Annotated in this window: 49 protein-coding genes and 2 tRNA genes (1 of these 51 cut by a window edge); 31 read left to right on the top strand and 20 right to left on the bottom strand. The window is 65.8% G+C overall.

Annotation, left to right across the window (positions count from 1 at the left end):
- A protein-coding gene (mfd, locus tag EEY80_RS11505) for a transcription-repair coupling factor (protein WP_126976722.1) crosses the window boundary here: on the bottom strand, nt 1-2,575 show its 5' portion. It extends 971 nt beyond the left edge of the window; the window shows 2,575 of its 3,546 coding nt (coding positions 1-2,575); the start codon lies at nt 2,573-2,575; its stop codon lies beyond the left edge, outside the window.
- A 161-nt stretch (nt 2,576-2,736) separates the two neighbouring features.
- Here mfd and EEY80_RS11500 point away from each other — a divergent pair, with 161 nt between their 5' ends.
- Nucleotides 2,737-3,483 (top strand): heparan-alpha-glucosaminide N-acetyltransferase, encoded by a 747-nt coding sequence (locus EEY80_RS11500; RefSeq protein WP_126976721.1) that lies wholly within the window; start codon nt 2,737-2,739, stop codon nt 3,481-3,483.
- On the opposite strand, the gene EEY80_RS11495 is transcribed toward EEY80_RS11500, so the two are convergent.
- On the bottom strand, nt 3,480-4,001 hold the full coding sequence (locus tag EEY80_RS11495; protein WP_126976720.1) for a component of SufBCD complex: 522 nt from the start codon (nt 3,999-4,001) through the stop codon (nt 3,480-3,482). The genes EEY80_RS11500 and EEY80_RS11495 overlap by 4 nt on opposite strands.
- A gap of 176 nt (nt 4,002-4,177) precedes the next feature.
- On the opposite strand from EEY80_RS11495, the gene hemB reads away from it, so the two are divergent.
- Nucleotides 4,178-5,173: a porphobilinogen synthase gene (gene hemB / locus EEY80_RS11490; RefSeq protein WP_126976719.1), complete on the top strand. Its 996-nt coding sequence runs from the start codon at nt 4,178-4,180 to the stop codon at nt 5,171-5,173.
- A gap of 196 nt (nt 5,174-5,369) precedes the next feature.
- Nucleotides 5,370-5,972, top strand: a complete 603-nt coding sequence (locus tag EEY80_RS11485) for a lipid-binding SYLF domain-containing protein (protein ID WP_126976718.1) — start codon at nt 5,370-5,372, stop codon at nt 5,970-5,972.
- A 93-nt stretch (nt 5,973-6,065) separates the two neighbouring features.
- Here the strand turns inward: EEY80_RS11485 and EEY80_RS11480 are convergent, their stop codons facing one another.
- Nucleotides 6,066-8,615, bottom strand: a complete 2,550-nt coding sequence (locus EEY80_RS11480) for a penicillin-binding protein 1A (RefSeq protein WP_126976717.1) — start codon at nt 8,613-8,615, stop codon at nt 6,066-6,068.
- A gap of 434 nt (nt 8,616-9,049) precedes the next feature.
- On the opposite strand from EEY80_RS11480, the gene EEY80_RS11475 reads away from it, so the two are divergent.
- Entirely contained in the window at nt 9,050-9,721 is a 672-nt protein-coding gene (locus EEY80_RS11475) for a DUF1236 domain-containing protein (protein WP_164738229.1), read from the top strand.
- Between the two features lie 66 nt (nt 9,722-9,787).
- Here the strand turns inward: EEY80_RS11475 and EEY80_RS11470 are convergent, their stop codons facing one another.
- Nucleotides 9,788-10,612 (bottom strand): alpha/beta fold hydrolase, encoded by an 825-nt coding sequence (locus EEY80_RS11470; RefSeq protein ID WP_126976715.1) that lies wholly within the window; start codon nt 10,610-10,612, stop codon nt 9,788-9,790.
- 26 nt (nt 10,613-10,638) lie between these two features.
- Nucleotides 10,639-11,397: a DsbA family protein gene (locus EEY80_RS11465; protein ID WP_126976714.1), complete on the bottom strand. Its 759-nt coding sequence runs from the start codon at nt 11,395-11,397 to the stop codon at nt 10,639-10,641.
- A gap of 181 nt (nt 11,398-11,578) precedes the next feature.
- On the opposite strand from EEY80_RS11465, the gene EEY80_RS11460 reads away from it, so the two are divergent.
- Together EEY80_RS11460 and EEY80_RS11455 are read left to right on the top strand one after the other, a co-directional pair.
- Nucleotides 11,579-12,727, top strand: coding sequence for a pyridoxal phosphate-dependent aminotransferase (locus tag EEY80_RS11460; RefSeq protein WP_126976713.1), 1,149 nt, complete (start codon nt 11,579-11,581; stop codon nt 12,725-12,727).
- Between the two features lie 107 nt (nt 12,728-12,834).
- The gene (locus EEY80_RS11455) at nt 12,835-14,088 is read left to right on the top strand and encodes an N-acetylmuramoyl-L-alanine amidase (protein WP_235829805.1); all 1,254 of its coding nucleotides are present in this window, start codon (nt 12,835-12,837) and stop codon (nt 14,086-14,088) included.
- A 7-nt stretch (nt 14,089-14,095) separates the two neighbouring features.
- Here the strand turns inward: EEY80_RS11455 and ispG are convergent, their stop codons facing one another.
- The 3 genes from ispG to hemA all read right to left on the bottom strand — a co-directional run bounded on the left by ispG (nt 14,096) and on the right by hemA (nt 17,969).
- Entirely contained in the window at nt 14,096-15,259 is a 1,164-nt protein-coding gene (gene ispG, locus EEY80_RS11450; RefSeq protein ID WP_126976712.1) for a flavodoxin-dependent (E)-4-hydroxy-3-methylbut-2-enyl-diphosphate synthase, read from the bottom strand.
- Nucleotides 15,260-15,344: 85 nt separating this feature from the next.
- Complete coding sequence (locus tag EEY80_RS11445; protein ID WP_126976711.1) at nt 15,345-16,625, bottom strand: helix-turn-helix domain-containing protein; 1,281 nt, start codon at nt 16,623-16,625, stop codon at nt 15,345-15,347.
- Between the two features lie 114 nt (nt 16,626-16,739).
- Entirely contained in the window at nt 16,740-17,969 is a 1,230-nt protein-coding gene (gene hemA, locus EEY80_RS11440) for a 5-aminolevulinate synthase (RefSeq protein WP_126976710.1), read from the bottom strand.
- A 328-nt stretch (nt 17,970-18,297) separates the two neighbouring features.
- Between hemA and EEY80_RS11435 the strand changes: the two genes are divergently transcribed.
- Nucleotides 18,298-19,695: a M20/M25/M40 family metallo-hydrolase gene (locus tag EEY80_RS11435; protein ID WP_126976709.1), complete on the top strand. Its 1,398-nt coding sequence runs from the start codon at nt 18,298-18,300 to the stop codon at nt 19,693-19,695.
- A 133-nt stretch (nt 19,696-19,828) separates the two neighbouring features.
- Here the strand turns inward: EEY80_RS11435 and EEY80_RS11430 are convergent.
- The 4 genes from EEY80_RS11430 to EEY80_RS11415 form a co-directional block, all read right to left on the bottom strand.
- Nucleotides 19,829-19,905 (bottom strand) — tRNA-Asp (locus EEY80_RS11430).
- 30 nt (nt 19,906-19,935) lie between these two features.
- Nucleotides 19,936-20,012 (bottom strand) — tRNA-Asp (locus tag EEY80_RS11425).
- A 141-nt stretch (nt 20,013-20,153) separates the two neighbouring features.
- Entirely contained in the window at nt 20,154-21,095 is a 942-nt protein-coding gene (locus tag EEY80_RS11420; RefSeq protein ID WP_126976708.1) for a pirin family protein, read from the bottom strand.
- Nucleotides 21,096-21,331: 236 nt separating this feature from the next.
- Nucleotides 21,332-22,108: an ABC transporter permease gene (locus EEY80_RS11415; RefSeq protein ID WP_126976707.1), complete on the bottom strand. Its 777-nt coding sequence runs from the start codon at nt 22,106-22,108 to the stop codon at nt 21,332-21,334.
- 111 nt (nt 22,109-22,219) lie between these two features.
- On the opposite strand from EEY80_RS11415, the gene EEY80_RS11410 reads away from it, so the two are divergent.
- Nucleotides 22,220-24,316 (top strand): 4Fe-4S binding protein, encoded by a 2,097-nt coding sequence (locus EEY80_RS11410; RefSeq protein ID WP_126976706.1) that lies wholly within the window; start codon nt 22,220-22,222, stop codon nt 24,314-24,316.
- Complete coding sequence (locus EEY80_RS11405) at nt 24,313-25,188, top strand: FAD:protein FMN transferase (RefSeq protein ID WP_126976705.1); 876 nt, start codon at nt 24,313-24,315, stop codon at nt 25,186-25,188. Before EEY80_RS11410 ends, EEY80_RS11405 begins: the two co-directional genes overlap by 4 nt.
- A gap of 2 nt (nt 25,189-25,190) precedes the next feature.
- On the opposite strand, the gene EEY80_RS11400 is transcribed toward EEY80_RS11405, so the two are convergent.
- Both EEY80_RS11400 and pedF read right to left on the bottom strand, forming a co-directional pair.
- Entirely contained in the window at nt 25,191-26,087 is an 897-nt protein-coding gene (locus EEY80_RS11400; RefSeq protein WP_126976704.1) for a transporter substrate-binding domain-containing protein, read from the bottom strand.
- Between the two features lie 5 nt (nt 26,088-26,092).
- Complete coding sequence (gene pedF, locus EEY80_RS11395) at nt 26,093-26,779, bottom strand: cytochrome c-550 PedF (RefSeq protein WP_126976703.1); 687 nt, start codon at nt 26,777-26,779, stop codon at nt 26,093-26,095.
- Nucleotides 26,780-27,024: 245 nt separating this feature from the next.
- Between pedF and EEY80_RS11390 the strand changes: the two genes are divergently transcribed.
- The 6 genes from EEY80_RS11390 to EEY80_RS11365 are packed head-to-tail and all read left to right on the top strand — an operon-like array spanning nt 27,025 to nt 31,696.
- A complete protein-coding gene (locus EEY80_RS11390) occupies nt 27,025-28,116 on the top strand; it encodes an ABC transporter substrate-binding protein (protein ID WP_235829804.1) in 1,092 nt (363 codons plus the stop codon).
- A gap of 1 nt (nt 28,117) precedes the next feature.
- Nucleotides 28,118-29,083, top strand: a complete 966-nt coding sequence (locus EEY80_RS11385) for a YVTN family beta-propeller repeat protein (protein WP_126976701.1) — start codon at nt 28,118-28,120, stop codon at nt 29,081-29,083.
- A gap of 21 nt (nt 29,084-29,104) precedes the next feature.
- The gene (locus EEY80_RS11380) at nt 29,105-29,563 is read left to right on the top strand and encodes a cupredoxin domain-containing protein (RefSeq protein WP_126976700.1); all 459 of its coding nucleotides are present in this window, start codon (nt 29,105-29,107) and stop codon (nt 29,561-29,563) included.
- Nucleotides 29,564-29,570: 7 nt separating this feature from the next.
- A complete protein-coding gene (locus EEY80_RS11375) occupies nt 29,571-30,284 on the top strand; it encodes an ABC transporter ATP-binding protein (protein WP_126976699.1) in 714 nt (237 codons plus the stop codon).
- Nucleotides 30,281-31,123, top strand: a complete 843-nt coding sequence (locus EEY80_RS11370; RefSeq protein WP_126976698.1) for an ABC transporter permease — start codon at nt 30,281-30,283, stop codon at nt 31,121-31,123. Before EEY80_RS11375 ends, EEY80_RS11370 begins: the two co-directional genes overlap by 4 nt.
- A 24-nt stretch (nt 31,124-31,147) precedes the next feature.
- The gene (locus tag EEY80_RS11365; protein ID WP_126976697.1) at nt 31,148-31,696 is read left to right on the top strand and encodes a tetratricopeptide repeat protein; all 549 of its coding nucleotides are present in this window, start codon (nt 31,148-31,150) and stop codon (nt 31,694-31,696) included.
- On the opposite strand, the gene EEY80_RS11360 is transcribed toward EEY80_RS11365, so the two are convergent.
- Nucleotides 31,636-32,316: an ABC transporter ATP-binding protein gene (locus EEY80_RS11360; RefSeq protein ID WP_126976696.1), complete on the bottom strand. Its 681-nt coding sequence runs from the start codon at nt 32,314-32,316 to the stop codon at nt 31,636-31,638. The genes EEY80_RS11365 and EEY80_RS11360 overlap by 61 nt on opposite strands.
- Complete coding sequence (locus EEY80_RS11355; protein ID WP_126976695.1) at nt 32,288-33,262, bottom strand: ABC transporter substrate-binding protein; 975 nt, start codon at nt 33,260-33,262, stop codon at nt 32,288-32,290. Before EEY80_RS11355 ends, EEY80_RS11360 begins: the two co-directional genes overlap by 29 nt.
- 183 nt (nt 33,263-33,445) lie before the next feature.
- On the opposite strand from EEY80_RS11355, the gene EEY80_RS11350 reads away from it, so the two are divergent.
- The 7 genes from EEY80_RS11350 (at nt 33,446) to EEY80_RS11320 (ending at nt 42,029) form a co-directional block, all read left to right on the top strand.
- Nucleotides 33,446-35,212: a PQQ-dependent methanol/ethanol family dehydrogenase gene (locus EEY80_RS11350; protein ID WP_126976694.1), complete on the top strand. Its 1,767-nt coding sequence runs from the start codon at nt 33,446-33,448 to the stop codon at nt 35,210-35,212.
- Nucleotides 35,213-35,291: 79 nt separating this feature from the next.
- Nucleotides 35,292-36,014 carry a response regulator gene (locus EEY80_RS11345; RefSeq protein ID WP_126976693.1) on the top strand — a complete coding sequence of 241 codons (723 nt, stop codon included), beginning with the start codon at nt 35,292-35,294 and terminating at the stop codon, nt 36,012-36,014.
- Between the two features lie 82 nt (nt 36,015-36,096).
- Nucleotides 36,097-37,248 (top strand): FIST N-terminal domain-containing protein, encoded by a 1,152-nt coding sequence (locus tag EEY80_RS11340; protein WP_126976692.1) that lies wholly within the window; start codon nt 36,097-36,099, stop codon nt 37,246-37,248.
- Complete coding sequence (locus tag EEY80_RS11335) at nt 37,245-39,437, top strand: PAS-domain containing protein (RefSeq protein ID WP_126976691.1); 2,193 nt, start codon at nt 37,245-37,247, stop codon at nt 39,435-39,437. Before EEY80_RS11340 ends, EEY80_RS11335 begins: the two co-directional genes overlap by 4 nt.
- A gap of 348 nt (nt 39,438-39,785) precedes the next feature.
- Nucleotides 39,786-40,208, top strand: a complete 423-nt coding sequence (locus EEY80_RS11330; RefSeq protein ID WP_126976690.1) for a hypothetical protein — start codon at nt 39,786-39,788, stop codon at nt 40,206-40,208.
- Nucleotides 40,205-41,521, top strand: coding sequence for a relaxase/mobilization nuclease domain-containing protein (locus tag EEY80_RS11325; RefSeq protein WP_126976689.1), 1,317 nt, complete (start codon nt 40,205-40,207; stop codon nt 41,519-41,521). The genes EEY80_RS11330 and EEY80_RS11325 overlap by 4 nt, the downstream gene beginning before the upstream one ends.
- A gap of 76 nt (nt 41,522-41,597) precedes the next feature.
- Entirely contained in the window at nt 41,598-42,029 is a 432-nt protein-coding gene (locus EEY80_RS11320; RefSeq protein WP_126976688.1) for a hypothetical protein, read from the top strand.
- 41 nt (nt 42,030-42,070) lie between these two features.
- Here the strand turns inward: EEY80_RS11320 and EEY80_RS11315 are convergent, their stop codons facing one another.
- On the bottom strand, nt 42,071-42,304 hold the full coding sequence (locus tag EEY80_RS11315; RefSeq protein ID WP_126976687.1) for a hypothetical protein: 234 nt from the start codon (nt 42,302-42,304) through the stop codon (nt 42,071-42,073).
- 541 nt (nt 42,305-42,845) lie between these two features.
- On the opposite strand from EEY80_RS11315, the gene EEY80_RS11310 reads away from it, so the two are divergent.
- Together EEY80_RS11310 and EEY80_RS11305 are read left to right on the top strand one after the other, a co-directional pair.
- Nucleotides 42,846-43,025: a hypothetical protein gene (locus EEY80_RS11310; protein WP_126976686.1), complete on the top strand. Its 180-nt coding sequence runs from the start codon at nt 42,846-42,848 to the stop codon at nt 43,023-43,025.
- A 347-nt stretch (nt 43,026-43,372) separates the two neighbouring features.
- Nucleotides 43,373-46,552 carry a DEAD/DEAH box helicase gene (locus EEY80_RS11305; RefSeq protein ID WP_126976685.1) on the top strand — a complete coding sequence of 1,060 codons (3,180 nt, stop codon included), beginning with the start codon at nt 43,373-43,375 and terminating at the stop codon, nt 46,550-46,552.
- 161 nt (nt 46,553-46,713) lie between these two features.
- Here EEY80_RS11305 and EEY80_RS11300 read toward each other — a convergent pair whose 3' ends face one another.
- Both EEY80_RS11300 and EEY80_RS11295 read right to left on the bottom strand, forming a co-directional pair.
- Entirely contained in the window at nt 46,714-46,905 is a 192-nt protein-coding gene (locus EEY80_RS11300) for a hypothetical protein (RefSeq protein ID WP_235829803.1), read from the bottom strand.
- Entirely contained in the window at nt 46,877-47,920 is a 1,044-nt protein-coding gene (locus tag EEY80_RS11295; RefSeq protein ID WP_126976683.1) for an ArdC family protein, read from the bottom strand. Before EEY80_RS11295 ends, EEY80_RS11300 begins: the two co-directional genes overlap by 29 nt.
- 448 nt (nt 47,921-48,368) lie before the next feature.
- Here EEY80_RS11295 and dcm point away from each other — a divergent pair, with 448 nt between their 5' ends.
- The 7 genes from dcm (at nt 48,369) to EEY80_RS11265 (ending at nt 55,480) form a co-directional block, all read left to right on the top strand.
- Nucleotides 48,369-49,616: a DNA (cytosine-5-)-methyltransferase gene (gene dcm / locus EEY80_RS11290; RefSeq protein ID WP_126976682.1), complete on the top strand. Its 1,248-nt coding sequence runs from the start codon at nt 48,369-48,371 to the stop codon at nt 49,614-49,616.
- The gene (locus tag EEY80_RS11285) at nt 49,609-50,064 is read left to right on the top strand and encodes a very short patch repair endonuclease (protein ID WP_205749097.1); all 456 of its coding nucleotides are present in this window, start codon (nt 49,609-49,611) and stop codon (nt 50,062-50,064) included. Before dcm ends, EEY80_RS11285 begins: the two co-directional genes overlap by 8 nt.
- 3 nt (nt 50,065-50,067) lie before the next feature.
- Nucleotides 50,068-51,414: an MvaI/BcnI family restriction endonuclease gene (locus tag EEY80_RS11280; protein ID WP_205749096.1), complete on the top strand. Its 1,347-nt coding sequence runs from the start codon at nt 50,068-50,070 to the stop codon at nt 51,412-51,414.
- Nucleotides 51,415-51,416: 2 nt separating this feature from the next.
- Nucleotides 51,417-51,554 (top strand): hypothetical protein, encoded by a 138-nt coding sequence (locus tag EEY80_RS20100; RefSeq protein ID WP_164738228.1) that lies wholly within the window; start codon nt 51,417-51,419, stop codon nt 51,552-51,554.
- A 98-nt stretch (nt 51,555-51,652) separates the two neighbouring features.
- The gene (locus EEY80_RS11275; RefSeq protein WP_126976680.1) at nt 51,653-52,564 is read left to right on the top strand and encodes a HamA C-terminal domain-containing protein; all 912 of its coding nucleotides are present in this window, start codon (nt 51,653-51,655) and stop codon (nt 52,562-52,564) included.
- Nucleotides 52,561-55,182: a DEAD/DEAH box helicase gene (locus EEY80_RS11270; protein ID WP_126976679.1), complete on the top strand. Its 2,622-nt coding sequence runs from the start codon at nt 52,561-52,563 to the stop codon at nt 55,180-55,182. Before EEY80_RS11275 ends, EEY80_RS11270 begins: the two co-directional genes overlap by 4 nt.
- Nucleotides 55,183-55,192: 10 nt before the next feature.
- Complete coding sequence (locus EEY80_RS11265; protein WP_126976678.1) at nt 55,193-55,480, top strand: DCL family protein; 288 nt, start codon at nt 55,193-55,195, stop codon at nt 55,478-55,480.
- Nucleotides 55,481-56,219: 739 nt separating this feature from the next.
- On the opposite strand, the gene EEY80_RS11260 is transcribed toward EEY80_RS11265, so the two are convergent.
- Nucleotides 56,220-56,471, bottom strand: a complete 252-nt coding sequence (locus EEY80_RS11260; RefSeq protein WP_164738227.1) for a type I secretion C-terminal target domain-containing protein — start codon at nt 56,469-56,471, stop codon at nt 56,220-56,222.
- Nucleotides 56,472-56,578: the final 107 nt, after the last annotated feature.

Genomic DNA, 56,578 nt, shown 5'->3' with positions numbered 1-56,578 from the left:
AGAAGGCGTTCATCCGGTCGTCCAGCTCGCCCGCCGCCATCTGGCCATGGGCGGTGACGAAGCTGACCTCGGGCACCTGATCGCGCAGGAAGGTCTCGATCCCCTCCAGATCGGTGATGCGGGGCACGACATAGAAGCTTTGCCCGCCGCGGTAATGTTCGCGCAGCAGCGCCTCGCGCACCGTCACCGCGTCGAATTCCGACACATAGGTGCGGATCGCCAGCCGGTCGACCGGCGGGGTGCCGATGATCGACAGGTCGCGCACCCCGGTCAGCGACAGTTGCAGCGTGCGCGGAATCGGCGTGGCGGTCAGGGTCAGGACATGGATTTCCGACCGCATCTCCTTCAGCCGTTCCTTGTGGGTGACGCCGAAATGCTGTTCCTCGTCGATGACCAGCAGGCCGAGGTTGCGGAACTTCACCGCCTTGGCCAGCACCGCATGGGTGCCGATGACGATGTCCACCGTACCGTCGGCCAGCCCTTCGCGGGTCTTCGCCGCGTCCTTGGCGGTGACGAAGCGGCTGAGCGGGCGCACCGTCAGCGGCGTGCCCCGGAAGCGTTCGGCGAAGGTCTTGTAGTGCTGGCGCGCCAGCAGCGTCGTGGGCGCGATCACCGCGACCTGCGCCCCCGCCATCGCCACGACGAAGGCCGCGCGCATCGCCACCTCGGTCTTGCCGAAGCCCACGTCGCCCACCACCAGCCGGTCCATCGGCGTGCCGGATTCCAGATCGTGCAGCACATCCTCGATGGCCGACAGCTGGTCATCCGTCTCTTGCCAGGGGAAGCGGGCGCAGAACGCCTCCCAGTCATGGCCGGGCGGCTCCATGATCGGGGCGGCGCGCAGGTGGCGTTCGGCGGCCACCCGCATCAGCCGTTCCGCGATCTGGCGGATGCGTTCCTTCAGCGCCGCCTTCTTGGCCTGCCATGCGCCGCCGCCCAGCTTGTCGAGCAGCCCTTCCTCGTGGCCATAGCGGCTGAGCAGTTCGATGTTCACCACCGGCAGGAACAGCCGGTCGCCGCCCGCATATTCCAGCGACACGCATTCGATGGTGCTGCCGGTGACGGTCAGCGTCTCCAGCCCCATATAGCGGCCGACGCCGTGATCGACATGCACGATCAGGTCGCCCGGAGACAGGGATTGAGCTTCGGTCAGGAAGTCCTTGGCACGCTTGGACTTCTTGGCAGGTCGGATCAGCCGGTCGCCCAGCACGTCCTGTTCCGACACGACGGTCAGGCCCTCGGCCTCGAACCCCTGTTCCAGCGCCCAGACCCCGAGGAACAGCCCGCCGCGCTTGCCCTGCGGCAGCGGCGGCAGGTCGCGGATGTCGCGGATCTCGACCGCGCCGCCGAGGCCCTCGTCGGCAAGCAGCCCCTTCAGCCGTTCGCGCGCCCCGTCGGAATAGGAGGCGACGACGACATGGCCCTCTTGCGACCGCTTCTGAAGATGGTCGGCCAAGGCCTCGAACAGGCTGATATTTTCCAGCTGGCGTTCCGGGGCGAAGCTGCGGCCGATCCGCCCCCCGGCATCCAGCACGCCCAGACCCACCGGCTGCGCCAGCACCGACAGCTGCACCACCCGCCGCCCCGACAGCGCCGCCTCCCACCCCGCATCGTCGAGGTAGAGCAGCCCCGGCGGACAGGGCTTGTAGACCGTGTCCACCCGGTCCTTGCGGCGCATCGCCTCGCGCCGGCTGTCATACTGGTCGGCGATGCCTTCCCACCGCGCCCGCCGTGCCGGGTCCAGCTGGTCGTCGAACATCACCGAGGCGCCCGGCAGGTAGTCGAAGATCGTATCGAGCCTCTCGTGAAAGAAGGGCAGCCAGTGTTCCATCCCGGCATGCTTGCGCCCGGCGCTGACCGCCTCGTACAGCGGGTCGTCGCTGCCCGCCGCCCCGAACTCGATGCGGTAGTTCTGGCGGAAGCGGGTGATCGAGGCCTCGTCGAGGATCACCTCGGAGACCGGCGCGAATTCCACCGCCGCCAGCTTGTCCGTCGTGCGCTGCGTCGCCGGGTCGAAGCGGCGCGCCCCGTCCAGCACGTCGCCGAACAGGTCGAGCCGCACCGCCCCGGTGGCGCCCGGCGCGAAGATGTCGATGATGCCGCCGCGCACGGCATAGTCGCCCGGTTCGCTGACGGTGGAGGTTTGGGAAAACCCCATCCGCACCAGCCAGTTGCGCAAGGCGGGCTCGTCGATGCGGCCGCCGACCCGCGCGGTGAAGGCCGCGCCCGCGATCGCCTCGCGCGCCGGCAGCCGCTGTGTCGCGGCGTTCAGCGTGGTCAGCAGCACCACCGGCGCCGGCAGACCGCGCGCCAGCGCCGCCAGCGTCGCCATCCGCTGGGCCGCCACGTCGGGATTGGGCGACATCCGGTCATAGGGCAGGCAGTCCCAGGCCGGGAACACCAGCACCGGCACCTCGGGCGCGAGGAAGGCCAGCGCGGCGCGCATCGCCTCGAGCCGCTTGTCGTCGCGCGCGACATGGATGGCGGGCTGGCCGCGGTCGAGCTCGCGGGCCAGAAGGCGGGCGTCGAAGCCTTCCGGCGCACCGGAGAGGATGAGGGGGCGAAGCGCGGTCATGGCCCTGACCTATCCGCGCGCGCGGCATTGTCAACGGGGCCGGAACCGCGCAAGGAGACGGTGAGCGGGTCGGCAGGGGGGCTTTCTGCCCCCTCTTGCGGCTGGCGCCGCAATTCACCCCCGAGGATATTTGGAAACAGAAGATGCGGGCAGAGGCTGGAATGACGGAGGAACCGGTGCGGCCGGCGGCGCGGGGCCGGATCCTGTGGCTGGATACGGCGCGCAGCGCGGCGCTGGCCGGGATGGTGCTGTTCCATTTCACCTTCGATCTGGAAATGTTCGGGCTGCTGCCGCCGGGCACGACCAGCAGCGGCGGATGGGCGGTCTTCGCGCGGATCGTGGCGGGCAGCTTCCTGTTCCTCGCCGGGATCGGGCTGTGGCTGGCGCAGGGGCAAGGCGGCGGCATCCGCTGGCGGCCCTTCCTGCGCCGGCTGGCGCAGATCGCGGCGGCGGCGGCGCTGATCACGGCGGCCAGCCGGATCGCGGTGCCGGGCGCCTATATCTTCTGGGGCATCCTGCATTGCATCGCCGCGGCGAGCGTGATCGGGCTGGCCTTCCTGCGCCTGCCCGCCGGGATCACCGCGCTGGCGGCGGCGGCGGCGCTGGCGGCGCCGCGGCTGCTGACCGCGCCGGGCTGGGATCTGGCCCCGCTGGGATTCCTCGGGCTGGGGGCAGAGACGCCGATCACGCTCGACTATGTGCCGCTGTTCCCCTGGCTCGGGCCGTTCCTCGCCGGGCTGGCGCTGGCGCAGGCGGCGGGCCGGGCGGGGCTGTGGCCGCGGCTGGCGGGGGGACCTGCCCTGCTGGCCCGGCTGGGCTGGCCGGGGCGGCATTCGCTGGCGGTCTACCTGCTGCACCAGCCGCTGCTGGTGGGGCTGCTGTGGCTGGCGCTGCGGCTGCGGGGCTAGAGAACGGCGAGGTTGAGGTTCATCAGCATGCCCCAGCAGCCGGTGACGAAGATCGAGACCAGCCCGATCGCCTGCACCGTCATCCGGTGACGCGCCAGCCGCCGGTGCAGCGCCGTACCCTCGGACCCGTCGCGGCGGATGCGCCCTGCCATCCGCACCGACAGCGCGCCGACGATGGCCAGCGGGAAGGCGATCAGGAACACCGCCTGCCCGAACTCGATCCCGTAGCCGAAGCCCAGCACCGCCAGCATGGTCAGCAGCGCCGAGACGATGGCCACCAGCGCGTGGCCGGCGGTGCCGAAGATATAGTCGATGCGGTTGAGGTTGACGCGCAGCATGTCGCGGAAGTCGCGTTCCGCGTCGCCGCCATTGCGCCGGGCACGCTGGACCATGTCCCAGGGCACGCCGAGGATCCAGTGCGAGGCGCGCGACCAGGTCAGCGCCAGCGTCAGCCAATACCACAGGTTCGAGAAGGATCGCAGGTCGATCAGCTCGTAGACGAGTGCAGGAAATTCCACTGGCGCCCCTTCGACTGTCCCTGCCGTCGCGGTCCGGCGGCGCATGGCCCGAGGGCGCGGCCGCGGCCCGCCCGGACCGGCCCCGAGACAATCTCGACGCGGCGCTTTCCCTGATGGCTCCAAGGGTGTAACCCCTTCCGCCAAGCCCGCCAAGAGCAGTCGAAAGGCCGAAGCCCGTGCAGATCGTCCCCGCCCCCTTTCCCGCCGCCCGGCTGCGCCGCCTGCGCCGGACGCCCGCGCTGCGCGACCTGGCGCAGGAACACCGGCTGACGGCCAAGGACCTGATCTGGCCGGTCTTCGTGACCGACCTGCCCGGCGCGGATGTCGAGATCGGCTCGATGCCCGGGGTGGCGCGGGTGACGGTGGACGGCGCGGTGCGGGCGGCGGAACGGGCGGCGGACCTAGGCATTCCGGCGATCTGCTTGTTCCCCTATACAGACCCCGCGCTGCGGACCGAGGGCTGCGAGGAAGCCTGGAACCCCGACAACCTGTCGAACCGGGCGGTGCGGGCGATCAAGGCCGCGGTGCCCGACGTGGCGGTGATGACCGACATCGCGCTCGACCCCTATAACGCCAACGGCCATGACGGGCTGGTGCGCGACGGCGTGATCCTGAACGACGAGACGGTGGAGGCGCTGGTGCGGATGGCGCTGGCACAGGCCGAGGCGGGGGCCGACATCCTCGGCCCTTCGGACATGATGGACGGGCGGATCGGCGCCATGCGCGCGGCGCTGGAGGCGGCGGGCCATGCCGATGTGGCGATCCTCAGCTATGCAGCGAAATATGCGAGCGGCTTCTACGGCCCGTTCCGCGACGCGGTGGGCGCCTCCGGCCGGCTGGTGGGCGACAAGAAGACCTATCAGATGAACCCCGCCAATGCCGACGAGGCGATCCGGCTGGTGGCGCGCGACCTGTCGGAGGGCGCGGACATGGTGATGGTAAAGCCGGGGATGCCCTATCTGGACATCTGCCGGCGGGTGAAGGACAGCTTCGGCGTGCCGACCTATGCCTATCAGGTGTCGGGCGAATACGCGATGATCGAGGGCGCGGTGCGGGCGGGCTGGCTGTCGGAAGCGGTGGTGGCGGAAAGCCTGCTCGGCTTCAAGCGGGCGGGCTGCGACGGCATCCTGACCTATTTCGCGCCCCGGATCGCCGCGGCGCTGACCGGCTGAGCGGCCTGCCTCAAGCCCCGCGTCAAGCCCCGCCCCGCGGCGCCGGCGCGAATTCGCCCGCGGCCTGCCGAGGCGGATGACATCTGAACCGGTTTCCCCTATCCTTTGTGCGGATCGGCCGGGACAGGCCGACATGATGAGGTATGGCACCCGCCGGCAGGGCCGGACGGGTGCGGGGCAGCATGAGGGACAGGCGATGACGGCAATCATCACGCAAGGCGCATCCGTGCGGGCCGCACCCGGGCGGCGCGGCGTTCTGAAGGGCATCTTCGGCGGCGGTCTGGCGGCGCTCGGGCTGTCGGCCTGCGGCAACGGCATCGGCAACAGCAATGCCCAGCAACTCGACGCGCGGGTGGACGCGACCCGCGACTATCTGCTGAGCCGCTATCCCGGCACGCAGGAGCTGATGCAGAAATCGACCGGCATCCTCTACATGCCGCTGATGACCGAGGCCGGCCTGGGCTTCGGCGGCGCCTATGGCCGCGGCGCGCTCCGGATCAACGACGTGACGGTGGATTACTACTCGGCCGCGCAGGCGAGCTTCGGGCTGCAGATCGGCGCGCAGCAATATGCCCATGCGCTGTTCTTCATGACGCCCGAGGCGCTGGCGCAGTTCCGCGCCTCGCCGGGCTGGGTCGCGGGGGCGGATGCCAAATATGCCGCCGCCGATCAGGCCGGATCGCTGGGGACGGACACCACCACCTCGCTGTCGCCGGTGATCGCGCTGGTCTTCGGCCAGGCGGGGCTGATCGCCGGCGCCACCGTCGAGGGCACGAAATACACGCGGATCATTCCCTGACATCCGCGCGGGTCACGACTGCGGCGCTGACGTAACAGGCGAAGGGCCGTCCCGGCGGGGCGGCCCTTCGCACGACCGGTCTGTCCGGCTCTCTCAGTACAGCCCGCCCGAGGACAGCGTGCCGAAATCGGCCTTCTTCGGGATCACGCGGGTCTGGCCGGTCGAGGTGGTGACCTGCGTGACCTCGCCCGTGCCCGTCTCGCCATAGGCGTAGAGCGGCAGGTTCTGTCCCATGGCGAAGCCGCCGTCGACATAGTTGCCGATCATCAGGAACGGGTCCTCGCCATCGCGGAAATATTCCGACACGACATAGTCGCCGACGGCATTGTCGGGCAGGCGCGCGCCGGTGAAGCGGTCGATCTTGATGAAATGCCCGCCCGGCGGGACGCGGAACTTGCCGCCGCCATATTCCTTGATCGCCTCTTCCATGAAGCTCTGGAACACCGGGCCGCAGGTGCCCCCGCCCGAGACCGAACCGAGGCTGCGCGGCTGGTCATAGCCGATATAGCAGCCCGCCACGAGGTTCGACGAAAAGCCGATGAACCACACGTCCTTGGAATCGTTGGTGGTGCCGGTCTTGCCGGCGATCGGCACCGGCAGGTTGATGCCGCGCGCCGTGCCGCGCTGGACCACGCCTTCCATCATCGAGGTCAGCTGATAGGCGGTGATCGCGTTCATCACCCGTTCGCGGTTCGAGGCGATGCGCGGCGCCTCGCCCGCCGGCAGCGCCTCGGCCCGGCAATCCTCGCACAGGCGCTGGTCGTGGCGATAGACCGTGCGACCCCAGCGGTCCTGCACCCGGTCCACCAGCGTCGGTTCCACCCGCTCGCCGCCATTGGCGAACATCGCGTAGGCCGCAACCATCTGGAACAGCGTCGTTTCCTGCGCGCCGAGCGCATTGGCCAGGAAGGGCGACATCGGGTTGTAGACCCCGAAGCGTTCGGCATACTGCGCCACCGTCTCCATGCCGATCTCCTGCGCGATCCGGACCGTCATCAGGTTTCGCGACTGTTCGATCCCGGTGCGCAGCGGCGTGGGCCCATAGAACTTGTTCGAGGCGTTCTTCGGCGTCCACAGGCCCTGCGGCGTCATCACCTCGATGGGGGCGTCGACGACGATGGTGGCCGGGCTGAAGCCGGAATCGAGCGCCGCCGCATAGACGAAGGGCTTGAAGGATGATCCGGGCTGGCGCATCGCCTGTGTCGCGCGGTTGAAGACCGAGGACTGATAGGAAAAGCCGCCCTGCATCGCGATGACGCGGCCGGTGTTCACGTCCATCGCCATGAAGGCGCCCTGGATGTCGGGCACCTGCCTCAGCGACCAGCGCTGGAATTCGCCGGCGTCGTTGGTCAGTTCCTTGACCAGCACCACGTCGCCCACCGCCAGCAGGTCGCCCGCCACCCGCGCCTGCGGGGCGCGCTGCGATCCCGGCATCAGCTTGCGTGCCCAGGTCACGTCGTCATCGGGGATCCAGTGGCCGTCCTCGTCATCGGCCACGCCCTCGATGCCGATGCGGGCATCGCGTTCGCCCACCTGCAGCACCACCGCCGGATACCAGCCCTCGATGTCGCGCGGCACGTCGACCGAGGCCAGCGCCGCGCGCCAGGCCTCTTCGCTGCCCAGTTGGTCGGCGGGCACGGTCTTGCCGGTGCCCTCCCACAGCCCGCGCGAACGGTCGTATTTCTCCAGCGCCGAGCGCAGGGCCCGCGCGGCAACCGCCTGCATGTCGGGGTCCACCGTCGCGCGGATCGACAGGCCGCCGCCGAAGAATTCCTCCTGCCCGAAGCTGCGCGACAGCTGGCGGCGAATCTCGTCGGTGAAATAGTCGCGCGGCGGCAGTTGCTGGCGGAAGGCCGGGAAATCGCCGTTCTGGACCGAACGCAGCGGCTGTGCGGCCTCGGACCGATAGGTGGCCTCGTCGATATAGCCGTTCTGCCACATCTCGCGCAGGACGTAGTTGCGCCGTTCCGTCACCCGGTCCTTCGCGGTGACGGGGTGATAGCGCCCCGGCGCCTGCGGCATTGCGGCCAGCGTCGCCGCCTCATGCGGGGCAAGCTCGGCCAGCGTCTTGTTGAAATAGGTCTGGGCCGCGGCGGCGACGCCGAAGCTGTTCTGCCCGAGGAAGATCTCGTTGAGGTAGAGTTCGAGGATCTTCTCCTTCGGCAGCGCCTGTTCCACCCGGGTGGCGAGGATCAGTTCCTTGATCTTGCGTTCCGCCGAACGGTCCGAGGACAGCAGGAAGTTCTTCATGACCTGCTGGGTGATGGTCGAGGCGCCGCGCACCGTCTCGCCCCGGGTGCGCACCGCCTCGACCCCGGCGGCGACGATGCCGCGCGCGTCAAAGCCGCGATGGTGCCAGAAGTTCTTGTCCTCGGCCGAGATGAAGGCGTCCTGCACCACCTGCGGGATATCGGCGATGGGCACGAACAGGCGGCGTTCCTCGGCGAATTCGTCGATGATCCGCCCCTCGCCCGAATAGATCCGGCTGATGGTCTTGGGCGAATACTGCGCCAGCTGTTCGTGGTTCGGCAGGTCGCGCCCGTACATCCAGAACACCGCGCCCACCGACAGCGCGATGAAGGCCGCGCCGATGGTGATGGCGGTGAAGATCGCGCCGATGAAGTTCAGCAGGAAGCGGATCAAGGGCAGGCTCCGGTCAGCGGGCCGCGCGGGGACGCGGGCGGGGTCAGGCTCGGCAGGGCGGCAGCGGCGATGCGGCGACCGCCCGGCAGGGGCGAAGACCCCGGCGCAGGCAGCCCCGGGGCGAAGGTGCGGCCTCTATAGCCGGGGGCGCGGCGGCGGTCAAAACAACTCGCCGTCACGCAGCGTTTCGGATCGGGCGGAAATCCGCCCCGATGGCCCGGCGCGCCCGCCCGCCCCGGGAACGCCGCATCGGGCGCCGGGTTGTGATGCCGACGCGGCGCAAGCCGCCTGCACAGGGACCGTCACATGCCCCGACCACGGAACATCCCAAAGGGCTGGCGCCGGTCCCTGTGCAGGCCGTCCGCCGCGGCACGGGCCGCGGCCCGCAGCGATCTGCGGGCCCGCCGGCCCATGATCCAACACAGGAGCACATCATGAAAACCCGCTTCATCACCGCGATCGTCACCGGTTCCGCGCTGCTTGCCGGGGCGGCCGTGGCGCAGACCACCACCACCGTGCTGACCGGCTCGCTGGCCGGAGGCGCGCCCATCGTGGCCGGGCCCGGCGCCGATTTCGCCGTCGTCGCGGAACTGCCGGGCAACACGCCCTTCACCGTCGATGGCTGCAACGCCACCGGCGACTGGTGCCAGATCTCGGCCGCGGGCGCGACCGGCTGGATCCGTGCCGACGCGCTGCGCATCGACGCGGCCACGGGCAGCTATGTCCTGTCGCAGCGCCCCGCCGACGTGACCGTCCGCACCATCGAGACCACGGACAACAGCGCCCGCAACGGCGCGGTGGGTGGCCTGGCCGGGGCGGCGACCGGCGCGGCGGTGGGCGGCCCGGTGGGCGCCGCCGTGGGTGCGGTCGTGGGCAGCGTCGGCGGCGCGGGCCTGACCGAGCCGTCGACCGAGGTCACCACCTATGTGACCACGAACCCGGTGGCCCCGGTCGTGATCCCCGGCGCGGTCGAGGTCGGCGCGGTCCTGCCCGACACGGTGGTCGTGACGCCGGTGCCGGAATCGGACTTCGGCTATGTCTATGTGGACAGCACGCCCGTCGTGGTCGATGCCGATACCCGCACCGTGGTGCGCGTCATCAACTGATCCGGCGAACAGCGCAGGATGAAGGGCGGGTCCGGCCGGGCCCGCCCTTTTCGCCGGCGCAGCGGGTCAGGCGAGCCGGCGCAGCAGCGCCGCAACGATCGCTTCCGGACGGTCGTCCTGCACCAGATGCCCCGCCCCGGGCACCGGCAGGACCGGCGCGTCCGAGATCAGCGCGGCAAGCCTTTCGCCCGTCGCGTAGGGGATCCAGGCATCCTGCTGCCCCCAGAGGACCGTCACCGGGCAGTCGAGCCGGCCGAGCCGGTCCGCGATCTCGTCGGTGAAGCGCTGGTCCATCTGCGCGATCTGCCGGTAGAAGGCGGGTTGCCCCACCGGGCCCAGCCAGGGCGCGCTGTAGATCGACAGCGCCTCGTCCGACAACGGCTGATGCGCGGCCGTCTGCAGGTAGGCGCGCAGGATCGCCCGATGCATGTAGTCGGGCATCCCGGAAAAGGCGGCCTCGTGGTCGCGCACATGCCGCACCAGGGGCGAGCCCCAGGGCGCGAGCGCGACGGCGTCGAAGATCGTCAGCGACCGGTAGCGCAGACCGTCGAGATAATAGCCGCGCAGCGCCGTCGCCCCGCCGAAGTCATGCGCCAGCACATCCGGCCGGTCCGGCCCTCCGTCGAGGTCCCAATGCCGGAACAGCCCGGCCAGAACCCGGTTCTGGATACCCAGCGACACATCCTGCCCCGCCCGCATCTCCGACAGGCCGTAGCCGGCGAGATCGTAGTAATAGACGGTCCGGCGATCCGCGATCTGCGGAAGGATCCGCCGCCAGACCTGCGCCGAAAAGGGCGTGCCGTGGATCGCCACCAGCGGCGGTCCCGCGCCGATGCGGCCCCAGCGAATGGCGTTGCCCTCGACGATGGCGGTGTGCGGCAGGTCCAGCATCGCCGCCCCCCGCTCTGCCACCGCGTTCAGCCCCGCACCTCGGCCACGATGGCGCGCATCTGTTCCTCGGGCAGGTAGCCGCGCACCAGCTGGTCGCCCAGCACGAAGGTGGGCGTGCCTTGGATCTGCAGCCGGTCGGCCAGCGCGTGGTTTTCGGCCAAGACCCGCTCGACCTCGGGCGAGTCCATGGCCGCGGCGATCGCCGTGCCGTCGAGGTCCAGCTCCTCGGCGAAGCGGATCAGGTTCGCCTCGGTCACCTCGCCGCGAAAGCCGGTATAGAACCCGTCATGCAGCGCCTTGTAGGCCTCGGCGCCCGCGACCCGCAGCGCCGCCACGGCAAAGCGCGCGGCCAGCACCGAATCCTCGCCCAGGATCGGGAATTCCTTCACCACATAGCGGATGTCGCCATCCGACTGCACCAGATCGGCGACCTCGGCATGGGCCTTGCGGCAATAGCCGCAGCGATAGTCGATGAACTCGACCAGCGTCACGCTGCCCTCGGGGTTGCCGCCGACCCAGCTGTGCCCGTCCTCGAAGATGGCGGCGCGGTTGGCGGCGACCAGCTCCGCCTCGCCCGCGGCCTGCGCCTCGGCCTGCTGCGCCTCGAGCTCGCCGATCACCTCCATCAGCACGCCGGGGTTCTGCATCAGATAGCCGCGCACCGCCTCGCCGAAGGCGGCGCTTTCCTCGGGCGTCATGGCGCGGATGTCGAAGGCGCCGGCGGGAAGGCCGGACACCGCCAGCGCGGCGGCGAGGATCGAGGGGCGCAGGATGGCACGGGTCATGGGCGGCGGGCTCCGGTTTTCACCCGACTGGCTTGGCACGGATGCCGCGGCCCTGCAACCGTGGCAGGCCTGCCGCGCTGTCGCAGCCCGCCATTGACCTTGGCCGGCGGCTTGCCGAAAAGGGGCCGCGCCCGGCGAACAAGTGCCGGCCGCTCAGGCATTTGGACGGAAGGCGGACGGGATGCGCAGGTCGAGACGCGGCGAGGTCGATCCCTTCATCGTGATGGACGTGATGGAAGCCGCCCGCCGGGCCGAGGCGGCCGGCCGGCACATCATCCATATGGAGGTGGGCCAGCCCTCGACCCCTGCCCCCGCGGCCGCCCGCGCGGCCCTTGCTCGCGCGATGGAGGCGGATGCGCTCGGCTATACCGTGGCGCTCGGCCTGCCGGCGCTGCGGGCCGGGATCGCCGCGCTCTATCGGCGCTGGTACGGGGTGGACCTGAACCCCGACCGGGTGGTGGTGACCGCCGGGTCGTCGGGGGCCTTCCTGCTGGCCTTCACCGCGCTGTTCGACGCGGGCGAGCGGGTGGCGCTCGGCGAGCCGGGTTATCCCAGCTATCGCCAGATCCTGCGGGCGCTGTCGCTGACCCCGGTGGGCCTGCCCACGCGGATCGAGGACCGCTTCCAGCCGCGCCCCGAGGATGTGGCCGCGGCCGAGGACATCGCCGGGCTGATCGTCGCCTCGCCCGCCAACCCCTCGGGCACGATGCTGGCGCGCGGGGCGCTGGCGGCGCTGATGCAGGCGGCCGCCGACCGCGGCATCGGCTTCGTGTCGGACGAGATCTATCACGGGCTGCACTACGAGGGCCGCGCGACCTCGGCGCTGGAGATCGGCGACGAGGCCTATGTGATCAACTCGTTCTCCAAATATTTCAGCATGACCGGCTGGCGCATCGGCTGGATGGTGGTGCCCGAGGATCATATCCGCACCGTCGAGCGGCTGGCGCAGAACATGTTCATCTGCCCGCCCCATGCCAGCCAGATCGCAGCCCTCGGCGCGCTGGAGGCGGCGGAGGAGCTGGAGGCGAACCGCGCCGTCTATGCCGAAAACCGGCGCCTGATGCTCGAGAGGCTGCCGAAGGCGGGCTTCACCCGCATCGCGCCGCCGGACGGGGCCTTCTACATCTATGCCGATGTGTCGGAGCTGACGACGGACAGCCGCGCCTTCGCGGCGGAAATCCTCGACGGCGCCGGGGTGGCGGTGACGCCGGGGCTGGATTTCGACCCGCAGCGGGGGGCCCAGACGCTGCGGTTTTCCTATGCCCGCTCCACCGCCGACATCGCCGAGGGGCTGGACCGGCTGGCGCGGCTCATGGCGCAGCGGGGCTGAGCCGGAAGGCCGCGCGCGCGGGGCCGGATGCCGCAGGCTTCCCGGGTGCATGCGTCCCTCCGGCAGGCTATGATCCGGACCGAACGGGCAAGGGACGACACGGGCGGATGGGGATCTGGGCAAAGACGGCGGGCCGGGCGCGGGTGCTGCTGGCCTGCGTCGCCGCGATGGGCGCGCTTCTGTGCATGACGGAGGGCGCCGGGGCGCAGGGGCGGCAGGAGCTGAGCGCCCTTGCCCGCCTGCGCCCGGCCGAGTCCGGCGTGGTCCAGCGCGACGGCGCCATCGAGGCGACGCTGGCGCTGAGCCAGGCGGTGCCGTTCCGGGTGTTCCTGCTGGACGATCCGCCCCGGCTGGTCGTCGATTTCCGCGAGGTGGATTTCTCGGGCGCCGATGCCGCGGCGCTGGACCGGGCGCCGGGGGTGCTGGACATCCGCTGGGGCACGTTCCGCGCCGGCTGGTCGCGGCTGGTGGCGGAACTGGACGGGCCGTGGCGGATCGACACCGCGTGGCAGGCGACCGATCCGCCGGCGATCCGCATCCGCCTGCTGCCGACCGATGCCGCGACGCTGGCGCGGCTGGCCGCCGATCCCGTCGCGATGGCGGCGGGCTGGGGACCGGCGGGCGCGGCCCCTGCGCCGGTGCGGCCCCGCCGGCGCGACGGGCCGCTGGTGGTAGTGCTGGACCCCGGCCATGGCGGGCTCGACCCGGGGGCCGAGGCCGCGGGGCTGGTCGAAAAGGCGCTGGTGCTGGATTTCGCCCGCGGCCTGCGCGAGGCGCTGCTGCGCGAGGGGATGCAGGTCCGCCTGACCCGCGAGGAGGACGAGTTCATGCCGCTCGATGCCCGCATCTCGGTCGCGCGGGCGGCGGGGGCGGACCTGTTCCTGTCGCTGCATGCCGATGCGCTGGCCGAGGGGCAGGCTTCGGGCGCGACCGTCTATACGCTGGACGAGGCCGCCGCGGACGAGGCGGCGCGGCTGCTGGCGGAACGCCATGACCGCGACGACCTGCTGGCGGGGGTGGACCTGGCCGGGCAGGACGATGCGGTGGCCGGGGTGCTGATGGACCTTGCCCGGACAGAAACGCAGCCCCGCTCCGACCGGCTGGCACAGATGCTGGCCGCGTCCATCGAGGCCGAGGGCCTGCGCACCCATCCGCATCCGGTGCAGGCCGGGGCCTTCACCGTGCTGAAAGCGCCCGACATCCCCTCGGTGCTGCTGGAACTGGGCTTCCTTTCCTCGCCCGGCGACCGCGCGCGGCTGGTGGACTCCGACTGGCGGGCGCGGATGCAGGCGGCCATCGTGCGGGCGCTGCTGGACTGGGCAGAGGCCGATGCCGCCGAGGCGCGGCTGATCCGGCAGTAGGGGGCGATCAGGCCGGTTGCGCCTGGGGCGCCGCCGCATCCGTCGCCGCCGCCTCTTTCGCAGCCTCTGCCGCGTCGATCTCGGCCGCGCGTTTCTCGACCAGTTCGACGATATGGTCGATCATCTGGTCGTTGGTCATCTTGTGGCTCTGCTTGCCGGCCATGTAGACCATGCCTGCCCCGGCCCCGCCGCCGGTGAAGCCCACATCGGTCATCAGCGCCTCGCCCGGGCCGTTCACCACGCAGCCGATGATCGACAGGCTGATCGGAGTGCGCACATGTTCCAGCCGCTTTTCCAGCGCCTCGACCGTCTTGATGACGTCGAAGCCCTGCCGCGCGCAGGACGGGCAGGAGATGATCTGCACCCCCCGCGTCCGCAGGCCAAGGCTTTTCAGGATCTCGTAGCCGACCTTCACCTCTTCGACCGGATCGGCGGACAGCGACACGCGGATCGTGTCGCCGATCCCCATCCACAGCAGGTTGCCGAGCCCGATGGCGGATTTCACCGTGCCGGTCATCAGCCCGCCCGCCTCGGTGATGCCCAGATGGATCGGGGCGTCCGTGGCCTCGGCCAGCTGCTGATAGGCGGCGGCGGCGAGGAAGACGTCGGAGGCCTTCACGCTGATCTTGAATTCGTGGAAGTCGTTGTCCTGCAGCAGCCTGATATGGTCCATGCCGGATTCGACCATCGCATCCGGGCAGGGCTCGCCGTATTTCTCCAGCAGGTGGCGTTCCAGCGATCCGGCATTGACGCCGATCCGGATCGAACAGCCGTGATCCTTGGCCGCCTGCACCACCTCGCGCACGCGGCGGGCATCGCCGATATTGCCGGGATTGATCCGCAGGCAGGCGGCGCCGGCCTCGGCCGCCTCGATGGCGCGGCGATAGTGGAAATGGATATCCGCGACGATGGGCACCGGGCTTTCGCGCACGATCTCGCGCAGGGCCCGCGTCGCCGCCTCGTCGGGGGTCGAGATGCGGACGATGTCGGCCCCCACATCGGCGGCGCGGATCACCTGATCCAGCGTGGCCCGCACATCCGCGGAATCGGTGTTGGTCATCGTCTGCACCGAGATCGGCGCATCGCCTCCCACCGGCACCCGACCGACCATGATCTGCCGCGACTTGCGCCGGTAGATGTTGCGCCAGGGGCGGACGGGATTGAGCGACATGAAGAACCCTCGCACAGGCTGCGGATGCGGATGCGTCAGGGCCTAGATAGGCGCCCCGGCCGCCTGCGGCAACCGGAAGCGCACCTCAGTCCGCGGCGGGCGCCTCTGGCGGCAGTTGCGCCTGCGCCACCGCCACGACCTTGGCGAGGTCGGGATCGGCGGCCAGATCGGCGACCTGATAGCTGCCGGTCAGCGAGTCGACCGACAGCGGCAGGTTCTTGACCACATTGGCGCCGGGCGAGGCCGGGCCGTAGGTCTGGCCGTTCACGGCAAAATAGACCGAACCGGAGTTTCCGGCGCGCAGCAGCGGTGCTTCTTCCATCGCGGGAACGGCATAGCGTTCGCCGGCATCGAGGATCTTCTCGAACAGCACCGCGCCGTCGGGCGCCGACACCCGCACCCAGGACGGGCGCACCGCGACGATTTCCACCCCCGGCGCGGCCTCGGCGGTGGTGCGGACGCCCCCGGGCGCCGCCGTCGCATCGCCATTCGCCTCGGCCAGCGCCGCGTCGATGGCCGAATTCCCCGGGCCGAAGCCCGGCGTGACCGATGCGCCCGTGGGCAGCCGTTCCGGCACCTGCAGGCTGGCCAGCGCGCCGACGCTCGACGGGTCGATGGAGGCGATGGGGCCGTCGCGGGCGATCAGCACCGGCACGTCCAGCGCCTCGGGCCGGTAAAGCCGTTCCAGCGCGTCAGATTGCGGCAGATCCACGCCCGCCGTTTCCGTCCCCGAAGGGGCGGCGCGCGCCGCATCGATCGGGTCGAGTTCGGCGACTACGCCCGGGGCCTGTTCGACCGGGGCGAGGCGGACCTTCTGCACCTCTTGCAGGACGCTCCAGCCGCCATAGCCGATGCCGCCCACCAGCGCGAGCAGCACCAGGACCGATCCGATGGCGCCCGGCTGCACGCTGCCGAAGCGGGACACGCTGCGCGGCACGAACAGGGCATTGGGATTGGCGAGCGGGTCCGCATGTTCCACGCCCTTGCGCGGCACCTGACGGGCGGCCGGCTTGGCCGCGGTCGCGGCGGCGGACAGACCATGCGCGGCCAGACCATGCGCCGGGACGTAACCCGCCTCGTCGCAGAAGCGCGCGAAGGCCCATTCCGGGTCCATCCCCAGATAGCGGGCATAGGACCGGACATAACCCGCGACGAAGCCCGGCGTCTCGAAGGCGGCCATATCCGCATTCTCGATGGCGGCGATGTAGCTGGCCTTGATCTTCAGTTCGCGCTGGACGTCGAGGAGCGATTTCGACAGGGTGGCGCGTTCGCCGCGCATCACATCCCCGAGACGCAGTTCGAATCCGTCAAATCCCTTGGGCTTGTCCGTTTCGTGCGTCGAAGGAAGGTTCCTCCGCCCGATCATCCTTGTGTCCCGTCCCTGTCCCCAACGAGCGACGATTCGATTCCGCCGCTTCAGCCCCGACTGCATTGGGAGTCCCTTAGCACAGCCCAATCAGCCGCGCACTTGCAGAACGGTTCACGCGGACAGTTCGGCGCGATTCAGCGCACAGTGCGACCAGAGGCTGTCCATCGCGCGCACAAGGTGGTCGATCTGCCCCAGATCATGCACCGGCGAGGGCGTGAAGCGCAGCCGTTCCGTCCCGCGTGGCACCGTCGGGAAATTGATCGGCTGCACGTAGACCCCGAATTCCGCCAGCAGCATGTCGGACAGCATCTTGCAATGGATGGGGTTGCCGACATGCACGGGCACAATATGCGACCCGTGATCGATGATCGGCATGCCCAGACCCTTCAGCCGCATCTTCAGGATGCGGGCATGCAGTTGCTGGGCATCGCGCAGCTTCTGGCCCTCGTCGGTCTTCAGGAAGGCGATGGAGGCCGCGGCCCCGGCCGCCACCGCCGGCGGCAGCGAGGTGGTGAAGATGAAGCCCGGCGCGTAGGAGCGGATCGCGTCCACCATCTTCGCAGATGCAGCAATATAGCCGCCGAAGACGCCGAAGGCCTTGCCCAGCGTTCCGTTCAAGATGTCGATCCGGTCCAGAAGCCCGTCGCGTTCGGCGACGCCGCCGCCGCGCGGGCCGTACATGCCCACGGCATGCACCTCGTCCAGATAGGTCAGCGCGCCGAAGTCGCGGGCCAGATCGCAGATCGCCGCGATCGGGCCGAAATCGCCGTCCATCGAATAGATCGACTCGAAGGCGATCAGCTTCGGCGCGGCGGGATCGTCGGCCTCCAGCAGTTCGCGCAGATGCGCCACGTCGTTGTGGCGGAAGATCCGCTTGGCCCCGCCATTGCGCCGGATACCCTCGATCATCGAGGCATGGTTCAGCGCGTCGGAATAGATGATCAGCCCGGGAAAGAGCTGCGGCAGCGTCGACAGCGTGGCGTCATTGGCGATATAGGCCGAGGAGAAGACCAGCGCCGCCTCTTTCCGGTGCAGGTCGGCGAGTTCCGCCTCCAGCCGCTTGTGATAGACCGTGGTGCCCGAGATGTTGCGCGTGCCGCCCGACCCGGCGCCGGTGGCGTCCAGCGCCTCGTGCATGGCGGCCAGAACCGCCGGGTGCTGGCCCATCCCCAGATAGTCGTTGCCGCACCAGACGGTGATCTCGGATTCGGTCCCGTCGGGACGGCGCCAGACCGCATGCGGGAAGGCGCCCTTGCGCCGCTCGATATCGATGAAGGTCCGGTAGCGCCCTTCGTCGTGCAGCCGCTGGATCGCGCCGTCGAGTGCCTTGTCGTAGTCCATCCGTCCGTCTCCTGGCCCCCGGGTATCGGGGTTCGCTGGGGGATGACTAGGCCGGCCATCCACGTCCTGCCTTGATACCGATCAAATGCACCTCTGCACAGGGCAAGTTCCGCGCAATTTGACGCATCCCGGGGTCCGAAGGCCAGTCGCCGGCCCTTGGAGGCCGCGCTTGCGCCCTGCCGGTCCCTTTCGCGCCGGGGGCTGGACGCGGGGGTTCCGGCTGCTAGGCTGCCCCCATCGCGACAGGCCCGTCGCCGCCCCCCCCCGCAGCCGCGGCTCACCCCACGGCCGCCGCAGTCGGGGACAGCCCGCCCAAGGAGACCGAAGGATGCCCGCCCCCCATTCCGACCCCGCCGCACTCGCCCCCGTCCTCGACCGGATCGACGCCACCCTGCCCGAGGCGGTCGACAGGCTGCTGGACCTGCTGCGCATCCCCTCGATCTCGACCGACCCGGCCTTCAAGGCCGATTGCGCCCGGGCGGCGGACTGGCTGGTGGCGGACCTGCAGGCGCTCGGCTTCGAGGCGGCCGCCCGCCCCACGCCCGGTCACCCGATGGTGGTGGCGCGGCATGAGGGCCCGGGCCGCCATATCCTCTTCTATGGCCATTACGACGTGCAGCCGGTGGACCCCTTGTCACTGTGGGACCGCGACCCCTTCGACCCGGCGCTGGAGACGACGCCGGCCGGCGAGGTGATCCGCGGCCGCGGGTCGAGCGACGACAAGGGCCAGCTGATGACCTTCATCGAGGCCTGCCGCGCCTGGAAGGCGGTGCATGGCAGCCTGCCCGGAAACCTGACGATCTTCCTTGAGGGGGAAGAGGAATCGGGCTCGCCCTCGCTGGTGCCCTTCCTGCGCGAGAACAGGGCGGAACTGTCGGCGGAGCTTGCGCTGATCTGCGACACCGGCCTCTTCGCCGACCATGTGCCCGCGATCGTCACCATGCTGCGCGGGCTCGCCAAGCTGGAACTGACGCTGCACGCGGCGAACAAGGACCTGCATTCCGGCATGTTCGGTGGCATCGCGCTGAACCCGATCCGGGCGCTGACGAAGATCCTGGGCGGCCTGCACGACGATCAGGGCCGGGTGGCGGTGCCCGGCTTCTATGACGATGTGGCGGAACTGCCCGAGGCGGTGCGCGCCCAATGGCAGGCGCTGGCCTTCGACCACGCGGCCTTCCTCGGCGGCGTGGGCCTTGCCACCCCCGCGGGCGAGATCGACCGCACGCCGCTGGAGATGATCTGGTCGCGCCCCACCGCCGAGATCAACGGCATCTGGGGCGGCTATACCGGCGCCGGGTTCAAGACGGTGCTGCCGGCCGAGGCCCATGCCAAGATCAGCTTCCGGCTGGTGCCCGGGCAGGACCCGGAGAAGGTGCTGGCGGGCTTCCGGTCTTGGGTCGAGGCGCAGCTGCCGCCGGATGCGCGCGTGGAATGGCACGAGCCCAACGGCTCGCCCGCCGGTCAGATGAGCATCGACGACCCCGCCTTCGAGGCGGCGCGGCAAGCGCTGACCGAGGAATGGGGCGCGCCCGCCGCCTATGTGGGCTGCGGCGGCTCGATCCCGATCGCGGGCTATTTCCAGACCGAACTGGGCATGGACGCGATGCTGATCGGCTTCGGCAAGGATGACGACCAGATCCACAGCCCGAACGAGAAATACGATCTCGACAGTTTCCGCCGCGGCATCCGGTCCTGGGCGCGGGTGCTGGACCGGATCGCGGGCTGAAAGGCGGCGGAGGGGGCGCTGCCCCCTCCTGGCCGTGCCGGCCAATTCACCCCCGGGGGCAGCGCCCCCGGCGGCCGCAACCGGCGCGCGGACAGGCTGCAAGGGCGGCCCGTGTGCATATGAGTTCGGAAAGTGGCGCGGTTGACGGGGCTCGAACCCGCGACCCCCGGCGTGACAGGCCGGTACTCTAACCGACTGAGCTACAACCGCGCATCAGCGTTCGGGACGATCCGGGATGGATGGCGCGGTTGACGGGGCTCGAACCCGCGACCCCCGGCGTGACAGGCCGGTACTCTAACCAACTGAGCTACAACCGCACATCCATCCGTCCGGATCGTCGCCCGAACGTGGGGCGTGTAATAGGGAAGGCCGGGGGTGGCGTCAAGCGATCCTTTGGCGGATTTCGTGCCCCGTTCGCCGCCCCTTTCGACGGGGCCGGACCGCAGCCCCCGCGCCCCCTATCCGGCGGGCGCGGGAATGAACTCCGCGTCGTCCCCCGGCGGCAGGCGAAAGCGTCCATGCTGCCAGTCGCCGGCGCGCCAGGCCTCTTTCGCGGCCTCGATCCGCTCTTTCGAGGAGGCCACGAAATTCCACCAGATATGGCGCGGCCCGTTCAGCGTGGCCCCGCCGAGCAGCATGACCCGCGCCCCTTGCCCCCCGGCCTTGATCGAGATGCGGTCGCCCGGACGGAACACCATCATCCGGCCCGCCTCGAAGGTCTCGCCCGCCACCTCGACGCTGCCGGACAGCACATAGGCGCCGCGATCCTCGTGGTCGTCAGGCAGCGGGATCGCCGCGCCGGGCGCGAGGTCCGCATCGGCGTAGAAGGTCTCGCCCGGCAGGGCCAGCGGCACCGTCGCGCCCCAGCCGGTGCCGAGGATCAGCCGCACCGTCTTGCCCTCGGCTTCCAGCAGCGGCAGCTCGGCCGCGCCCAGATGGGTGAAGGCCGCGGGATCGTCCTCGTTCGCCTCGGGCAGCGCGAACCAGGTCTGGATGCCGAACAGGCGCTGCGGCGCCGCGCGGGCCGGCCCGTCGGTGCGTTCGGAATGGGTGACCCCCTGCCCCGCCAGCATCCAGTTCACCGCCCCCGGCTCGATCCACTGGTCGGTGCCGAGCGAGTCGCGGTGATGCATCTTTCCCGAGAAGAGATAGGTGACGGTGGCGAGCCCGACATGCGGATGCGGGCGCACGTCGATCCCCTGCCCCGTCACGAACTCGGCCGGGCCCATCTGGTCGAAGAAGATGAAGGGCCCCACCATCTGCCGCTTCGGCGCGGGCAGCGCGCGGCGCACCTCGAACCCGCCGATGTCGCGGGCGCGAGGGATGATCAGGGTCTCGATCGAGTCGATGGCCGCATCGCCCGTCGGGCAATGGGGGTCGAGGGCGGGATTCCAGCTCATCTGCAAGCCTCCTGTTCGCAATGCCGCCATCCTGCCCCCGAACGGCGACCGGCGATAGCGGCAGGCGCAGAGAGGCCCTGTGCGCGACGGAACAGCGGGCGCGGGGCAGGCGCAGCCCGGCAGCCAGGGTCGATGGTGGCAGTTCTTCGCTATTTTTTGTCCGAACCCACACAATCGCAGCGGTCGTATCGGCTGCTAGCGCCGGCCAGATTGTTCGACTGCCCGTCTGTTCGCTGTCATGTATGTTTTGTTTTCCAACGGTTGGATCGCGCCTCCCATGGTTGGAGGAGCACATGTTCCACGACCAGCATGACGCAGATGAAGGCAACGGAGTACGCAATCACATGCGCGGTCTGGAACTGCTGAAAATAAAGGTGGATGCGAAAGCCGATGCCGCTGGACCGGCCGAGGAATTCGACGACGAGGACGATCTTCCAGATGACGGCGATCCCGTTGCGTGCGGCGACTGCCAGCCAGGGTGCGAGTTGCGGCAGGACGAGATGCCGAAGCCGCTCCCGTGGCGAAAGACGGGCGACGAATGCCAGGTCGTCGAGAGCCGGATCGAACGAGCTGACACCCTGGCGCACGGTGACCATGACCATTGCCGTCTTGTTGAGGGTCACCGCGACAATCGCCGCCAGCTCGTTGAGGCCGATCCACAGATAACAGAGCACGATCAGGACCAGCGCCGGCAGGTTCAGGAAGATCGTCACCCACGGATCGGCCCAGCGGTTGAGAACCCTGTAGCGGCCGAGCAGGAAACCCAGCAGCGCGCCCGCCGCCATGGCAGATCCGAAAGAGATGGCCACGCGCAAGAGTGTCGCCAGCAGGTCTTTGGGCAGCCGTCCGGACGCCGTTTCGAACCAGAAGACCCGCGCGACCTCGACAGGCCCCGGCAGGACGGTCTGGTCGGCCTTCAACACGGCGAGTGCGGCCCAGAACAGACCGAACAGGCCGAGGGACAGAGGAAACACGCCCCCCTGCCAACGATCGTTGTAGTTCTTCCCGGACATGCGACTCCCCCGAACCGAATATAGCCGCCGGGGTCCTCGTCCGACCCGCGACCTTGGTCGTATGGCGGCCTCTCACCTGGCGCGTAGAGATCGGGTCAGGAGGATCGCGCCATGAGACGAGGCTTTGCCCGGCTGAGCATTCTCGTTTTCAGCCTGCTCGCCTGCGCCGGGATGGCCGGCGCGGCACCGCTTGAACGTCAGGCGCTTGAAGGCATGATCGTGCCACCCTACGCGCTCGGCGAGCCGGTGAATGACCAGGGTGTTTGGACACTCCTGAATTCCGGTGGCGCGGATGCGGGCTACGTTTTTGAAACCGGTCCGCTGGCACCGCTTCCGGGCTTTTCCGGCGCTCCGATCAACATGCTCGTGACGATCGACCGTGACGGGCGATTTCTCGATGTACGCCTCATTGCCCACAATGAGCCGATCTTCGTTTCCGGCCTGGGGGAGGCGCCGCTGCGCGCCTTCCTCGAACAGTATCGCGGCCATTCGATCCGGGAGCCGCTCGTCGTCGGCACGCCCTATGGCGAGGGCGGCGGCGGCTCCGACCTCGCCTATCTCGACGGGGTGACGAAGGCCACGGCCTCCGTTCGCATCGCGCATGACTCGATCCTCGCCGCAACGCTTGTCGTTGCGCGGGAGAAGATGCAGGGCATGGCGAGCGGTCCGCCGGTGCATCCCGATCCGTCGATAGACGAGACGCTCGACTGGGCGGCGCTGGTCGAACGGGGGCTGGCCCGGAACCTGAAGGTGACCAACGCCCAGCTCGACGAGGGCTTCGAGGGGACGATCTGGGCAGCCGACGATCCAGAGGCGGCGGACGATCCGCAAGGCCTGTTCCTCGATCTGTGGGTGGTCGATATCGGCCCGCCGTCCATCGCCCGGGCCGTCCTGAGCGACGAGAGTTTCGCCGATCTTCAAAGCCTGTTGCGCGTCTCGCCCGACGACGAGCCCCTGCTCGTCATCGATGGCGGTCGCCACGGGCTGGTGTCGGCCGAATTCGTGCGCAACACCGCGCCAGACCGGCTTTCGGCCGTGCAGGACGGCCTGCCGGTCGCCCTTCGCGATGCCGACATGATGGTCGAGACGCGGCAGGACGTGCCGCAAGGCACGACGATGATCCTGAGGATAGACCGCCGCCTCGGGTTCGACCCGACGCGCGAGTGGACGCTTTCCGCCCAGGCCGTGCGCGCCCACGGAATGCTGAAGCCCGAGATGGGCTCTGTCCATTTTCCGCTCGCCCTGAAGGCTGACCCTGCATTCTTCCTGCGTCCGGAGACGTCAAGGGCGCTGCCGCCCTGGCAAGCCGCGATCATCGCCCGGAAATGGGATCTTGCCGGGCTTGGCATCCTGCTTGCGGGATTGTTCGGCGCGGTCGGCCCGGGGATGCACCGGCTCTCGGCGCCGACGGTGCTGCGTCCGGCACGGCTGGCCTTTCTGGGTCTGATGATCGTCTTCGTAGGCTGGTGGGGCCAGGGGCAACTTTCCATCGTCACGCCGCTTGCAGCACTCAGAGCCGCAAGCGGCGGCGGCAGTCTGGCGGTCCTGCTCTACGATCCCTTCTCCCTGCTGATCTGGGGTGCCGCCATCCTTGGATTCGTCCTGTGGGGCCGCGGGCTCTTCTGCGGATGGCTCTGCCCGTTCGGTGCCATGCAGGAATTCGCCCATCATGCGGGCCGCCTGCTGGGCTTGCCGCAATGGAACCCCTCACCGATCTGGGACAGGAGGTTGAAGTCTGGCGCATGGGTTTCGCTTGCCGGCCTGGTCGCGGTCAGCTTTCTTGCACCCGAGAGGATCGAAACCGCAGCCGAGATCGAGCCCTTCAAGACGGCGGTCACCACGCTCTTCCAGCGCGAATGGTACTATGTCGCCTACGCCGTCTTCTGGCTGCTCCTCGCGGCCACGACCTTCAAGGGCTTTTGCCGCTATGTCTGCCCTCTGGGCGCGGTCATGGCGCTTGGCGGCCTGCTGCGCACCCGTTCCTGGATATCGCGCCGCGCCGAATGCGGTTCGCCCTGCCAGCTCTGCCGGGTGCGCTGCCCCTACGGCGCCATCCGCAAGACGGGAGAGATCGCCTATGGCGAGTGTTTCCAATGTCTCGATTGCGTCTCGATCCATGACGACGCGCGGCAATGCGTGCCGTTGGTACTGGCGCAGCGAAAGCGCCCGCCAGTCCCGGCGCGTGCCAAAGCGGAGGTTTCGGCATGAAGCGACGGCGGTTCCTCTTCATTGCCGCGGCGGCTGCGTTTCCCCGCGCTGCCGCCGCTGACAGGACGACCTGGCAGGTCGACATGTTCGGGGGCACGGTAGGCTTGGATCTGCGTGGTCCGCGCGACCTTGCGCAAGAGACCGTCGGACGGATCGGCAGCACGATTGCCGAGATCGAGGCCGCCGCCAGTCTGTTCAAGACCGAGTCCGCCCTCCGCATGCTGAATGCCGCGGGTCATCTGCACGATCCGCCGCCGGCGCTTCTCGATCTCCTCCACTTGGCCAACCACGTCCATCAGGCAACGGACGGCCGTTTCGACCCGACGGTGCAGCCGCTCTGGCGGGCACTAGCCGAAGGGCGCGACGTCGCCGAGGCACAGGCTGCCCTCGGTTGGGAGCGGGTGCGTCTCGGACCATCCATCCAGCTGGCTCCCGGGCAGGCACTGACCCTGAACGGCATCGCGCAGGGCTACGCGGCCGACCGGGTCCGCCGCCTGCTGCTGGATGAAGGCTATGCGCAGGCCCTCGTCGACATGGGAGAGTTCGCCGCCATCGGCGGTCCGTTCAGCATCTCGGTCGAAGATCCGGCCCTGGGCGGGATCGCCACGCGCCGCCTCGCCGGCAACGCCATTGCGACCTCAAGCCCCTCGGCGATGATGCTCGGCAGCAATTTCCATATTCTCGGACCCGGCGGCGAGCGGCCCTGCTGGTCGACGATCTCGGTAGAGGCGGAAAGTGCCGCAATGGCCGACGGGTTTTCGACCGCCTTCTGCCTGATGACGCGCGACGAGATTCGTGCGGCCTTGCGCCGCACTCAGGGCATCACGCGCGTCACCGCTGTCGATATGGCCGGCGACGTTTCGACCTTCTGAGATTATCGGTCCGGCGGCGTGAAGGTGAGGCCATGGGCTGCGAAAATCCGTGCGATTTCCCCATCGGCGAGCGCATTAGCGATGGCGTCGTCGACGGCATAGGCAAGGTCCTTGTGCTGGAAATTCACCCCCACGCCGATTGTCCAGCTTCCGCGCGCAAAGCCGACAAGGGGCGGGGAATGGACCTTCAGCCCGGCATCGGGATGCCGCGCGAGCCCGGCTTCCAGTTCCGCACGGGGCCCCATCGCCGCCTTGGTGTCGCCGTTCGCCAGGCCGTCCATCGCCGCGGCAGTCGAGCGATAGCGACGGATCTTGTCCACCGGGCCGATCAGGGACGTGAGGTAGAAGTCCGAGATGGCATCGTTTTCGACCGCGACCGCGTCGAACCGGAAGAAGGGCGGGGTCGGTGCCTTGTCTTCATAGTGGGAGGCGCGATAGGCGATGGCGATGTTTTCCTTGGCATATTTTCCGGTGAAACTCACCTGCTCGATGCGGCAGACGAGGGCGCTGTCATAGGGGACATGCAGCATCACGTCGCTGACCCGCCCGCCGACGACGGCACCCTTCCAGACATAGTTCAACAGATCGGCTTCGAGGGTCTCGCCGGCCGCGACAAGGCGGAACTTCGCCTCGACCCCGAGCGCCTTTGCAACCAGCCGCCCGATCTCGATATCCACGCCGACAGCCTTGCCCTTCTCTTCGTAGGACCAGGGGGCAAAGTCCTCGTAGACGGCGAACTCGATCCAGCCGTCCTCGATGATCCGGTCGAATTCGCGCCCGACATCCTGCGCGAAGGTATTCTGCGGCTTGGCCTGAGGCACATGGTCCTCGCAACGCGCGAAAGCGCCGCCCGAAAGGGCGACGCCAAGGGCCATGGCCAGAAGTGCACGGCGCAGCATGGCAGTTACTGCGTGGCCGACAGGCCGACGGTCAGCACCTCGGCCGCCTTCTTCCAGCTTTCCGGCGTGTCCGACAGGATGCGCGCGGCCTCGTAGGTGACGCTGTCGGCAATGGGCGCGCCAGAGGCGGTCTTCACTTCGGCCGAGATCATCTCCAGTTCCTTCTGGATCGCACCCGTATCGGCCACCTGGCCGCCGGCGAGCTCGTCGCGGATTTCATGGAGGCGCGTGGCGTGGGCGTCGAGCGCGCCGTCCTCCGGCCGTGTCTCCACATAGGTGCGGATCGCCCAGGCCGCCTTCTGGCCCAGAATGTCGCCAAAGGCCGGCATCTTGGTCGTGCCGTCCTGCGTATAGCCGTGGCGAAAGCGCTCGATGAACCACTCGTCGCCGTATTCCTCTGCTTCGAGATAACGCAGGTCCGGCGCAAGCCCGCCCGATACCGCACCCAGGCCATGACAGCGCGCGCAGTTCTGGGTAAAGCCGGATGCGCCGATCTCGACAGCCTTCAGCCAGGCGTCATGGCCGATCTTCGCCTCGCGGTAGGGGTTTTCGGTCAACCACTCCTCGCCCACCTCGGGCAAGGCATCGGTATTGACCGGTTGCGGCGAGACATCGCCATGCGCAATCACCAGGCTCGTCGTCGACATGAGCATGAATGCGGCGACCCCGCCGCGAATGATGTTGGCCGACATGCCGTCCTCCTTCGCATTTCCCATTGGGCATCTTGTAAGGCAGCACGGACGCGGCGCGATATGCGACCTAGGTCGCGGCGACGCATGGCACCAAGGTCGTATTTCCGGCTCTCCGCCGTGGCGTGATGCTTGCTGCGGGAGGATGCGACATGCGGGACCATTTCAAGGCGGGCCGGAAAGGCTGGTGGCTTGCGGCCGCGGCTTTGTGCTGGGCGTCCTCTGCCGCAGCCGAACTCTCGGTTTCCATGACCTATCTCCGCCAGGAGGTGCAGGCACCGCCGGTGCTTTCCAACCTCGATCCGATCCCCGAAGACCGCGGCATTGCCGGGGCGGAGGTGGCGCTGGCCGATACCAGGACCACCGGCAGCTTCATGGGCCACGACTACAAGCTTGAATTGGTCTCGGTCGAACCCGAGGGCGACTTCCTCGATGCGGCCCGCAAGGCGCTTGCCACGTCGAAGATCCTTTTCATCGACGCGGCGCCCGAAGGCATCCTGGCCGTGGCCGACCTGCCGGAAGCGGGGGGCGCGCTGCTCTTCAACGTCTCATCCGGCGCACGGCGGCTGCGGGACACCGATTGCCGCGCGAATGTGCTGCACACCATGGCGGAGGACGCCATGCGCACAGACGCGCTGATGCAGGTGCTGAGGGCGCGGCGCCGGACCCGAACCGTGCTGATCGTCGGACCAAAACCAGAGGACCGCGCCTTCGCCGACACGCTGCGCGGCTCTGCGCAAAAGTTCGGCGTCGAGATCCTCGCCGAAAAAAGCTGGACGTTCGACACGGACCTGCGGCGCGCCGCCGGCCAGGAAATTCCCCTCTTCACCCAGGACTTTCCCGACCATGACATCCTGCTGATCGCCGACGAGGCCGACGATTTCGCGCGCTACGTTCAGGACAATACCTGGCTGCCACGGCCGGTCGCCGGCTCGGACGGCCTGCGGGGCGAAGGCTGGGCGCCGGTGCTGGAACAATGGGCCGCCGTGCAGCTCCAGAACCGCTTTGAACAGGCGGCCGGCCGCGAGATGAGCTCGCGCGACTATGCCGCCTGGACGGCGCTGCGCACCATCGGCGAGGCCGTGACACGAACCAATTCGGCCGATCCCGCCGTGCTGCGTACCTTCATCCTTTCGGAGAAATTCGCCCTGGACGGCTTCAAGGGCCGCAGTCTCACCTATCGCGTCTGGGACGGCCAGCTGCGCCAGCCGATGGCGGTGGTCAACGCCCGCGCGCTGGTCGAACTCGCACCGCTCGACGGCTACCTGCACCAGACCAACGAGATGGACACGCTGGGCCTCGACCGGGCCGAAAGCACCTGCACCGCCTTTGGAGGATGACATGAACATTCCGGCCCTGCTGATCGCGCCCGTGCTGGCCGCCCTGTCGCTTCAGGCGACGGCCGGCGAGATCTGGGTGACGAACGAGAAGGACGACACGATTTCCGTGATCGACACGCGGACGCTGGAAACGCTGCGCACCATCCAGACCGGCGAGCGGCCGCGCGGCATCACCTTCAATTCCGACCACAGCCGCGTGTATATCTGCGCCTCGGACAGCGACACCGTGCAGGTGATGGACCCCGCGACCGGCGAGATCCTGCACGAGCTGCCTTCCGGCGAGGACCCCGAGCAGTTCGTGCTTGCCCCGGACGATCGCCACCTGTGGATCGCCAACGAGGACGATGCCGTGACGACGGTCGTCGATGTCGAGACCCGGCAGGTCGTGGCGCAGGTCAATGTCGGCATCGAGCCGGAAGGCATGGCCGTCTCGCCGGATGGCAAGATCGTCATCGCCACATCGGAAACGACGAACATGGCGCACTGGATCGACACCGGCACGAAGACGATCTTCGCCAATACGCTCGTCGATTCCCGTCCCCGCCATGCCGAGTTTGCCAAAGGCGGAACGGAGCTGTGGGTCTCGTCCGAGATCGGCGGCACGATCACCGTCTTCGACGTGGCGACGCAGGCGGAAAAGGCCAAGATCCGCTTCGAGATCACCGGCGTCAACGCCGACCTGGTTCAGCCGGTCGGCTTTGAATTCACGCCCGACGGCAAGACCGCCTTCGTTGCCCTTGGCCCTGCCAACCATGTCGCGGTGATCGATGCAGATACGTTCGCGGTCGACTCCTACATCCTCGTCGGTCGCCGGGTCTGGCACCTCGCCTTCTCGCCGGACCACACGCAGCTTTTCACCACCAACGGCGTCTCGGGCGACGTCACCGTCATCGACGTCGCCAAGCTCGAACCCGTGAAATCCATCAAGGTCGGCCGCTTCCCCTGGGGCGCGGCGAGCCGGCCGTAACAGCCGAAGAGGAAGAACATCATGAAGTTGGCAATCCTGGCCGCCATCGCGCTTGTCGCCATGCCCTTCGTGGCGCTGGCGGATGACGATGACGACAACACGGCCGAGGCCAGCATGGGCCTTGCCGGCATCCTGTCGAAATCCAACCGCGAAACGCTGCCCGAACTGACCCTCTCGGCAGGCCAGCCGGTTTCCGCGGGGGCGCTGACGCTGAAATCCGGCAAATACTACACGCTGGAAATCAAGGCCGACGGCAGCCAGGAACTGGCGCTGGAGGGGGCCGCCTTCTTCCGCGCCGTCTGGGTCAACGAGATCGTCATCGAGGGCATCGAGATCCGGCCGCTCGGTGTCGATTCCATCGAATTCGACGAGGCGGGTGACGCGGAGATCAGCTTTGTCGCGATCAAGCCGGGCAGCTACCAGCTGAAGGTGCCGGGCAGCACGGGCGATACGCAACAGGTCTCGATCACCATAGAATGAGCAGGACATGAGCGGCTTGACGGTTGAGGGCATCGGCCACGACTGGGGCGCCCGGCGCGCCCTCGACGGCGTGTCGTTCACCGTCGAACGCGGCCGCTTCTGCGCCCTGCTCGGGCCGAACGGCGCCGGAAAGTCGACGCTGTTCGGCATACTCACGCGGCTCTTCACGCCGCGCGCGGGCCGCATCGCGGTCGCTGGCCATGATATGGCCCGCACGCCGCGTGCCGCCCTTGCCCGCATGGGCGTCGTCTTCCAGGCCTCGACGCTCGATCCGGACCTGACCGTCAGGCGCAACCTGCTCTACTTCGCCGCCCTGCACGGACTTTCCGGACGGGAGGCGGAGATGCGCGCCATGGCGGCGCTGGAGAGGCTCGGCATGGCGGAACGTGCGGAGGAGAAGGCCGCAAGGCTGAACGGCGGGCACCGCCGGCGCATGGAAATCGCGCGTGCGCTCCTCCACCGGCCCGACGTGCTGCTGCTGGACGAGCCGACGGTCGGGCTGGACGCAGCTTCGCGTGGCGCCATCACCCAGCACGTGCACGAGCTTGCTTCAGGGGGCCTGACAGTTCTCTGGGCGACGCATCTGGTCGACGAGGTGGGTCCTCAGGACCGGCTCGTCATCCTTCACCGCGGACGGGTGCTGGCCGATGGCGAAGCCGGGGATATAGGCGGCAAGGACCTGACGGGCCGTTTTCTTGCGCTCACGGGAGATCCGCCATGAGAGCGCAGGCGCTTCCGCTCGTGGACCCGGCACCCGCCGGCGACCTGAGATCGCATCCCTTCGTTGCGTTGCGCGCGATCATCCACCGCGAGGCGCTGCGGTTTCTCGGCCAGCGCGGGCGGTTGATTGCAGCGCTTGTGCGGCCGCTCGTCTGGCTTTTCGTCTTCGCCGCCGGTTTCCGGGCGGCACTCGGGCTTTCGATCACCCCGCCCTATCAGACCTACATCACCTACGAGATCTATATCGTGCCCGGGCTGGTGGGCATGATCCTGCTGTTCAGCGCCATGCAATCGTCGTTGAGCCTCGTCTACGACCGCGAATTGGGGTCGATGCGGCTGCTGCTGACGGCACCCTTGCCGCGGTGGTGGCTGCTGTTCTGCCGGCTTCTCGCCGGCAGCCTGATCGCCATGCTGCAGGCCTATGCCTTCCTCGCGATCGCCGCACTCTACGGCATCCGTTTTCCGTTGCTCGGCTACCTGGCCGCAGCGCCGGCGATGGCCGCGAGCGCGATGATGCTGGGCGCGCTCGGGCTGCTGCTCTCCTCCGTCATCCGCCAGCTCGAGAACTTCGCCGGGGTGATGAACTTCGTCATCTTCCCGATGTTCTTCCTCTCCTCCGCGCTTTATCCGCTGTGGAAAATGGCCGAGGCCTCTGCGCGGCTGAGGGATCTGTGCGCGCTGAACCCCTTCACCCATGCCGTCGAGCTCATCCGCTTCGCGCTCTATGCGAAAGGCAACCTGACGGCACTTGCCGTCACGCTCGCCGCTTTCACCGTCTTCGGCCTTGTCGCCCTCTGGGGCTACGATCCCGCCCGCGGGCTTGCCGCGCGAAAGGCCTGACCGGGCCCGCAAAGGAGAACTGCCATGCGCCTTGCCACCCTCGCTGCCGGTCTTCTGCTGATCTGCGCCAATACCGCCTGGTCGCAGACGGAGGCCGATGCCAGCGGCACACTCAATCCGGAAGAACTGACGCTCGACCGTGTCATGAGGGACATAGCGGAAGGGCGGACGAGCATGACCATCTGCGCCACCGGCTACTACATCACCAAGTCGGGTCGCCACGAAATGGCGCGCGAACTTTTCGAGCGTTGCGCCGCAGCCGGCTGGACGCACGCCATGACCTGGATGTCCCAGCTTGACGACAATGGTCTCGGCGGCCCGGCAGACCCCGACACTGCGGCCGAGTGGGACCGTCGGGCCGCAGAGGCCGGCGATCCGGTCGGCAAGCTGAACTACGGGCTCGACCTCATGCGGGGCCGCGGTGTGGCGCAAGACAGCGCACTCGGCCGCCAATATATCGACGAGGCGGCCCGCAGCGGACTTCCCACCGCAAGACGCCTGCGCGCTGCCGATTACGACCTCGATGTCGTGACGCCGGACGCCGACAACTGGAAATACGCCCCGTCCTCCTGATCCTCTTCGACGAGCCGCGCGGGACGTCCCTCCAGCCGAAGGATGCGTCCGGCGAGCCGCTCCGCCTCTGCACGGACATGGGTGACGAACAGCGTCGCGCAGGGCCGCCTCGCGATAAGCCGTTCAAACAGGCCCATCATCTCGCCGGCAAGCGCCGGGTCGAGGCTGACAAAGGGCTCGTCCATCAGCAGAAGGTCGGGTGCGGAGGCAAAGGCACGCGCCAGGGACAGGCGCCGCTGCTGGCCGAGGGAGAGCATCCCCGGAAAGCGCTCTCCGAGATCTCCAAGCTCCACGGCTTCAAGCCAGTGCTGCGCCTCGTCACGCGGGATGCGTGCGATGATGGTAAGGTTCTCGGTCGCGGTCCGCCAGGGCAGCAGCACCGGCTCCTGGAACACCAGGGCAAGCCGCGCAGTCGCTTGCCGTCGCCCGCGGAACCCACGGTCGAGGCCGGCGACGACGCGCAGCAGCGAGGTCTTCCCGACTCCGGAAGGCCCGGTCAAGGCCACCGTCTCGCCCGGCGCCAGCGAAAGCATCATCGGGCCGAGCACACCGCCCGGCCCGCCGCATCGAAGGTCGAGCGAGAGGACCGGCTCAACTGCCGGGGTGGTGGAAGACGCCATCGGGCAGTTCTTTCAGATCGCCGACCAGATCGGCACCGCCGAACTCGGTTATGATGGACAACATACGGTCGGCCGCCTCTTCATCCACCGCGTGCCGTCCTGGCGTGCCCGCAAGGAATCCCGCTTTCAGCGCGTCGAATTCTGCATCGGTCTCTGCCCGCATCATCGGCCGGATGCGCTCCCAGGCCGCCGGATCAGCCGCAAGCTTCTCCTTGGCCTGGCGCGAGGCGGTGGCGATTGCTTCGCCCAGTCCGGGATGGCGCGTCAGGACGTCGCCCCGCACGACGTAGCCGATCAGCGGGGTTTCCGGATCAAGGCCCAGGGCTATGGCGGCCTCATCGACCCCAACCAGCGGGCGCATCCCCGCCGCCTGCATGCGTGCCCCGAAATTCCAGAAGTTCAGGGCGCCCTGTACCTCACCGTCGAGGGCGGCCTTGTAGATCAAGGGCGGAGCACCGAAGACCTGCTCGGTCGTGCCGGACAGATCGAAATGCTCCACCTTCTGGGCATAGGCGCGCAGGATCAGCCAGCTTTTGTCGATCGGGCTGCCCGCGACGCCGATCTTCTGGCCCTTCAGGTCGGCAAGGCTTTTCGCCTTGCTGTCCGCCGGCACCATCAGGCCGCCGACAGCACGCGAATAGGGAATGAAGACGAGGTCGCGGCCGGCGGCCCGCTCCCGCGCCACCCACAGCCAGTCGGAGACGATGACATCCACCTCTCCGCCCACAAGCGCGATCTGGGCCGCCGGAGCGCCGGCGATGTCCATCACCTCCATCGTGAAGCCGTTCGCGGTGTCGAAGCCGTAGTGACGGATCGTATCGACTTCCCAGTTCACCGTGCCCGAAAGCTGGAGCGCGGCGCGCAGGACAACCGGCTCGGCCTGCGCCGGCAGGCTGGACAGAACCGCTGCAACTGCTGCCCCGACAAGCGATTTCAGGAATGTCATGAGCTCTCCTCCCCCTGCTTCGTCCATATTATCCGCCGCCGTCACGGCCAGATATACGACCTATGGGGGGCCCCGGGGGTCTCGGCACTACGACCAAGGTCCAATTCATCCGGGACAAGAGCGGGCCGATGATCCCCGCCAGGAAGCCCGCTTCGATCTGCGGGCAGGGAGAGGGAGGAAGCCATGAGGAGTCTCGTTCTGGCCGCGGTTGCGGTCATTGCCTGTGCGGCTGGCGTGCAGGCCGGTGTGACGGAAGAGGATCTTGCGAAGGACGCCGAAACCGTCGCCGACGTGCTGACCAACGGCATGGGGCGCGGCCTGCAGCGCTTCTCGCCGCTGGAGACGCTGAACACGAAGAACGTCCAGAACCTGGTGCCGGCCTGGGCATTCTCGCTCGGCGGCGAAAAGCAGCGCGGCCAGGAAAGCCAGCCGATCATCTATGATGGCATGATGTACATTACCGGCTCCTACAGCCGCCTCTACGCCATCGACATCAAGACCGGCAAGGAAGTCTGGCAGTACGATGCCCGCCTTCCGGAAGGCATCCTGCCCTGTTGCGATGTGGTCAACCGCGGCGCGGCGATCTTCGGCGACAACATCTTCTTCGGCACGCTCGATGCCCGCCTCGTCGCGCTCAATCGCATGACGGGCGATGTCGTCTGGAACAAGAAGATCGCCGACTACAAAGAGGGCTACAGCTACACCGCCGCCCCGCTGATCGTGAACGGCCTCGTCGTCACCGGCAATTCCGGCGGCGAATTCGGTGTCGTCGGCGAGGTGCAGGCGCGCGATGCCGAGACTGGCGAGCTTGTCTGGACCCGGCCCGTCATCGAAGGCCACATGGGCACCTTCGAGGGCAAGGAAAGCACGATGACCGGGACGCTGAACGCGACCTGGCCCGGCGACATGTGGAAGACGGGCGGCGGCGCGACCTGGCTCGGCGGCTCGTATGACGAAGACACGAAGACGCTCGTCTTCGGTGCCGGCAACCCCTCGCCCTGGAACAGCCACCTGCGCGGCGCCGGCACGCCCGTGGAGGGCAACAAGGGCGACAACCTCTATGCCGCCTCGCGCCTCGGCATCGATCCGGCAAACGGCGAGATCAAGTGGCACTTCCAGACCACGCCGCGCGAAGGCTGGGATTTCGACGGCGTCAACGAGGTCGTGCCCTTCGTCGACAAGGACGGCAACAAGCGCTTTGCGACGGCCGACCGCAACGGCTTCTTCTACGTGCTGAACCGCGAGGACGGAAAATTCGTCTCTGCCCATCCGTTCGTGAAGAACATCAGCTGGGCGGCGGGGATCGATGAGACGGGCCGCCCGATCTACAACGAGGAGAACCGTCCGGGCGATCCCACCGCCGCCGCCGACGGCGCGAAGGGCCAGCAGGTCTTCGCCGTGCCGTCGTTCCTCGGCGGCAAGAACTGGATGCCGATGGCCTATAGTCCGAAGACCGGCCTGTTCTACGTGCCTTCCAACGAATGGGGCATGGACATCTGGAACGAGCCGATCAGCTACAAGAAGGGTGCCGCCTATCTCGGTGCCGGCTTCACCATCAAGCCGCTGTTCGAAGACCATATCGGCAGCCTGAAGGCGATCGACCCCAATACCGGCGAGATCAGGTGGGAATACAAGAACGGCGCTCCGCTCTGGGGCGGCGCGATGACCACCGCCGGCGGCCTCGTCTTCTTCGGCACGCCCGAAGGCGATTTCATCGCCCTCGACAACGAGACCGGCGAGGAGCTCTGGAAGTTCCAGACCGGCTCCGGGATCGTCGGACAGCCGGTCACCTGGGAACAGGACGGCGAGCAATATGTCTCGGTGATTTCCGGCTGGGGCGGCGCGGTTCCGCTCTGGGGTGGGGAAGTGGCCAAGAAGGTCAACTATCTCAACCAGGGCGGCATGGTCTGGACCTTCCGCCTGCCCAAGCAGCTTGCAGCGTTGGACTAAGACGGCAAGCCGGGCGACAACGCCCGGCTTCCTGCCTTCTGCACGGACCCAAAAGGCCCAACGAAGACGGACGAGATCAATGCTAAGCTATCGCCAGCCCTTTCGGGAATTTCGCATGATGCCGGTCCCAACCCCCGAGAAACCCCTGCGCACGCTGAAATCGGCGCTGATCGTCGATGACCATCCGCTGTTCTGCGACGCGCTGGCGATGACCTTGACGGGCCCGGTCGGCATTCCGGACGTCGAGGCCGTCGGTGCGCTCGAGGCGGCGCTTGCGAGGCTCGCGGCCGGCCCCCTGCCCGATGTGGTGGTGCTGGACCTCAACCTTCCCGACGTCAACGGGCTCGACGGGGTGGTGCGCCTGCGCCACGCCCTGCCGGACACGCCGATCGTCGTCGTCTCGTCCCTCGACGAAATCCGCGTCGTGCGGGCAGCACTCAAGGCCGGCGTCAATGCCTTCGTGCCCAAACATGCCTCGCGCGAGGAGTTCCGCGAGGCTTTTGCCGTGATTGCGCGCGGCGAAATCCATGCGAGCCGGATGGCGCTCGAAGGCTCGGCGCCAACGCCGTCGGAAGAGGCGGTGAGACGGCTGGCATTGCTGACGCGCCAGCAGGCGCGCATCCTGCAGCTCGTCTGCGCCGGCCGCATGAACAAGCACATCGCCTATGAGCTCTCCATCGCGGAGACCACCGTGAAGGCCCATGTCACCGCCATCATGCGAAAGCTCGGCGTGCAGACGCGCACGCAGGCCGTGCTCTTCGCCCAGGAGGCAAGTTTCAACGTCATGGCGACCGATATCTGACAGCGAACTGCGTGCTGGCCTCCGGTCATCATGGATGCTCTAAGCTACAAGGCGGGGGAGCCGGCGGAGGAGGCCATCACCCGTGGAGGAAGAATTCATCGCGCGTGCGCTCGCGTCGGCGCATGACGTCCGCGCGGTCGAGAGACTGAGGGCAACCCTCGGTCCCGGCCCGTTTTCGCTCGTTCTGTTGTTCGTCTCGCCGGAGGCCGATGTGCCCCGTGTCGTATCGGGCGCGGCCAAGGCCTGGCCGGATGCGCGCATCGCCGGCTGTACCACCGCCGGCGAAATCTCCGGCGCCGGCTATGAGGACGGAAGCATCGTCGCCCTCGGTTTCCGTGCACGCCACTTCGCGGCCGAAACGCTGCTTATTCCGGATCTGTCGCAGCTCGCCGCAAGCGAGCTATCCGAGGCGCTGCTGCATGTACGGCAATCGCTCGCCCGCGATCACGGGCACTTGCCGAAAGAGTTCGCCCTGCTGCTCGTCGACGGGTTGTCGGCGCGAGAGGACGAGCTTGCCTCGGTGCTTGCCGCCGGCACGGGCGCGATGCCCCTGATCGGCGGATCGGCCGGTGATGGCACACATTTCCGCGAAACGCTCGTCTTCGACGGCAAGCAGCTGCTGCCGAACGCGGCGGTCATCTCTGTGATGCGCGGCGCCTGCCCGCTGCGGGCCTTCAAGATGGACCATATCCGGCCCACCGAACGACGCATGGTCGTGACGGACGCCGATCCCGCCGCCCGCATCGTGCGAAAGATCAACGCCGAACCCGCCGTGCAGGAATATGCCCGTCTCATCGGCATCCGGCCGGAAAGCGTCGACACGCTTACCTTTGCAATCCATCCGCTGACCGTGCGCATGGGCGAGCGGCACCACGTGCGCGCCATCCAGCGCGTTCTGCCATCTGGCGAACTGCTGTTCTTTTCGGCAATCGACGAGGGAATGGTTCTCACCATCGCGGAACCGCACGATCTCGTGGATCATCTGGCGGGTGAATTGCAGGCCCTGAATCAGCCGGGAAATCCCGTCGCCGTTCTGGCCTTCGACTGCATCCTGCGGCGCGTCGAAGCGCAGGAGAAGCAGATGACCGGCCGCGTATCCGAGCTTCTGCGGCATCATGGCGTGATCGGCTTTTCCACCTATGGCGAACAGATCGGCCCGATGCACATCAACCACACCATGACCGGATTTGCCTTCTACCCGCCCGGCACGATCCTTTCGGGAACCGACCCATGAACACCCACCTGTCCGAAGGACTGCTCGACCCCGCCGATGGCGCGGCGAAGAACCTCGAAAAGATGCTCGTCATCGCCGGGGCCCTCATCCGCCATGTCGAGCACAGTTCCGGCGACAGGGGTGCCGCCTTCGAGCAATTCCGCCGCGCCGCGGTTCTGGAGGACCGGGTACGCCAGCGTACGCGCGACCTCGAAGCCACGCTCAAGCAGCTCAACGACGCCAACAGCGCCGCGGAACGGGCCAGGCGCGACCTGTCGCAGGCCATCGAGGCGGTCGATGAAGGCTTTGCCCTTTTCGACCCCGCCGACATCCTCGTGCTCTGCAACTCCCGCTTCTGCCGCGATCTCACCGACGTGCGCGCGAAGCTGTCTCCCGGCATCGCCTTTGCCGACTATGTGGAAATCGTCAGCCGGTCCACGATGCTGGCCTTTCCCAAGGGCGTCACGGTCGAGGCCTGGGCTGCTGAACGCATGCGCCTGCATCGGGCCCGGCAGGTCTTCAATGTCGGACTGACCGGCGACCGCTGGCTTCAGGTCAGCGAGCAGCGCACCGCCGATGGCGGCACCGTCATTCTCCAGACCGACATCACCGACATCATCCGCATGGAGCGCTCGGAACGGGGCAAGCTGCTGGACGACCAGGCCCGCATGATCCGCGCGACGCTGGAACACATCAACCAGGGCGTCGGCATCTTCGACGCAAACCGGCGGCTGGCCGGCTGGAACAGCCGCGTCGCCCAACTCCTCGACATCCCGCCGCGGCTGCTGCGGCGGGGAACGCCGTTCGAGTTGCTGGCCAACCGCATCGCCCGCGCGAGCGCCCTCAGCGATGGCTTCTCTGCCGACAGGCTGCGCCAATGGATCGATGGCCGCCTGCCGCGCGAACCTCTGTCCTTCGAGCTCCAGCATATCTCGGGCCTCATCCTCGCTGTCTTCGCGCAGGAAATGCCGGGACGCGGCTTCGTCATGTCGTTTGCCGACGTGACGCGCGAGCGCCTTGCCATCAACGCCATAATCCGGACCAACAGCTCGCTCGAGGCGCGCGTGGCGGCGCGGACCGGGGATCTGGCGGCAGCGCTTGCCGAGGCAGAGCGCGCCAATTCCGCGCGCGTGCGCTTCGTCGCGGCGGCCAGCCACGATCTGCTGCAACCGCTGTCCGCCGCAAAGCTCTTCGTTGCGGCCGCGCGTGACGACGCGGGCGCCACGCCGATACGCGGGACGCTCGAAAAGGCGCATAATGCCCTTGTCAGCGTGGAGGGGATTCTCGGCGCATTGCTCGACATTTCCCGTCTGGAAGCCGGCGGCGCTGCGGTCGACATCGGCCCGGTTCCGCTGTCCGTCCTGCTCAACCAGCTCACCGACGAATTCGCCCCGATCGCCGCCCGCAAGGGCCTGCGGCTCGACATCCTGCCCTGCGGCCTCACCGTATCGAGCGATCCGACCTATCTGCGCCGCATCCTTCAGAACCTGATCAGCAACGCCATCCGCTACACCAGCGGCGGCCGCGTCCTCGTCGGGCCGCGGCGGGTGAACGGGCATGTGCGCATCGAGGTGCATGACACCGGGCCGGGCATCGCCGCCGACCAGCAGCAATCGATCTTCCGCGAGTTCCACCGCATCCAGGGTTCGGCCTCGGCCTCCGAGGGCATGGGCCTCGGCCTTGCGATCGTGGAAAGGGCTTGCGGCCTGCTTGGCCACCGGCTGTCGCTTCACTCCGAGCCAGGGCGCGGCACCTGTTTCGCCGTCGATCTGGCCATCGTTCCGCACCACGCCAAACCCGCCTGCCGGGAAACCGCGTCGGCGATCCCCGAAGTGCCGGGCGACAACTCCGATCGCATCGCGCTTCTCGTCGAGAACGACGAGGGCCTGCGCCGAGCGATCTCCCTGCTCCTGGAGCGCCGCGGGGTCAGCGTGCTCGAAGCGGCAAGCGGCGAAGAGGCGCTCGCCCTGCTGGAAGAAATCGGCATCGTGCCCGACCTCTACCTGATCGACCAGCAGCTCGACGGCACGCTCACGGGCGTCGAAACCGTGCTGGCGCTGCACGCGGAATATGGCGAGCGCCCGACCCGCCTGCTCACCGCCAACCGCACGCCGCAAACCCGGCTTGCCGCAGGCGCTGCTGGTATCGAGATCATGTACAAACCGATCGCCGCGGACGTGCTGGAGGCCTTCGTGCTGCACGCGAGCTGAGCCGGCACCAACGGCCGTCCTCCCTTGTGGAGTCTCGCAAATCCACCCTGGCAAATCGCTGCCATCGGCGGGTGGTCGCATCATCCGGGCCGGTCACGCGCCCAGTGCAGTCCAATGCACGATCTCATCATGGATCGCTGCAAACCAGGCGCCCAGAAGGGACGTTCCCCGAAGGTGCGCAGGCCGCCGCGCTTGCGCCCGCCTTGGACAGCCGCACAACCCAGTATCCCGGAACTTCGAGGGTAATGGCGCACCTCGAAGGAGAGAGTTTGAACACTCTTTTCGAGGTGCTGGATGAATGGGAGCGCCATCTCGCACAGCTAGACCCTAAGGGTCTGCGGTGCGGCCATGACGACCCTTCGCCATAGTTTCAATGAGATAGCGTCGAAGAAGGCGGGTGCTGCCCGCTACCCTGCGCCGTTCTCGCTGCGCCTGACGCATGAAGAGCGGGCGCGGCTGTTGGCTGACGCAGGCCGCAAGCCGATGGGTGCCTACATCCGGGAGCGGCTGTTCGGCGACGATACCGCGCCGCGCAAGCGGCGGGGCAACAGCCCGCTCAAGGATCATGAGGCCCTGGGCCGGGTACTCGGCGCTCTGGGCCGCTCCCGCCTCTCTTCCAACCTGAACCAGCTGGCGAAAGCGGTGAACACGGGCTCCCTGCCCGTCACGCCCGAAACCGAAGCCGATCTCCGGCAGGCCTGTCGGGATGTCGCGGAAATGCGCGCCGATCTGCTGCGCGCCCTCGGCAAATCGCCGGGAGACGGGCCATGATCCTCAAGGCCAAAGAGCGCGGGGACGCGCCTCAGCTCGCTCGCTACCTGCTGGCGATGCGCGACAACGATCATGTCGAGCTGCATGAGGTGCGCGGCTTCGCCTGCGAGGACCTGCCGGGAGCCTTCAGCGAGGCGGATGCCATCGCGAAGGGGACGCGCTGCGAGAAGTACCTTTTCTCCATCAGCCTGAACCCGCCGCCGGGCGAGAATGTCAGCATTGACGCGTTCGAGCAGGCCATTGCCGAGATCGAGCGCAAGCTCGGGCTCGAAGGCCAGCCGCGCGCCATCGTCTTTCATGAGAAGGACGGACGACGGCATGCTCATGCCGTCTGGTCGCGGATCGACGCGGACCGGATGCGGGCAGTCAACCTGCCCCACTACAAGATCAGGCTGCGAGATGTGTCCCGTCAGCTCTACCTGAAATACGGCTGGGACATGCCGCGCGGGCTCCAGGATCGGGCGCTGCGCGATCCGCTCAACTTTACGCGCCAGGAATGGCAGCAGGCGGCGCGGGTCGGCCTCGACCCGCGCGAGATCAGGACCGTGATCCGACAGTGCTGGGAGGCCTCCGACAACCGGGCTTCGCTTGAGCGGGCGCTCAAGGAACGCGGCTTCTGGCTCGCCAAGGGCGACCGGCGCGGCTTTGTCGCCGTCGATTACCGGGGCGAGGTCTATTCGCTCTCCCGCCTCGCGGCGGCGAAAACCAAGGATATCGAAGCGCGGCTTGGCGACCCGGCGCAGCTGCGCACGGTCGCGGAAGTGAAAGCCGAGATTGCGCAGGGCATGACGCGCAAGCTCGAATCCTTCATCCGCGATGTCGAGCGCGATGCAAGGCAGCGGCTCGCCGCCGCGGTGTTTCGCAAGAGCGAAATGGTCGCGCGTCATCAGGACGAGCGGCAGAAACTCTCTGCCGCGCAGGAGCGCCGCTGGCACGCCGAGACCAAGACCCGGGCGCAGCGCCTGCCGAAGGGCTTCGCCGGTCTCTGGCACCGCCTCACCGGCCAGTACGGAAAGATCAGGGCGCAGAACGAGCAGGAAACCCTGCAGTCCTGGCGGCGCGACCGCGCCGAAAAGGATGAGCTGATCTTCAGGCAGCTCGGCGAGCGGCAGGGGCTTCAGCGCGATATCCGGGCGCAGCGCGAGATGGCGCAGGAAGACCTGATGCGCCTGCGCGAGGACGTTGCCCGCTACCGGAACCCGGACCGCGATGAAAGCGAGCGCACCGATAAGCGGGAACGCGACCGGGAGACCGGAGCGCGGACGCGATCCCGCGCGCGGCGTCGCAGGAACCGGGAATTCAATAACGAATAGCAGCAGAAAGGAAAAACCATGACCGAGAAGAACATCTTCCCCCCCCGAATGGAAGTGGGAGCGCTATGAGCCAGCAGTGCGCGAATGGATGGCGCAACGCGCGCGGGTCATCGAGCTGTGCGCGAAACCGCCGATAAAGAGGGTCAGGCTCAATCATACCTTATCGGAACTGTGGCGACGGGAGCAGGAGGACAAGGGGTTGCTACCGCCTGAGGAACAACGTCAGAGCGATGAATGTATCGCCTGCATCGAGCGCGTCCTGAAAAAGGCCCAGGAAGACCTGAGCGAAGGGAGGCTGAAGAACGGCCTGGATCACCTCGCGCAGTATGAAAAAATACGTAAAGACCCAGACAGTGCAATCGCGGAAATCGTCGGCGTTGATGATCCGGATGAATATGACAGGCGGAAACCGTTGGTCGCCCGGATGGCCCACAATGTTGAGAACTTCCGGCTCGAATGTGAAATCCGGATTCAGGACCATATGCACCGACGTCGCCGCCGCCGCTAGCGTAGCCGATTATTGCCCGACCAGGAAAAGGCCGAAGGGCGCTAGGCGCGCCCTTCGGTTCTTATTTGCGGCGCATCGTCCAGCGGCGCGCGCAGGACGATGCGGCCATTGATCGGGCAGGTTTCGAGCAGAAGCGTGAAGCCCTTCCCGTCCTTGTGCGCCCAGGCAGCGCCGACCTTGTTCCAGAAGGATTTTTCGCCCTTGCTGGTGACATGCGAGGCAAGGAAGTCGGGTGCGTTAAGGCCTTGGGCAGCAGTGGCAGTTTCGTGTGCCATGATCTCATCTCCTTGGGTTGGGGTGGCTTGCTAACGCCCTCCCGTCAGGCCGGAGGTTCAGGCTCGGGCTTCATGGCCAACCCGGCTGGCAAGGCCAGGTGGTGCGGGCAGGCCATTGAAGGCAGAGCCGCGTCCGGCCAGGGTTCCGGGCGTCCTGCTGCAAGCCGGACCCGACCCAGGGGGATGAGCGGCACACGGGCAGAAAATTCGCGGCTGTCCCGTGGCCATCCGCATCCGGCTGAGCCCGGCCTGCTGCCGGTTCTCGAAGCATTCCCTATCTGGAACAGCACCCCACGCCGCGCCTGAGGCGCAGCGGGACCGGCATCGTCCATGCCATCACCTTCCCGATCCGTGCCGTGCCGATCCTGCCGTGCCGCGACGACAACCGCCGCGAACCGGCTCCGACTTTCCTTCCGCGTCCTTCCATTCGCCGTTCAATCCGACGCCCGAACCATCAGCGCCGTTGCTGGGCCGATGATGTGTGCCGGGGCCGAAAGGCCCTGAATGGTTCGGGGCCTCCTTGAAGCCAAAGGAGGACACGATGAAACTCGTCTCACGCTTCGAAGCGGCATCGCTCAGCACCGCCGAACTGCACGGCCTGCTCGGGCAGGCCTTGCTGGCCTTCGCCGCTGCCCCGCGCAGCTCGCAAGAGCGCCGCGATGTGCTGGAGTCGATCCGCAATATCGAGAACGAGCTGGCGGTTCGTCCGCGAGGTCTCTGAAACCCTCGCGGCTGGCCCACCGGCCAGCCGCGATTTCCGCTTCTCATGGCGCATCTTCTGGCGGAGGTGTTCCGCGGACAAATCTCAGCTAGATTTCCATGTCGCCCCTTCGGCAGAGACTGCCCGCCAGATGTCTCTTTCTATTGCAATAATAAGATGTTACGCTTCAATCATCAGGCAATTTCATAATAACAGTACCCACGCTGGGAGGCGTGCAACTGGACAGGCAAGGAAACCCAAGTGAATCTGAGCGAGCTCATTCGGGATGAGCGGACATCGATACGGCGCGAAGGAATTGATGGTGTAGCGTACGGGCGTGTGCTCCGGCACCTTAAAGGCTATCGTTTCTGGAACGGTCAAGAAGGTGCGCCTCGCCGATACCGGAGCGGCCCGATCACAAGGAAGCTGCGCTCCTTAAGCTACCCACCGGCACAGGCAAGTCTGGCATCGTCGCGGTTCTTGCCCGGTGCTTGCCGGAGGTTCGCCGCATTCTGGTACTGACGCCCCGCGCCGCGCTTACCGAGCAACTTATGGCGGACATCCGCTATAGGTTTTGGTCTCATCTCGGTTACGATGTTGAGGGCACAACACTATTTACCGCAGAGGCCGACGTACTCGGCAAAGCGCTTGAGAGCGTGTATGTCGAGCAATTTTTACCCCAAAACGTCAGCATGATGGTTCAGCACCTGGCCGACGAGATCACCGATCGCGCCATTCTCGTAGGCACCCATCAAGCACTCGGCGATGTCCGTAAAGCGGCACTCGATCCCGATGATCGCGACTCGGGAGACGCCGCAGTCCTTCTTGCGCGAATTCGAGACGAGTTCGATCTCGTGATCGTCGATGAAGGTCACTACGAGCCTGCCATCTCGTGGTCACGCGGTGTTCGTGAGTTCAATTTGCCGACTCTTCTTCTGAGCGCGACGCCCTACAGGAACGACTACAAATCGTTCCGGGTGCGCGGGCGCTACCTGTTTAATTTCCCCTACCAAGAGGCTATTGACCGGCGCGTTATCCGTCCTGCCGAGATCATCGTGCCTCAGGCCAACGAAAGACCTGAAGGGCGAGAAGCCGCAATCACGGGGTTTGTCGGCATTCTGCATCGTGAATTGCCAGACCGACTGCGGCAGGCTGAACGCTGGTTCCGAAATGGCACGGCGCCAAAAGTTATGGTGCGCGGCGACGATCTTGAAACCCTCACGCTCCTTCAGTCTGAGATCAACCGTGTCTTTGAGACCCGTTCTGTCGTAATTCACGACCTGGCCAAGAAAACGCCTGAGAACCGAGATATGTTTACCAGCGTCGCCGCCGCTTTACGGTCGCGGGCCGACGCCCAGTACTGGGTTCACCAAAACAAGCTTATGGAAGGGATCGACGATTCTTCATTTGTTGCCGTTGCCATCTTCGATCTGATGGGTAATGCGCGTCAACTCGTACAGCAGATTGGCCGGGCGACCAGATACTCGAACGGCGACGGACGAGTGAGGCAAACCGGTTGGGTTCTAGCAACGCCCGCAAGTGCCGAGCGTATTCGTAAAGCGTGGGAGCGTTACCAAAGTTATGAGAAATATGCAGCGCGGAACACAGCGCACATCGTCACAAATGAGGTCACGCTGCCGGATCGCCTGCTAGAATATATGGCCGAATACCAATACATAAGCGGTGAATTTCGGGCGCGCTTCGAGTTTGAGCGACCGCTGGACGCAGGCGACATCCAGCTTCCGCAAACTGCCGCCGTGCTGAGAACGGCCGCGCCGCTTCCCGACATCCGCGCATTCGGCACAGTGATCGAGGAAGCCATCATGGACAAGGATCGGTTCAAGATCACAGAAATTGAAGGGATGCCGCAAGGGTCGATGGGCTTTTCCTACTATGCGTGGCGAAACTCGCCGTACCTGATCGATCGCTTCTTTTCTGAATGGCGGCTCGGGATTTTCCTAGCCGTCCAGCAGGGCGACTTCGTCTTCATGCACGATACCGAAGGTCTCGTGGTCGATATGGATGGCCTTCGCCTCGAACGTGCCAGCAGGTCTGTAATGGAGAAGGCATTTCCAGAAGGTGATGGCAACCCGTCCCGGCTTTCCCGCATGTCATTCTCCTCGCTAGACATGTCTCAACACGCAATCAGGGCAATGGCGCTGCGTACCCGATCCTTTGCGGATGCCTTCACTGATCTGCTCGATCCGTCGCTCGTTCCTGCAACCGCCGCAGGCTTTGTGAACGGGACTGCGCGCTATGTAGGCTTCAACCGCGCGCGCCTGCGCGATGCGTCCGAGCGTTATGTTCGCTTGGAAGACTACATTGCATGGACCGCAGAGATTGCCGACGAATTAGCAGATGCCGATCGGGAGCGCAGCCGCGTCTTCGATCGCTATGCCGCACTGGTCGAGAATATTGCCAATCATGAAGCCCAGCCGGTTTCGATCCTGCTGGACCCATCGCTTGATGACATGCGGGACGACGAAGCCGGTGGCGCGGCTTGGGCGCTCCTCGAAGACGTGAATTACTTTGATCTATGCGCCGATGTGAATGCTGCGACCGGCAATTTCACTATCCAGATAGGCGAAGAGGACGTGCGTTGCAGCATCGAGTTCATTCCGGAGACCCGCAAATACAGGCTCACCAGCGCAAGGCTGGATGAGCTTGCTCCGGCAACGGAGGGCGACGGCAGGAGGCAGGCACTGACGCTCGTGCAGCGGCTTAACAGAGGACAGGCCTTTCGCATTCTCACACAGCGCAACGGCGTCGTGTACTCGGAAGGCAGTTTCTACGAGCCGAAGATGCAGTGGGTGCAGGGCGAAACCAAGCCAGTTCTCGAATATGTTCAAGCGTCAACTTCACTCGATCGGGTCGAGAGCGAGAAGGGCGAGAATGACTACGAAGCCAATCGGGGCAACTGGTATCGGCACTCCATTTTCGGTCTGTTTGCCGCCACTTGCGAAGGCCTGCGTGTTGCAAACGGCATCGCCGATGACAATTTGACCTTCGCAATTGAGAACCTTCCAGTCTGGCTGTGCGACGACGATAACCGTGAAGCCGCAGATTTCATTGGGGTTGATCCCGATGCCAAAAAGATCGTTCTTGTCCACGCGAAGGTCGGAAATCAGGAAGAAGGTGGACGCGGGTTCAACGTCGGTGGACTACAGGATGTGGGGCGACAGGCGCTTGCCAGCCTAGGATTCATCTCACGTGGGCAGCCATCCACAGTTTGGACACCGGAGCGGTGGCAAACAGACGTCCAGGCAAATCGAACTGCACTGAATGGGCGTAGCCGCATTTTCCGAGGTCCTGCGGGTCTGACTGCCGCACAACTCAATGATCTGCTTCATGAGTCATGTCGCAATCCGTCCTTCAATCGCGAAATCTGGATTGTTGGAGCGAAGATGGCCCGCAGACGAGCACTTGAGGACGGTCTTGTCGCAGTGCCGTGGGAGAACCGTTTACGCCAATTCCTGATGCACTGGGACGCCATGCAGACCGCCTGCGCCAGGGCGAATACCCGCTTGAGGTTCTACTGCTCTTCTTAGAGCGCCCAGCCGCTCTGATGTTCGTCGGACTGAAACCCCCAGCAAAAATTGCGGCGCACCGCGGATGAGCGGCGGCGCTGAAGATCAGGGGAGGGTCTTCTGTTAGTCAGGTGACACTCTTGAAGCGGCTGGCCGTCAGGCCAGCCGCGAATTTTCCCTCCTCAGAACAGCGAAAGCTGTGCCCCGCTCCAGCCGTCGCGCGCCGCCTCGTGGTCAAGCCATGCGGTGACGAAGACTACCGCGCCGCCATATTCCGCGACCGCTCCAGCGGGAACGCAGTGCGAGCGGTATCCGGTTTCCGTCACGGGCAGCGGGGCGTTGCCGTCACTGCGCAGTTTGACGTGCTCGGCCATGCCGAACCGCTGCAGCGTGATAGTGATTTCGATGCCGATGCCGCGCCATGTGATTCTGTGCGTTTCCATTACCTGACCTCCCGAAGCGGAAAGCCGCCGCGTACGCGGCGACTCCCTTCATTGCTTCGGGCTGCGCCGGGACATTGGCTGAAAAGCCGTGCAGGAAATCCGCTGCCTTCTGCGCATGCGCGCCGGCGCTGAAAATCGCGCGCCGGTCTTCCTTCAGCACCTTGAGCCAGCTCTGGATATAGGCGGCATGGCCGGTGCCGGGTTCGGGTGTCAGGGCAAGGTCGGCGCAAAGGAATGCCGCGCCCAGCTCGGCAACCAGCTCCTCCCGTGCATAGCCTTCATCGCCCCAGCGCTTGCGGCCAAACTCGCGATCCAGCCGCTTCGGGTGCTTGGTCCAGTGCGTCAGCTCGTGCGCAAGGGTCGCGTAGTAGGCCTCCGGGCTCCGGAAACACTCGAAGACCGGCATCTGAACATGGTCGGTGCCGCCGCTGTAATAAGCCCGGTTGCCGCCGTGGCGGACATCCGCACCCGTCGCGGCGAAGAACGCCTCGGCATGATCGACCCGCGCCGCGCCGTCGATCACCGGCTCGGGCTTCGCGTAGTAGTGCTCGGGCAGGCCCTCGATCTGGCAGGCGTTGAACACGGCGTAAGCCTTGAGGAAGGGGATCGTGCGCTCCTCCTCGCTGCCGTCGTCCTGCTCCTCGGTCTTGCTGATGCTGCCCGCATAGACGACCGGGTTGCTGCGCTCGCCCTTGCGGACATGCGCGCCCAGCTCCTTCGCCTGCCGGAACGTCATCCAGTACGGGGAGCAATAGCCGCCCTCCAGCGCAGCGCCCCAGAGCATCAGGACATTGATCCCGCTGTAGGCCAGCCCGTTGTGGCGCAGCGGCTTGACGATCCGCCCGTCCATGTTTCCGGCGGACCATGGCTTCAGCCATGTCAGTTCGCCCTGCTCCTGATCGGCGATGATCCTGTCCGTGACTTTCTGGTAGATATCGATTTTCATTGGCTTTCTTCCTCTTCTAGATGCCGGTTGCGCATGCAACCGGGACTAGGCCCGCGCCAATGAGCGGGGGGAGGCCGTCAGGACCGAAAGCGCCGGGGTGGTGCGGGCGCAGGCGCAGCCGAGCCACGGCCCGGTGCTTTCGCCCGACGCACAAGCGGAGGGCTTGGTCTTGACGGGTGATGGGGCTGCAAGCCCCCATCTTCAGGAAGAAGTGTCAGCCCTTCAGGGCTGGCGAATGATCTTGCGCACGGGATGGAAGCCGGATGGCCGGGACTGCCAGCGGCGGGCGCGGTTCACGACAGCCCGCCCGAAGAGTGCGCCAGACTACACTGCATCACGAGTACAGCATCGGGGACAGAAGCGCGGGATAACCCCAGGATATCGGTTACGTTCTCTTGATGTTCTCCTGCCAGCATGTCAGGATGATTCCCGGAGAAACGAGGGCAGCATGAACGAATTTTCCAGACTGAGGCAGGAAGCAGGATACTCGATAACGCAGGCGGTCGAGAAGCTGGGCTACTGCGAGCGCACGATCTACAGGTGGGAGACCGGCGAGAGCGCACCGCGCAAGGCGGCACTGGAGACGCTTCGCGCGGTCGCGAAGAGCAAGCCGCCCGCCGGGAGCGAATTCCGCTTCATCGACCTGTTCGCGGGGATCGGCGGGATGCGCAAGGGCTTCGAGTCAATCGGGGGCAAGTGCGTTTTCACGTCCGAACGGGACCGCTTCTGCGTCGAGACCTATCTCGCGAACCACAAGTGCGATCATGATGTGGCCGGTGACATCACCGCCGTCCCGGTCGGGGATATCCCGGAGCATGACGTGCTTCTGGCGGGCTTCCCCTGCCAGCCCTTCTCCATCGCCGGGGTTTCCAAGAAGAATTCGCTCGGGCGACTGCACGGCTTCCGGTGCGACGCGCAGGGAACGCTGTTCTTCGATGTGGCGCGCATCATCGAGTATCATCGCCCGAAGGCCTTCCTGCTGGAGAACGTCAAGAATCTGGTCAGCCATGACAAGGGCCGCACCTTCGAGGTGATCCGGCGCGCGCTGTCGGAAGAGCTGGGCTACCACATCCAGACGCGGATCATTGACGCGAAGTCCTTTGTGCCGCAGCACCGCGAGCGGATTTTCATCGTCGGCTTTCAGGAAAACAACGGCTTCTCGCTGGACAACCTCGTGCTCCCGGACACCGCGAAGGGACCGCGGATGAAGAGCGTCCTTCACCCCGAGGATGGCAGCGAGCTGCCTGAGGATCGGTACACGAAAGGGTCGAGGGCCAAGGTCCTCGAGAAGTACACGCTCTCGGATCATCTGTGGGGCTATCTGCAGGGCTATGCCGAGAAGCACCGCGCCGCGGGCAACGGGTTCGGCTTCGGCCTCGTGGGGCCGGACGATACCGCCCGCACCCTGTCGGCCCGGTACTACAAGGACGGCTCCGAAATTCTGGTCAGTCAGGGACCGCGCAAGAATCCGCGCCGCCTGACACCGCGCGAGTGCGCGCGCCTGATGGGGTTCGATGGCCGCGACGGCAAGCCGGTGCATATCCCGGTCTCCGACACCCAGGCGTACAAGCAGTTCGGGAATGCGGTCGTCGTCCCGGTGGTCGAGGCCGTCGCGCGCCACATGCAGCCCTTCATCACCGGCACCTCCGGACAGGAGACGGAGGTCGCGCGGAAGAAAGAGAAGGTCGTTGCCTGACATCGTCGACAAGGAGACGCGCAGCCGGATGATGTCCGGCATCAGGGGCAAGGATACAAAACCGGAGCTGTTGATCCGCAAGGCGCTTCATGCGCGCGGATATCGCTTCCGGCTGCATTCTCCCGCCGTCCCCGGAAAGCCGGACCTGTTCCTGTGCCGCTACCGTGCGGCGATCTTTGTCCATGGCTGCTTCTGGCATGGCCATGACTGTCACCTGTTCAGGCTCCCTTCGACCCGGACGGACTTCTGGCAGCAGAAGATCGACCGCAACCGGGCGCGCGACGCAGAGGTTGCGACAGCCCTGCAGGAAGCGGGACTGCGCAGGCTCGTGGTCTGGGAATGCGCTCTCAAGGGCAGGCATCGGAAAGCGCTCGATGACGTGCTGGAGGCGGCTGCGGCGTGGCTGGCGGGCGATGAACAGAATCTGGAAATCAGGGGGACAGTCTAGGGAATGCCGCAACAGAAAGAACAATTGCCTGACCTTACGATAGAGCAGCTGCGGGGCATGATGTCTGCGCTCGGTGTAAACCGCCTTCTGGTGAAGGAACTGGCACCGAACGATAATTCGAAGAACCAGCCCTATCTCTCGGGTAGCATGGAGGTCACCAATATCCTGCCGTCCGGTGAGCCCTATGTCGACGAGACGAAGGACGGGAACCGGATCATGAAGGCGGCGCTGCCGCTGGAATGGCTGCAGCCGGACGGAAGCAGCGTGCCTGCACCGCATGCAAAGCTGATCCTGTACCCGCAGTATCCCGAGGTCCGTTTTTCGGGTTTCCTGCAAGGCGCGCGCAATGCTCCCAGGGAATTGCTGACGACCCGGCAGCCGGGACGGCTGCTGTTCTTCGGCATTACCTTCGACCGCCGGATCATCGGTTGGTGTGCCGGGCATGACAGTGCGCTTGCGCGCGCCCTGCCTGCCCTTGGCGAGCTGGAAGCGGTGGGTGTGTTCCGCCGTATTCCGCTGGCAATCCGGGCCAAAAGCACGCGGGACATCCTGCTTGAGCAGCTACTGCGCATTCACCGGGAAGACTGGATCGTCTCGAAAGCCCTGCGCGCGGACGGAAGTCTGGTCCCCTGTCTGGCTTCCAACTGTATCGGCTATACGCTCGAAGCGGAACTTGGTGTCGCCCGCAACGGTCGTGCGGAACCCGATTTTGAGGGGTGGGAAGTCAAGGCGAATCAGGTGGGCAACTTTGCACGGGTGCCGCCCTCGAAGGTAATTACCCTGATGACCCCGGAGCCGACAGGCGGCGTCTACCGCGAAGACGGTGTGGAAGCTTTCATTCGCCGCTTTGGCTATCCGGACAAGAAAGGGCGAGCAGACCGCCGGAACTTTGGCGGTGTTCACAGGGTGGGCGAGCGGCACAAGGACACGGGAATGACCCTGTTGCTCGACGGCTACGATCACAGCGCCGAGAAAGTCACAGACCCGGATGGCGCGCTGCTACTGGTTGACGATGGTGGAACCGTCGCGGCGTCATGGAGCTTCCCTGCCCTTCTGGGCATCTGGAGTAAAAAGCATGCGCAGGCGGTCTATGTCCCAGGCGAAGTCAGGAAGTCGCCGCAGCGTGAGTACCGCTACGGTCCGGGGGTACGCCTCGCGGAAGGAACGAGCTTCAACCACCTTGTCGGCGCGTTGGCCAAAGGTGATGTCTACTACGACCCGGGGATCAAGCTCGAAAATGAATCCAGTGCCAGGCCTACGACGAAGAAACGCAGCCAGTTCCGCATCAAGTCGGGAAATATGACGGACCTCTATGATCACATGGAAGAATATGACCTGACAGGGAGCTAGTCATGGCAAGGATCAAGGACCCTCTCCTGTTCACCGGATATTTTGGCACCGGTTCCGACCCGCTGGACGCCGCGGGGCTGATTGACCGCTTCGTTGATGTCGACACGGAAAAACTTGTAAACCTCGATAAATACACATGATATTCTTGTCTAAGCCCTTTCATGCGGCCAACTAGGCGTCAAAAAAGAACTATAGGAGTTGCGCTCTGACGAAAGTACTTTCGAATGATATTTGCAGCATGGTTTCTGGTGACCCGGAAGAGCTGGATGTTCATCTTCAGTTGGTAGAGCGGGACGTTTCGGTAGACGATTGCTCTGCACGCATGCATTGCCACTGCCTGACGGTCGACGGAAATGGCAGAGTCAAACCGGAACGGCTTGCAGAATTCATGCGAAACGCGATTGTCGATTACGCCATACCGAAGTCACGCCTTGAGGCCGCACGGCTACGCGATGCCAAGTTCAAATCAGGCAGTGCCGTCGCGGCCCTGAACGCCGAAGCAGTAGGCACGTTCACCGACCTGCACAACACAGGTGAAGGCGGCGAGATGCTACTATATCTTCTTGCAGAACGATTTCTACAGGTCCCCCTGGTGCTCTGCAAGATGGACCTCAAAACGGATTCCCGTATGCATTATCATGGCGCGGACGGTGTCTATGCGTCGGTAAATAAGGACGGCCTTCTCAAGCTATTCTGGGGTGAATCCAAGGTCTATGGTGATCCAACCTCGGCCATACGCGACTGCCTCGCTTCCCTCGCACCGTTCCTTGTCGAGGTGGACCACGAGGGCGCCGGGCGGGAGCGCGATCTGATCCTTTTGAGCGACAAGGCTGATCTCAACGACCCCGATCTCACCGCAGCATTCCGAAAGTATTTTGACCGCAACTCTCCGCTTTCCAACAGGGTCGAGTATTGCGGTATCGCTCTTATCGCATTCGATGCCGACTTCTATCCCACCGACACGAAAGCGGTCGCCGACGAAATTCTGTCGTCAGCAAAGGGCGAAATGCAGAACTGGATAAAAAACGTAAAAAACCGGCTCGGTATCGAAAAACTGGAGAAATTCGATATTCAATTCTTTTGTGTTCCCGTTCCTTCAGCGGATGGATTCCGTCAGGCATTTCTTAAGGCGCTTGGACTCTCAAAATGAAAGATACGGAGCTTTTTGACTGGTTGACGCAAGACGCCTTGCAGGAAGAAATATCGAAGCTTACTCAGCTAACCGTTTCAAACGAGATTACGAATCTCGAAGCAATCTATGCCAGTGACGACCCGCAATCCGAGTTCAACTGGCATGATCTCGTACTTGCAGGAAGTTTACTCGCGCGATCAAAACACCGCATGCATCAGGAGGCGGCGCTCAGGATCGCCACAGCAGCGATTACACTTGAGACGTCTCAGGAGGTCCGGGACGCCGGAGCGGTTCTTCTTGAGAAGTTGTCCAACCACCGTTCCGTCGAACTGGCCGAAAAGCGGAACCGGGTAGCGCCTGCTCTTGAAGGCAGGCTTGGTGTCTCAATGAGGCTTGAGGCGAATCGCAGGCGCTTTGAAGATTCAATTTTGCTTCAGGCGAGCGGCCAGTGGATCAGCGTCAATGACTTTCAGCGTGATCTCTGGGTCGGAGCATCTTCCGAATCTTCGTGGTTGTCGGCGTCGGCGCCAACGGCATCAGGCAAGACCTTCCTCGTTCTTCAATGGCTAGTGGACCATCTTCGCACCAGTGAAACAAAAGTAGCGGTCTACCTCGCTCCGACCCGCGCCCTGGTCAGCGAAATCGAACTAAGTCTGAAAAGCCTTTGTCGATCCGGCGCTGGCATAGAGATATCCTCGCTACCTCTGCCAGAGACTTATTTCTCGGCCCTTTCCGGTTCAAAGAAAGCCGTCTTTGTATTTACCCAAGAGCGTCTACATTTGCTTACGAACCTCCTTGGCGAAAATCTTCGCGTTGACCTGTTAGTTGTAGATGAAGCGCACAAGATCGGAGACAATCAGCGGGGCGTCATTCTCCAGGACGCAGTTGAGAGGGTGTCGCGGCTAAATGCGGCAATGAAGGCCGTATTCGTCAGCCCCTCAACACAGAACCCCGGCGAGCTGCTCGAAGATGCCCCCGAAGGTATAACCAGATTGTCGGTAGACAGTGACATGCCGACGGTATTGCAGAATGTGATTCTCGCCGAGCAAGCGCCGCGCAAGCCGAAGAACTGGAACCTTGATCTGGTCAAGGGTGACGCGCTCCTGAGACTCGGCACCCTGAAACTCGCGAACAAGCCCGCAGGCATCAAGAAGCGACTGGCATTCATTGCTGCAGCTGCAGGTGGCCGTGGCGGCACCCTGATATACTGCAATGGTGCGGCTGAGGCCGAAGACGTTGCGCTTCTCATTAGTCAGCTCGAAGGCGCGCCGAAGACCGACGATCAAGACCTCCTCGACCTGGCAGACCTGGCTCGCAAGGGTGTTGACCGGAGCTATCAGCTCGCCCCGCTCGTCGAGAGGGGCGTCGCGTTTCATTACGGCAATATGCCTTCACTTATCCGAACTGAAATAGAGCGACTTTTTCGGATCGGGAAGATCAGATTTCTGGCGTGCACCTCGACGCTCATTGAGGGGGTCAATCTATCGTGTCGAACCATCGTGGTGCGTGGGCCGCGAAAAGGTAAAGGCCATCCAATGGAGCCTCACGATTTCTGGAACCTGGCGGGTCGAGCAGGTCGCTGGGGGAACGAGTTCCAGGGCAATATCATCTGCATCGACCCCCACGACGAAAAGGCATGGCCGGTCGGTGTGCCGAAGCGCTCGCGCTACCCGATCAAGAGAGAAACTGATGCCGTTCTGGATTCCGTTGATGAGCTGTCGGCCTATCTGCAGAGCCGCGACGTCGAGAGCCTGAGCGAACTCCAAAACGGAGAAGACTTCGAACAAGTGGGCGCATATTTACTGAACACGTATCTAAGACTGGGATCGCTTTCGGGCGCGGCCTTTGCCAAACGGCACTCTGCGGAAACCATTCAGAGACTGGATAAGAGCCTTGGAACTATTGCAGACGCCATTAGTCTCTCGCAGGACGTTTTGACCAGGCATCCTGGTGTCAGCGCAGTAGGACTACAACGCTTGCTCCAAGTGTTCCGCAATTATGAAGGAAATGTCGAGAACCTGCTTTTAGCGCCATCGGAGAGCGTGGACGCTTATGACCGGTATGTCACCGTCATGCGCAGAATAAATGAGAACCTTTATCCGGTGTTCATGCCGGATGGCGTGGTGCCTCTGCACGCGTTGATCGTTGTTGAATGGCTTAAAGGGTTCTCATTATCGACAATCATTAGAAGGCGAATTGAATATCAGGAGCGCAACAACAGGCCGTATCGGCTTCCTGTGCTCATACGTGACACGATGAGTATGGTAGAGGAGACAGCAAGATTCAAAGCGCCGAAGTATATATCTGCGTATGTAGATGTACTGAAACTGTTCCTGATCGAAGCGGGGCGTGACGATCTGATTGATGAGGATTTCGACATCGGCGTGGCGCTTGAGTTCGGCGTGTCGAGCACGACGTTGCTGTCCCTGATGGAGCTGGGCCTGTCGAGGATGTCTGCGGTCGCGCTCTACGAGAAGATTGCAAGGGACGATCTGGACCGGGACGGTTGTCTGGCATGGATAAACGAGCATGCACCCAATTTTGCCGGGATGGACCTGCCAAGCCTCATTGTGAGGGAAACCCTGGAGGTAACAGGTATCTCTGGCCCCGGTGAGGACGAGCAATTTTCTGAATAAGGAGGGCTATATGCCAGCGAAGCCAGTGAGTATCGGTTCCCTTCACTTTGAAAGAAAAGGCGATGCCGCCGACTTCTTCAGAGACATGCTGTACAAATATGATCTGGGGGACAAGGTGACGGACTCTGATGCGGAGATACTGAGTGAACTGGTGGCAATGCACCCCGAAGCCGAAGAGAAGATAGGGTGCGGTATCGCTAGCTTCAGCGTAAGAAGCGCGGATTTTGGCACAAGGTGCTTCTGGGTGAATAGAACTGACGGCTCGACGATAAAATTTTCCTTTAAAGCATGCTTTTAGAGTTGGGGATCAAAGCGGCGCTGGCGGCATCCAAACCGCGCAGGTTGTTCGATGGGAGGTCCATGGAGGGAGAGCCGAAGTCTCCGTTCTGGTCAGGGGTCCAGGGGGCTCGAAGACTCCCGGTCGATGGCATGGGTCCGGGGCAAGGGCAGCGCGAAAGCTCCCTTCCCGGTCTCCATGAAATGGTCATGGGGTATCGGTGGGCAGCAGGAACGCTCCCCCGATTGCCGGTCGGGCGGGCAGTCGCTCGTGCATGGTGCGGTGCAGGTGGAGAGGCAAATCTCCAGGTCCTGCGAGTGGGTTCAGGGCGGCGCGATAGCCCCCTGATCGGGTTCAGCGCCGACGCGCTGACGGCATCCAATCCGCGCAGGGTTGGTCTCCATGACATGGTCTGGGGTCTCGGGGGCAGGAACGCTCCTGAGGCGATGGGTGCAGGGAGAGCGCAGTCTCTCTGCGAGTGGTTGACCGGCGATACGGTCAGATGGCTCTGGAACGGGCTCAATGCCCTGACGGAGCCATGGCCGGGGGGATGCAACGGGGGCGCGCAGCGGGCCCCCTTGCCAAGATGGTTTTGTACTACAAAACACATCTTGCGGCTGATCCTTACGGAATGTCCGGCGCAGGGCCGGGCTTTGTACTACAAACGCTTTGGCTGGCTCCCTCCCCGCTGCGCTGCCAAGGAGGTCGGGGGGCGTGATGACACGCACGCCAGCCGAATCCGGGCATGTCCGAGCCACGGTTACGCCGCCAACAGGTTCCCACTGGACACCAGGGCCGCCTCGTCGGTCAGGCCAGTGACGCCCTTGAGCGTTGCGATCTGCTCGAAGCTGTAGAGTCCACCGGTACCGTCACGGTCCACTTTAAGGACCGGGTCGGAACCGCTGTCGGTCATCTCGACGAAGTCAGTGATGACGTCGGTCAGAGGATCGAAGGCGGAACCGAGGATGTCAGTGAGGTCGATGACATCGGTCTTGCTGTGACCCCCGATCACTCGTCCATCTGATGCTAGAGTCCGGCCCAAGGAAAGGACCGGACATGAAGAGATCGAAGTTCACGGAAGAGCAGATCATTGCGATCCTGCGGGAGCAGGAAGCTGGG

This window comes from Frigidibacter oleivorans (assembly GCF_003993775.1).
Classification (GTDB): domain Bacteria; phylum Pseudomonadota; class Alphaproteobacteria; order Rhodobacterales; family Rhodobacteraceae; genus Frigidibacter; species Frigidibacter oleivorans.
This window is presented reverse-complemented; position numbering and strand designations above follow the sequence as displayed.

What these genes read in the sequence shown, in the direction of transcription:
- EEY80_RS11500 (WP_126976721.1), top strand. Translation starts at nt 2,737, where the DNA reads ATGACGGAGGAACCGGTGCGGCCGGCGGCGCGGGGCCGGATCCTGTGG.
- EEY80_RS11485 (WP_126976718.1), top strand. Translation starts at nt 5,370, where the DNA reads ATGACGGCAATCATCACGCAAGGCGCATCCGTGCGGGCCGCACCCGGG.
- EEY80_RS11475 (WP_164738229.1), top strand. Translation starts at nt 9,050, where the DNA reads ATGAAAACCCGCTTCATCACCGCGATCGTCACCGGTTCCGCGCTGCTT.
- EEY80_RS11470 (WP_126976715.1), bottom strand. Translation starts at nt 10,612, where the DNA reads ATGCTGGACCTGCCGCACACCGCCATCGTCGAGGGCAACGCCATTCGC.
- EEY80_RS11465 (WP_126976714.1), bottom strand. Translation starts at nt 11,397, where the DNA reads ATGACCCGTGCCATCCTGCGCCCCTCGATCCTCGCCGCCGCGCTGGCG.
- EEY80_RS11460 (WP_126976713.1), top strand. Translation starts at nt 11,579, where the DNA reads ATGCGCAGGTCGAGACGCGGCGAGGTCGATCCCTTCATCGTGATGGAC.
- EEY80_RS11455 (WP_235829805.1), top strand. Translation starts at nt 12,835, where the DNA reads ATGGGGATCTGGGCAAAGACGGCGGGCCGGGCGCGGGTGCTGCTGGCC.
- ispG (WP_126976712.1), bottom strand. Translation starts at nt 15,259, where the DNA reads ATGTCGCTCAATCCCGTCCGCCCCTGGCGCAACATCTACCGGCGCAAG.
- EEY80_RS11445 (WP_126976711.1), bottom strand. Translation starts at nt 16,625, where the DNA reads ATGATCGGGCGGAGGAACCTTCCTTCGACGCACGAAACGGACAAGCCC.
- hemA (WP_126976710.1), bottom strand. Translation starts at nt 17,969, where the DNA reads ATGGACTACGACAAGGCACTCGACGGCGCGATCCAGCGGCTGCACGAC.
- EEY80_RS11435 (WP_126976709.1), top strand. Translation starts at nt 18,298, where the DNA reads ATGCCCGCCCCCCATTCCGACCCCGCCGCACTCGCCCCCGTCCTCGAC.
- EEY80_RS11420 (WP_126976708.1), bottom strand. Translation starts at nt 21,095, where the DNA reads ATGAGCTGGAATCCCGCCCTCGACCCCCATTGCCCGACGGGCGATGCG.
- EEY80_RS11415 (WP_126976707.1), bottom strand. Translation starts at nt 22,108, where the DNA reads ATGTCCGGGAAGAACTACAACGATCGTTGGCAGGGGGGCGTGTTTCCT.
- EEY80_RS11410 (WP_126976706.1), top strand. Translation starts at nt 22,220, where the DNA reads ATGAGACGAGGCTTTGCCCGGCTGAGCATTCTCGTTTTCAGCCTGCTC.
- EEY80_RS11405 (WP_126976705.1), top strand. Translation starts at nt 24,313, where the DNA reads ATGAAGCGACGGCGGTTCCTCTTCATTGCCGCGGCGGCTGCGTTTCCC.
- EEY80_RS11400 (WP_126976704.1), bottom strand. Translation starts at nt 26,087, where the DNA reads ATGCTGCGCCGTGCACTTCTGGCCATGGCCCTTGGCGTCGCCCTTTCG.
- pedF (WP_126976703.1), bottom strand. Translation starts at nt 26,779, where the DNA reads ATGTCGGCCAACATCATTCGCGGCGGGGTCGCCGCATTCATGCTCATG.
- EEY80_RS11390 (WP_235829804.1), top strand. Translation starts at nt 27,025, where the DNA reads ATGACCTATCTCCGCCAGGAGGTGCAGGCACCGCCGGTGCTTTCCAAC.
- EEY80_RS11385 (WP_126976701.1), top strand. Translation starts at nt 28,118, where the DNA reads ATGAACATTCCGGCCCTGCTGATCGCGCCCGTGCTGGCCGCCCTGTCG.
- EEY80_RS11380 (WP_126976700.1), top strand. Translation starts at nt 29,105, where the DNA reads ATGAAGTTGGCAATCCTGGCCGCCATCGCGCTTGTCGCCATGCCCTTC.
- EEY80_RS11375 (WP_126976699.1), top strand. Translation starts at nt 29,571, where the DNA reads ATGAGCGGCTTGACGGTTGAGGGCATCGGCCACGACTGGGGCGCCCGG.
- EEY80_RS11370 (WP_126976698.1), top strand. Translation starts at nt 30,281, where the DNA reads ATGAGAGCGCAGGCGCTTCCGCTCGTGGACCCGGCACCCGCCGGCGAC.
- EEY80_RS11365 (WP_126976697.1), top strand. Translation starts at nt 31,148, where the DNA reads ATGCGCCTTGCCACCCTCGCTGCCGGTCTTCTGCTGATCTGCGCCAAT.
- EEY80_RS11360 (WP_126976696.1), bottom strand. Translation starts at nt 32,316, where the DNA reads ATGGCGTCTTCCACCACCCCGGCAGTTGAGCCGGTCCTCTCGCTCGAC.
- EEY80_RS11355 (WP_126976695.1), bottom strand. Translation starts at nt 33,262, where the DNA reads ATGACATTCCTGAAATCGCTTGTCGGGGCAGCAGTTGCAGCGGTTCTG.
- EEY80_RS11350 (WP_126976694.1), top strand. Translation starts at nt 33,446, where the DNA reads ATGAGGAGTCTCGTTCTGGCCGCGGTTGCGGTCATTGCCTGTGCGGCT.
- EEY80_RS11345 (WP_126976693.1), top strand. Translation starts at nt 35,292, where the DNA reads ATGCTAAGCTATCGCCAGCCCTTTCGGGAATTTCGCATGATGCCGGTC.
- EEY80_RS11335 (WP_126976691.1), top strand. Translation starts at nt 37,245, where the DNA reads ATGAACACCCACCTGTCCGAAGGACTGCTCGACCCCGCCGATGGCGCG.
- EEY80_RS11330 (WP_126976690.1), top strand. Translation starts at nt 39,786, where the DNA reads ATGACGACCCTTCGCCATAGTTTCAATGAGATAGCGTCGAAGAAGGCG.
- EEY80_RS11325 (WP_126976689.1), top strand. Translation starts at nt 40,205, where the DNA reads ATGATCCTCAAGGCCAAAGAGCGCGGGGACGCGCCTCAGCTCGCTCGC.
- EEY80_RS11315 (WP_126976687.1), bottom strand. Translation starts at nt 42,304, where the DNA reads ATGGCACACGAAACTGCCACTGCTGCCCAAGGCCTTAACGCACCCGAC.
- EEY80_RS11310 (WP_126976686.1), top strand. Translation starts at nt 42,846, where the DNA reads ATGAAACTCGTCTCACGCTTCGAAGCGGCATCGCTCAGCACCGCCGAA.
- EEY80_RS11300 (WP_235829803.1), bottom strand. Translation starts at nt 46,905, where the DNA reads ATGGCCGAGCACGTCAAACTGCGCAGTGACGGCAACGCCCCGCTGCCC.
- EEY80_RS11295 (WP_126976683.1), bottom strand. Translation starts at nt 47,920, where the DNA reads ATGAAAATCGATATCTACCAGAAAGTCACGGACAGGATCATCGCCGAT.
- dcm (WP_126976682.1), top strand. Translation starts at nt 48,369, where the DNA reads ATGAACGAATTTTCCAGACTGAGGCAGGAAGCAGGATACTCGATAACG.
- EEY80_RS11280 (WP_205749096.1), top strand. Translation starts at nt 50,068, where the DNA reads ATGCCGCAACAGAAAGAACAATTGCCTGACCTTACGATAGAGCAGCTG.
- EEY80_RS20100 (WP_164738228.1), top strand. Translation starts at nt 51,417, where the DNA reads ATGGCAAGGATCAAGGACCCTCTCCTGTTCACCGGATATTTTGGCACC.
- EEY80_RS11275 (WP_126976680.1), top strand. Translation starts at nt 51,653, where the DNA reads ATGGTTTCTGGTGACCCGGAAGAGCTGGATGTTCATCTTCAGTTGGTA.
- EEY80_RS11270 (WP_126976679.1), top strand. Translation starts at nt 52,561, where the DNA reads ATGAAAGATACGGAGCTTTTTGACTGGTTGACGCAAGACGCCTTGCAG.
- EEY80_RS11265 (WP_126976678.1), top strand. Translation starts at nt 55,193, where the DNA reads ATGCCAGCGAAGCCAGTGAGTATCGGTTCCCTTCACTTTGAAAGAAAA.